The organism is Paenibacillus sp. FSL L8-0470 (assembly GCF_038008625.1).
Taxonomy (GTDB): Bacteria; Bacillota; Bacilli; order Paenibacillales; family Paenibacillaceae; genus Paenibacillus_AQ.
This window is the reverse complement of the sequence record NZ_JBBOZM010000001.1, coordinates 4,767,483-4,825,153: the sequence shown is the minus strand read 5'-3', so window position 1 is coordinate 4,825,153 and position 57,671 is coordinate 4,767,483. Positions and strand designations below refer to the sequence as shown.

Annotated in this window: 50 protein-coding genes and 3 pseudogenes (2 of these 53 cut by a window edge); 38 read left to right on the top strand and 15 right to left on the bottom strand. The window is 50.1% G+C overall.

The features are described 5' to 3' along the window. Together NST99_RS22105 and NST99_RS22100 are read right to left on the bottom strand one after the other, a co-directional pair. Positions 1 to 53, bottom strand: partial view of an RluA family pseudouridine synthase gene (locus NST99_RS22105; RefSeq protein WP_341094392.1) — the 5' portion only. It extends 694 nt beyond the left edge of the window; 53 of the gene's 747 nt are visible here — the first part of the coding sequence; its start codon is at positions 51 to 53; the stop codon falls past the left edge of the window. Positions 54 to 56: 3 nt separating this feature from the next. After that, positions 57 to 920 carry a class I SAM-dependent methyltransferase gene (locus tag NST99_RS22100; RefSeq protein ID WP_076109786.1) on the bottom strand — a complete coding sequence of 288 codons (864 nt, stop codon included), beginning with the start codon at positions 918 to 920 and terminating at the stop codon, positions 57 to 59. Positions 921 to 1,213: 293 nt separating this feature from the next. Between NST99_RS22100 and NST99_RS22095 the strand changes: the two genes are divergently transcribed. The 5 genes from NST99_RS22095 (at position 1,214) to NST99_RS22075 (ending at position 4,432) form a co-directional block, all read left to right on the top strand. Further along, positions 1,214 to 2,077 carry a helix-turn-helix domain-containing protein gene (locus tag NST99_RS22095; RefSeq protein WP_341094390.1) on the top strand — a complete coding sequence of 288 codons (864 nt, stop codon included), beginning with the start codon at positions 1,214 to 1,216 and terminating at the stop codon, positions 2,075 to 2,077. Between the two features lie 102 nt (positions 2,078 to 2,179). Then, entirely contained in the window at positions 2,180 to 2,545 is a 366-nt protein-coding gene (locus tag NST99_RS22090; protein ID WP_341094388.1) for a VOC family protein, read from the top strand. A 169-nt stretch (positions 2,546 to 2,714) separates the two neighbouring features. Then, positions 2,715 to 3,167, top strand: a complete 453-nt coding sequence (locus NST99_RS22085) for a flavodoxin (protein WP_038594296.1) — start codon at positions 2,715 to 2,717, stop codon at positions 3,165 to 3,167. A gap of 2 nt (positions 3,168 to 3,169) precedes the next feature. After that, complete coding sequence (locus NST99_RS22080) at positions 3,170 to 3,949, top strand: hypothetical protein (RefSeq protein ID WP_341094386.1); 780 nt, start codon at positions 3,170 to 3,172, stop codon at positions 3,947 to 3,949. 99 nt (positions 3,950 to 4,048) lie between these two features. Beyond that, positions 4,049 to 4,432, top strand: coding sequence for a winged helix-turn-helix transcriptional regulator (locus NST99_RS22075; protein ID WP_341097722.1), 384 nt, complete (start codon positions 4,049 to 4,051; stop codon positions 4,430 to 4,432). Between the two features lie 56 nt (positions 4,433 to 4,488). Here the strand turns inward: NST99_RS22075 and NST99_RS22070 are convergent, their stop codons facing one another. The 3 genes from NST99_RS22070 to NST99_RS22060 form a co-directional block, all read right to left on the bottom strand. Beyond that, on the bottom strand, positions 4,489 to 5,559 hold the full coding sequence (locus NST99_RS22070; protein WP_341094385.1) for an SDR family oxidoreductase: 1,071 nt from the start codon (positions 5,557 to 5,559) through the stop codon (positions 4,489 to 4,491). 220 nt (positions 5,560 to 5,779) lie between these two features. Next, positions 5,780 to 6,631 (bottom strand): GNAT family N-acetyltransferase, encoded by an 852-nt coding sequence (locus tag NST99_RS22065; protein WP_341094384.1) that lies wholly within the window; start codon positions 6,629 to 6,631, stop codon positions 5,780 to 5,782. 85 nt (positions 6,632 to 6,716) lie between these two features. Further along, positions 6,717 to 7,010: a GNAT family N-acetyltransferase gene (locus tag NST99_RS22060; RefSeq protein WP_038594285.1), complete on the bottom strand. Its 294-nt coding sequence runs from the start codon at positions 7,008 to 7,010 to the stop codon at positions 6,717 to 6,719. Positions 7,011 to 7,220: 210 nt separating this feature from the next. On the opposite strand from NST99_RS22060, the gene NST99_RS22055 reads away from it, so the two are divergent. The 12 genes and pseudogenes from NST99_RS22055 to NST99_RS22000 all read left to right on the top strand — a co-directional run bounded on the left by NST99_RS22055 (position 7,221) and on the right by NST99_RS22000 (position 18,914). Then, the gene (locus NST99_RS22055; RefSeq protein ID WP_341094382.1) at positions 7,221 to 8,123 is read left to right on the top strand and encodes a helix-turn-helix transcriptional regulator; all 903 of its coding nucleotides are present in this window, start codon (positions 7,221 to 7,223) and stop codon (positions 8,121 to 8,123) included. A gap of 234 nt (positions 8,124 to 8,357) precedes the next feature. Further along, positions 8,358 to 10,118, top strand: a complete 1,761-nt coding sequence (locus NST99_RS22050) for an ABC transporter substrate-binding protein (RefSeq protein ID WP_341094380.1) — start codon at positions 8,358 to 8,360, stop codon at positions 10,116 to 10,118. A 60-nt stretch (positions 10,119 to 10,178) separates the two neighbouring features. Next, a complete protein-coding gene (locus tag NST99_RS22045; RefSeq protein ID WP_341094379.1) occupies positions 10,179 to 11,132 on the top strand; it encodes an ABC transporter permease in 954 nt (317 codons plus the stop codon). 78 nt (positions 11,133 to 11,210) lie between these two features. Continuing rightward, positions 11,211 to 12,071 carry an oligopeptide ABC transporter permease gene (opp4C, locus tag NST99_RS22040; protein WP_379144776.1) on the top strand — a complete coding sequence of 287 codons (861 nt, stop codon included), beginning with the start codon at positions 11,211 to 11,213 and terminating at the stop codon, positions 12,069 to 12,071. A 14-nt stretch (positions 12,072 to 12,085) separates the two neighbouring features. Then, positions 12,086 to 13,069, top strand: coding sequence for an ABC transporter ATP-binding protein (locus tag NST99_RS22035; protein WP_341094377.1), 984 nt, complete (start codon positions 12,086 to 12,088; stop codon positions 13,067 to 13,069). Beyond that, positions 13,062 to 14,027: an ABC transporter ATP-binding protein gene (locus tag NST99_RS22030; protein WP_341094376.1), complete on the top strand. Its 966-nt coding sequence runs from the start codon at positions 13,062 to 13,064 to the stop codon at positions 14,025 to 14,027. Before NST99_RS22035 ends, NST99_RS22030 begins: the two co-directional genes overlap by 8 nt. 276 nt (positions 14,028 to 14,303) lie before the next feature. After that, the gene (locus NST99_RS22025; RefSeq protein WP_341094375.1) at positions 14,304 to 14,915 is read left to right on the top strand and encodes a 50S ribosomal protein L25; all 612 of its coding nucleotides are present in this window, start codon (positions 14,304 to 14,306) and stop codon (positions 14,913 to 14,915) included. A gap of 185 nt (positions 14,916 to 15,100) precedes the next feature. Then, entirely contained in the window at positions 15,101 to 15,733 is a 633-nt protein-coding gene (locus tag NST99_RS22020; RefSeq protein WP_341094374.1) for a YhbD family protein, read from the top strand. 14 nt (positions 15,734 to 15,747) lie between these two features. Further along, positions 15,748 to 16,437, top strand: a complete 690-nt coding sequence (locus NST99_RS22015) for a hypothetical protein (RefSeq protein ID WP_341094371.1) — start codon at positions 15,748 to 15,750, stop codon at positions 16,435 to 16,437. Continuing rightward, positions 16,430 to 17,104 (top strand): hypothetical protein, encoded by a 675-nt coding sequence (locus tag NST99_RS22010; RefSeq protein ID WP_341094369.1) that lies wholly within the window; start codon positions 16,430 to 16,432, stop codon positions 17,102 to 17,104. The genes NST99_RS22015 and NST99_RS22010 overlap by 8 nt, the downstream gene beginning before the upstream one ends. A 116-nt stretch (positions 17,105 to 17,220) precedes the next feature. After that, positions 17,221 to 18,105 carry an SMP-30/gluconolactonase/LRE family protein gene (locus NST99_RS22005; protein ID WP_341094367.1) on the top strand — a complete coding sequence of 295 codons (885 nt, stop codon included), beginning with the start codon at positions 17,221 to 17,223 and terminating at the stop codon, positions 18,103 to 18,105. 46 nt (positions 18,106 to 18,151) lie between these two features. Then, a pseudogene (locus tag NST99_RS22000) lies at positions 18,152 to 18,914 on the top strand (IS5 family transposase). Between the two features lie 813 nt (positions 18,915 to 19,727). Here the strand turns inward: NST99_RS22000 and NST99_RS21995 are convergent. Together NST99_RS21995 and NST99_RS21990 are read right to left on the bottom strand one after the other, a co-directional pair. Beyond that, positions 19,728 to 20,093, bottom strand: coding sequence for a GIY-YIG nuclease family protein (locus NST99_RS21995; RefSeq protein ID WP_341094365.1), 366 nt, complete (start codon positions 20,091 to 20,093; stop codon positions 19,728 to 19,730). A 378-nt stretch (positions 20,094 to 20,471) separates the two neighbouring features. Next, positions 20,472 to 21,191: a tachylectin-related carbohydrate-binding protein gene (locus NST99_RS21990; RefSeq protein ID WP_341094363.1), complete on the bottom strand. Its 720-nt coding sequence runs from the start codon at positions 21,189 to 21,191 to the stop codon at positions 20,472 to 20,474. A 1,333-nt stretch (positions 21,192 to 22,524) separates the two neighbouring features. On the opposite strand from NST99_RS21990, the pseudogene NST99_RS21985 reads away from it, so the two are divergent. Further along, positions 22,525 to 23,295, top strand: a pseudogene (locus NST99_RS21985) (IS5 family transposase). 259 nt (positions 23,296 to 23,554) lie between these two features. Here the strand turns inward: NST99_RS21985 and NST99_RS21980 are convergent. Further along, complete coding sequence (locus tag NST99_RS21980; RefSeq protein ID WP_341094361.1) at positions 23,555 to 25,099, bottom strand: right-handed parallel beta-helix repeat-containing protein; 1,545 nt, start codon at positions 25,097 to 25,099, stop codon at positions 23,555 to 23,557. A 194-nt stretch (positions 25,100 to 25,293) separates the two neighbouring features. Here NST99_RS21980 and NST99_RS21975 point away from each other — a divergent pair, with 194 nt between their 5' ends. Together NST99_RS21975 and NST99_RS21970 are read left to right on the top strand one after the other, a co-directional pair. Beyond that, positions 25,294 to 25,626 carry an ArsR/SmtB family transcription factor gene (locus tag NST99_RS21975; RefSeq protein ID WP_341094359.1) on the top strand — a complete coding sequence of 111 codons (333 nt, stop codon included), beginning with the start codon at positions 25,294 to 25,296 and terminating at the stop codon, positions 25,624 to 25,626. Positions 25,627 to 25,675: 49 nt separating this feature from the next. Then, positions 25,676 to 26,536 carry an aldo/keto reductase gene (locus NST99_RS21970; RefSeq protein WP_341094358.1) on the top strand — a complete coding sequence of 287 codons (861 nt, stop codon included), beginning with the start codon at positions 25,676 to 25,678 and terminating at the stop codon, positions 26,534 to 26,536. 25 nt (positions 26,537 to 26,561) lie between these two features. On the opposite strand, the gene NST99_RS21965 is transcribed toward NST99_RS21970, so the two are convergent. After that, positions 26,562 to 27,098 carry a CDP-alcohol phosphatidyltransferase family protein gene (locus NST99_RS21965; RefSeq protein ID WP_341094357.1) on the bottom strand — a complete coding sequence of 179 codons (537 nt, stop codon included), beginning with the start codon at positions 27,096 to 27,098 and terminating at the stop codon, positions 26,562 to 26,564. A gap of 297 nt (positions 27,099 to 27,395) precedes the next feature. Between NST99_RS21965 and NST99_RS21960 the strand changes: the two genes are divergently transcribed. The 6 genes from NST99_RS21960 to NST99_RS21935 all read left to right on the top strand — a co-directional run bounded on the left by NST99_RS21960 (position 27,396) and on the right by NST99_RS21935 (position 36,154). Further along, a complete protein-coding gene (locus tag NST99_RS21960) occupies positions 27,396 to 28,355 on the top strand; it encodes an ABC transporter permease (RefSeq protein WP_341094355.1) in 960 nt (319 codons plus the stop codon). Between the two features lie 14 nt (positions 28,356 to 28,369). Beyond that, positions 28,370 to 29,263: a carbohydrate ABC transporter permease gene (locus tag NST99_RS21955; protein ID WP_341094354.1), complete on the top strand. Its 894-nt coding sequence runs from the start codon at positions 28,370 to 28,372 to the stop codon at positions 29,261 to 29,263. An 82-nt stretch (positions 29,264 to 29,345) separates the two neighbouring features. Continuing rightward, positions 29,346 to 31,181, top strand: coding sequence for an ABC transporter substrate-binding protein (locus tag NST99_RS21950; RefSeq protein ID WP_341094352.1), 1,836 nt, complete (start codon positions 29,346 to 29,348; stop codon positions 31,179 to 31,181). Between the two features lie 134 nt (positions 31,182 to 31,315). Continuing rightward, positions 31,316 to 33,061 (top strand): sensor histidine kinase, encoded by a 1,746-nt coding sequence (locus NST99_RS21945; RefSeq protein WP_341094350.1) that lies wholly within the window; start codon positions 31,316 to 31,318, stop codon positions 33,059 to 33,061. Then, positions 33,054 to 34,457, top strand: coding sequence for a response regulator transcription factor (locus NST99_RS21940; RefSeq protein ID WP_341094349.1), 1,404 nt, complete (start codon positions 33,054 to 33,056; stop codon positions 34,455 to 34,457). Before NST99_RS21945 ends, NST99_RS21940 begins: the two co-directional genes overlap by 8 nt. Beyond that, positions 34,457 to 36,154 (top strand): extracellular solute-binding protein, encoded by a 1,698-nt coding sequence (locus NST99_RS21935; RefSeq protein WP_341094347.1) that lies wholly within the window; start codon positions 34,457 to 34,459, stop codon positions 36,152 to 36,154. Before NST99_RS21940 ends, NST99_RS21935 begins: the two co-directional genes overlap by 1 nt. Positions 36,155 to 36,770: 616 nt before the next feature. Here the strand turns inward: NST99_RS21935 and NST99_RS21930 are convergent. Beyond that, positions 36,771 to 37,276: pseudogene (locus tag NST99_RS21930) on the bottom strand (YbaK/EbsC family protein). Between the two features lie 156 nt (positions 37,277 to 37,432). On the opposite strand from NST99_RS21930, the gene NST99_RS21925 reads away from it, so the two are divergent. Beyond that, entirely contained in the window at positions 37,433 to 38,077 is a 645-nt protein-coding gene (locus NST99_RS21925) for a DUF1796 family putative cysteine peptidase (protein ID WP_341094344.1), read from the top strand. A gap of 125 nt (positions 38,078 to 38,202) precedes the next feature. On the opposite strand, the gene NST99_RS21920 is transcribed toward NST99_RS21925, so the two are convergent. Continuing rightward, entirely contained in the window at positions 38,203 to 38,628 is a 426-nt protein-coding gene (locus NST99_RS21920; protein ID WP_341094343.1) for a MarR family winged helix-turn-helix transcriptional regulator, read from the bottom strand. A gap of 160 nt (positions 38,629 to 38,788) precedes the next feature. On the opposite strand from NST99_RS21920, the gene NST99_RS21915 reads away from it, so the two are divergent. From NST99_RS21915 to NST99_RS21905, 3 genes are all read left to right on the top strand, one after another. Continuing rightward, complete coding sequence (locus NST99_RS21915; protein WP_341094341.1) at positions 38,789 to 40,243, top strand: MFS transporter; 1,455 nt, start codon at positions 38,789 to 38,791, stop codon at positions 40,241 to 40,243. Between the two features lie 125 nt (positions 40,244 to 40,368). After that, positions 40,369 to 40,815 carry a carboxymuconolactone decarboxylase family protein gene (locus NST99_RS21910; RefSeq protein WP_341094339.1) on the top strand — a complete coding sequence of 149 codons (447 nt, stop codon included), beginning with the start codon at positions 40,369 to 40,371 and terminating at the stop codon, positions 40,813 to 40,815. Positions 40,816 to 40,912: 97 nt separating this feature from the next. After that, positions 40,913 to 41,779, top strand: coding sequence for a sigma-70 family RNA polymerase sigma factor (locus tag NST99_RS21905; protein ID WP_341097721.1), 867 nt, complete (start codon positions 40,913 to 40,915; stop codon positions 41,777 to 41,779). 184 nt (positions 41,780 to 41,963) lie between these two features. Here NST99_RS21905 and NST99_RS21900 read toward each other — a convergent pair whose 3' ends face one another. Both NST99_RS21900 and NST99_RS21895 read right to left on the bottom strand, forming a co-directional pair. Beyond that, positions 41,964 to 43,319: a PFL family protein gene (locus NST99_RS21900; protein ID WP_256718062.1), complete on the bottom strand. Its 1,356-nt coding sequence runs from the start codon at positions 43,317 to 43,319 to the stop codon at positions 41,964 to 41,966. Between the two features lie 28 nt (positions 43,320 to 43,347). Next, positions 43,348 to 43,617, bottom strand: coding sequence for an ACT domain-containing protein (locus tag NST99_RS21895; protein ID WP_019910116.1), 270 nt, complete (start codon positions 43,615 to 43,617; stop codon positions 43,348 to 43,350). Positions 43,618 to 43,839: 222 nt separating this feature from the next. Between NST99_RS21895 and NST99_RS21890 the strand changes: the two genes are divergently transcribed. From NST99_RS21890 to NST99_RS21875, 4 genes are all read left to right on the top strand, one after another. Beyond that, the gene (locus NST99_RS21890; RefSeq protein WP_341094337.1) at positions 43,840 to 45,471 is read left to right on the top strand and encodes a GGDEF domain-containing response regulator; all 1,632 of its coding nucleotides are present in this window, start codon (positions 43,840 to 43,842) and stop codon (positions 45,469 to 45,471) included. A gap of 60 nt (positions 45,472 to 45,531) precedes the next feature. Next, entirely contained in the window at positions 45,532 to 45,912 is a 381-nt protein-coding gene (locus NST99_RS21885; protein WP_038594201.1) for a response regulator, read from the top strand. Further along, positions 45,890 to 49,153: an ATP-binding protein gene (locus tag NST99_RS21880; RefSeq protein ID WP_341094335.1), complete on the top strand. Its 3,264-nt coding sequence runs from the start codon at positions 45,890 to 45,892 to the stop codon at positions 49,151 to 49,153. Before NST99_RS21885 ends, NST99_RS21880 begins: the two co-directional genes overlap by 23 nt. Before the next feature lie 146 nt (positions 49,154 to 49,299). After that, a complete protein-coding gene (locus NST99_RS21875; RefSeq protein WP_341094333.1) occupies positions 49,300 to 50,274 on the top strand; it encodes an aldo/keto reductase in 975 nt (324 codons plus the stop codon). A 70-nt stretch (positions 50,275 to 50,344) separates the two neighbouring features. Here the strand turns inward: NST99_RS21875 and NST99_RS21870 are convergent, their stop codons facing one another. Continuing rightward, positions 50,345 to 51,028, bottom strand: a complete 684-nt coding sequence (locus tag NST99_RS21870) for a DUF421 domain-containing protein (protein WP_341094332.1) — start codon at positions 51,026 to 51,028, stop codon at positions 50,345 to 50,347. A 166-nt stretch (positions 51,029 to 51,194) separates the two neighbouring features. Here NST99_RS21870 and lspA point away from each other — a divergent pair, with 166 nt between their 5' ends. Continuing rightward, positions 51,195 to 51,686 (top strand): signal peptidase II, encoded by a 492-nt coding sequence (lspA, locus tag NST99_RS21865; RefSeq protein ID WP_341094331.1) that lies wholly within the window; start codon positions 51,195 to 51,197, stop codon positions 51,684 to 51,686. A gap of 113 nt (positions 51,687 to 51,799) precedes the next feature. Here lspA and NST99_RS21860 read toward each other — a convergent pair whose 3' ends face one another. Further along, positions 51,800 to 52,360, bottom strand: a complete 561-nt coding sequence (locus NST99_RS21860) for a PadR family transcriptional regulator (RefSeq protein ID WP_341094329.1) — start codon at positions 52,358 to 52,360, stop codon at positions 51,800 to 51,802. Positions 52,361 to 52,509: 149 nt separating this feature from the next. Here NST99_RS21860 and NST99_RS21855 point away from each other — a divergent pair, with 149 nt between their 5' ends. The 3 genes from NST99_RS21855 to cysI form a co-directional block, all read left to right on the top strand. Further along, complete coding sequence (locus NST99_RS21855; protein WP_341094328.1) at positions 52,510 to 53,988, top strand: MDR family MFS transporter; 1,479 nt, start codon at positions 52,510 to 52,512, stop codon at positions 53,986 to 53,988. 244 nt (positions 53,989 to 54,232) lie between these two features. Further along, on the top strand, positions 54,233 to 56,086 hold the full coding sequence (locus tag NST99_RS21850) for an assimilatory sulfite reductase (NADPH) flavoprotein subunit (RefSeq protein WP_341097720.1): 1,854 nt from the start codon (positions 54,233 to 54,235) through the stop codon (positions 56,084 to 56,086). Positions 56,087 to 56,104: 18 nt separating this feature from the next. Next, positions 56,105 to 57,671 carry the 5' portion of an assimilatory sulfite reductase (NADPH) hemoprotein subunit gene (gene cysI, locus NST99_RS21845; RefSeq protein ID WP_341094326.1) on the top strand. It continues 158 nt past the right edge of the window, so the window shows 1,567 of its 1,725 coding nt (coding positions 1-1,567); it begins with the start codon at positions 56,105 to 56,107; the stop codon falls past the right edge of the window.

Below are 57,671 nucleotides of genomic sequence, written 5' to 3'. Positions count from 1 at the left end.
CGGGAATTTCCCTCCCCGGCCACTCCGGCTGTACCGGAATTGTGTGCAGTCATGGTTTACGCCTCCCAGCGGCCCAAAATTCCGCAAGGCAGGTTCATCCCGGAGGAGGTAATCGGCAGTCCGATTTCGCCGGAGGTCAGCTTGCCGCCGTACCGTTTGCCCATCGTCATCGAGAGCATATTGCGCAGAACGGTTGGAGAAATGCCTGTCGTATAGGAGTTAATGAGCATGAACAAAGGTCTGTCGCTCATGATTTGCATGCAGCTCTCCAGGAACGGGTACAGACTCGCTTCAAGCTTCCACATTTCACCGCCGGGTCCCCGGCCATAGGAAGGCGGGTCCATAATGATTGCATCGTATTTGCTGCCGCGGCGCTGTTCGCGCTGTACAAATTTGAAGACATCATCGGTAATATAGCGGACCGGACGTTCGGCAAGGCCGGACAGGGCCACATTTTCCTTCGCCCATTGGACCATGCCTTTGGCCGCATCCACATGGACTACCGAAGCTCCGGCGCTCGCTGCAGCCACTGTAGCCCCACCGGTGTAAGCGAACAGGTTGAGCACAGAGATCGGACGGTTCGCCTCAGCGATCTTGTCCATCATCCAGCGCCAGTTGGCCGCTTGCTCAGGGAACAGGCCAGTATGCTTGAAGTTTGTCGGACGCAGGTGGAATTTCAGCTTGCCGTAGCTGATTTTCCAGTCGTCCGGAATGGTTTTCTTCATTTCCCATTGTCCGCCGCCTGCCGAGCTGCGGTGATAATGTCCGTGCACATCCCGCCACTTCGCCGTCTCGTTCGCGAGCGGCCAAATGATTTGCGGGTCCGGGCGGCGCAGAATAATATCGCCCCAGCGTTCCAGCTTTTCTCCGCCTCCGGTATCAATAACTTCGTAGTCTTTCCAATCGCCTGCTATATACATATTTAATCCATCCTTCAAAAAATTCATTTAGCCTTTATTGTACAACATTTAGCCCGGGCCCTACAAACAAAAAGGTAACAAAGCTGCGACTCTTCTCATTTTGCCCATTTGGGGATGTGCGTATAATAATTCCAAATATAACAGCGGGTTAGGCCAACAAATGACAAGAAACTATCTGCTTCCCGGAGGGGTGCTGACGGCCGTTATTGTAGCGTTTCTGATAGTGATTGTGTATGATCAGGTTAAGTATGTTTATCGGAAGTTGAACAAGCACAGAAGGGGGCAGCAGCTTCATGTACAATCTGTCGGAGCTGTATTATCCGATTACGGCGAATCCGAAAGGGGCAGGGGAGATTCTGCCCTGCAAGGCGCTGCGCCCTTATATCCGCTGCTTCTGGGGTTCTTCGACTCTGGAGGAAACATACAGCGGAGAGCCGGAGAAACAGCTTAATGATCCTTCGGTCCCCTCCCTTGGGGGAGAAATTGTTATACCGGACAGCTGCATGGACATCATTTGGGAGTGGGATGAGCAGACGGGAGAGTCAGGCGGGATTTTTTGCGGGATTAACGATACGCCTTTTGAAGCCGGACAAGTTCACGACGATACGGGAAAAGTCCGCTTCGCCATCCGCTTCCATTTCTGGGCCGTGCACTTGTTCGCCGATGACCATCTCAGGGAGGTCCTGAATATTCATACCGGAGTGGACCAATATTTCGGTTCCTTCCGCAGCGAACTGGGGGACAAGCTGCCGGGGACCCGTACTGTAGCAGAACGGATCGCCTTGGTGGAAGCTTATCTGCTGCGTCAGCTGGAGAAGACCCGGCACAGCAATGACGGCATGCTGAATGCTGTGTATGCTATCGTGAAGTCCAAAGGTGTCATTTCCACCGCTGCACTGGAAGGGAATTCGGGGTTTAGCAGCCGGCAGCTCGAAAGGCTGTTTCGTGAATATATCGGGATTTCGCCCAAAAAAACAGCCGATCTTGTGCGCTTTCAGAATGTATGGCTGGATCTATACCGCACACCCCCGCAGAATAGAAATATTCAGGATGTTGTATATAGCTACGGCTACAGCCATCAGTCCCATCTGAATAATAATTTCAAGAGATTTGCCGGCAGAACGCCGCTTGAAGCTCTGGCCTATGCACGAAATTAACATGTCGTTTTTTTGCAATACAGCGGGGACGGTCACCAGGTATACTGTTGTCAGATGGCCAATGCGCCGCTAACCAAATGATGAGAATGAGAGGGATATACTATGATTTCTGCTTTTGAAGGCATCAATTTGTACAGCAAGGATACTGCAGCCTTGGCGGCATTTTATGCAGAGGTGCTGGGGATTCCCGTACCGTTTGAAGGCTATGGCAACTCTGACGGGGCGAAGATTGGCTTTGACAAGAGTCAGCCGGGCATCATTATCTGGGATGAGAATAAATGGGATAAGCTGACGACAGGAGCAGTCAATCTGGTGTTCTCCTGCAGCAGTCTGGATGAGACCTATGAAACGCTCAAGGCAAGAGGATTGGATTGCCAACCGCCGGTTACAATGGAATACGGGGGTAAGGAAATGAATTTCCGCGATCCTGACGGCAATAGCATTACCTTGCTTGAAGGAGCATATTAAGTTATAGCAAACCTCGATAATACAGAATCGACGATGAACGCGAACATCAACCGGACTCCCGGTCAGTGTTCGTGTTTTTATATATTGACAATGATAATCATTATCAAATAGAATGAGGTTAGTAAAAGTTGGTTTAAATTTAATGTTTACCTTGGGGAGGATCAGATTCATGGCTAAGGTGCTCGTGGCATATGCCAGCTTGACCGGCAATACGGAAGAGATTGCTGAGCTGATTGTGGAAGGAATACGCCAGGCAGGCGGAGAGGCCGTTCTGAAATCGGTCACTGACTGCAATGCGGATGAGATAAAAGCTTATGAGGGCGTGCTGCTTGGTGCCTATACCTGGGGTGACGGTGAGTTGCCTGATGAATTTTTAGATTTTTATGAGGAGATGGATGATCTGGATCTGACGGCTTATAAGGCAGCTGCCTTCGGAAGCGGGGACACCGGATATGAAATCTATTGCGGAGCCGTAAATCAGATTGAGGAGAAACTCAAGGAACGCGGCGCAGAGATTGTTCAGGAAAGCTTGAAGATTGAATACGGTCCGAACGCTGCCGAGAAAGAGGCCTGCCGGAATTTCGGTCGTCAATTTATCGAAACCTGCGCGGCGGTTTCTTAAGAATGGGCGGCGCGGCAGGATATCAGGTGGCGGGAAGAAGGGAAGTGCCGGACGCAGGCTACAGCCGGCTTAACGATTTCCGCATGGAGCATATCATGCTGGGCGGAGCCGAGGATCCTACTGGAGGGGCTGCGGCTACAGGGCTTCCGCGCTGGAGGCAGCAAGTCCAGTATGCAGTAGGGCATACCCTTAACGATTTCTACAGTCTGCAGCCAGAGGTGCGCAGGGAGACGCCTATCCAATTTCTGCTGGAGCGGCGCTGGCCGCCCAAAGGAACAGCTTTTCCTTCACTAATGCACTATTGGGATATCAAAACGGCGGTGGCTGACGAGCTGATGCGCATTGTCTCCGGGAATCATACCCGCGAGGTGCCGGTAATGCTCTATGAGCAGTGGCATGTTCCGGTACCGGAGCTGGAGATTGACCTGGCGATGATTTTTCAACTGGCCTGGAATTCGTCAATACATGGACGCTGCTTGAATATCCAGAAATTTATGGTGAACGGAAATGAGGATGTGATCACCGGATTTCTGCACATGGCTAATGTGTTCTGCCATAAGGCTTATGGAGAACCAGCTGAAACCATTGAAATATATTCTTTGCTTGACGGCCGCCGGCATATCTTTGACGGAGCAGGTGTACCGCTTGGCGAATCACTTGATTATGTGCGATTGTTGTCTGTATTCCTGGAGGGCGAAGCCATGGCCTATCCTGCATTAAAATACGGAGCGCGCAGGAACGAGAAATGTGAGGAATCTTTCGGAAGATACGGGTTAATGTAATCCGTAACGAAGTGGACTATCCATCCTTCCCGGAGCGCGATAGGGTTGCCAAGCAGGGGACATGAAGATATGGTTAAGGGCATGGAGGTGTTCCAGCCAATGCCGGAAACAATTAAAACCTATAACACCGCAGTGGAAGCGACGCTTGAAGTGATCGGAGGCAAGTGGAAGCCGGTGATTCTATTCTTTCTTACGTTTGGCAAGAAACGCAATGGGGAACTGATGGGCCTGATGCCTGCTATTACGCAGAAGGTGCTAACGCAGCAGCTGCGGGAATTGGAAGAGGACGGAGTCCTAAAACGGACTTCTTATAATGTGGTTCCACCGAGAGTAGAGTACGAGCTGACGGAATATGGCTGGAGTCTAAAAGCAATTCTTCACCTTCTGTGCAAATGGGGCGATACGCACATTGAACGGGTGTACGGTGATCGGGCTATTGTATTGTCTGAACGTGAGTGGAATGATAAAACGGCCGGCCTCTGAAACAGGGACCGGTCGTTTCTCTTAAAAAAAAGGGAGCATATATACAAGTGTATTGCTTAAGGGATAACCTTGGCTCTTCGGAGCCCGTCAAAAATATTCATGAACATACTCTCCGTTTCTACGAACTCATGGAAGCCCAAGCGGCGTGCTTTAGTACCGTCTGCAAAAAAATCGTAATCCCAGGAGAAGACAAAGTCCCCGAATGCCCAGGATGATACGCTCTGATAGCTGTTTTTTTCCAAGCCGTACTTCTCTACCATGTTATTCCACAGTGTCTCCTTGTCCTCCATGACTACAGACAGCGACATCTGAAGAGGCGGAGCCGTTTCAAGATTAAAATACGCGGCGATTTTGGGCCACATCTCACTCCAGCGGAACAGGTCGCCGTTCGTAATATTAAAAGCCTGATTAGCACAGCGCGTATCGGTTGCCGCCCATACGGTCGCTTTCGCCAGCAGCCCTGCGTCAGTCATTTCGAGCAAGCTATGATAGGCCCCAGGTTTACCGGGAAAACGCAAAGGCAACCCAAGCTCCTTCGACATGGAGGCATATATGGCAATAACGAGGGCAAGATTCATAGGATTGCCAAGTGCGAATCCGCCGACGACGGAAGGCCGCAGTGCCGACCAGGTCCATCTTTTCCCTTGCTGCCGCTCTCCAAGAAAGTTCTGCTGGTCAATATTGAATTCCGGCGGCATATGATTGGGATCGGTTTCTCTGGCAGGCGTTTTAAAGGGCCCAAGGTGAGCGCCATATACTTTATAGCCCTGCATAAGACTGATATGCTGCAGAGCATGGGCCACCGGCTCAATGACATCTACTACGTTAACCAGCATGGCGAGGTTTGGGGGGACAAGCTCCGCCCAGGTGGGCTTATCCTGATAGGCTGCGTAAAAAATATGTGTCACTTCCGAAAGGCTGCCTAACTTTTGGCGGACGTCCAAGGTATCGAGCAAATCGGCGGAAATGTAGCGGATGCGCTTAGTATTCTCTCCACCCCGGCGTGATACGCCGATAATGTCCCATTCGGGCAGCGTAATGAGATGTTCGATCAGATTGCGTCCAATCACGCCGCCTGCTCCAACAACGAGGGCTGTTTTTTGCGGTGTATGTTCTTTTGAATTCATATTCATTGTCCTCTCTCAGTGTATTGGATACACCCCAAGTATGGATCGCGGGAAGAGGGATGAATAGTACGCACTTTGAAGTCATATAGGAACCTGCAGGTAACATAAGGAGCTGGACTCACCGGCAATCAAGAAAGCCCCTTGCTGCTGGCGAAGGGTGCCAAGCGACAAGGGGCTGCTGTATGTTGTACTATTGTGCTGCTCTAGAGAGGCAGAGAATTCAGCCGGTATACCGGTAGTAATCCTGCTTGTTAAGAATTACGAATCCGCAGCTCTCGTATAACTTGAGCGCATTGGGATTGTCCAGTGAAACCTCCAGATTCACACTGTTATAATTGCGCCGCTCCCGCTCGATGGTCTGCAGCAGTGCACTGCGTCCGATACCGAGTCCGCGCAGCTTCTGGTCGACCGTAAATCCGTAAATCCAGGTTTCGTTATCCTCCGTGGACAGCCGCATCTTACCGGCAGGCTGTCCATTCATTTCAATGATGATATGCTCCTGCAGCCCTTCATGTTTATACATTTCATAAGCTTCGGCCGCGTCCTCTTCCGACATGTCAAAGCCGCCGCTGTCCAGCTTAATGAGGATGGATTCCTCTTCCTCGCGTGCGGGCCGCAGCACCACGGTACCGGCAGCAGAACTGGCTTCTCCGGAGCCTTGCGGCAAAGTGCTTCCATCCCATTTCATCTGGTATTCGGCATGATTGAAGACCAGCGGCAATGTCTGCAGGAATGCCGAACCCGAAGCTGAATTGGCGGGAGCATTCAGCAGCAGGGTGGTAACCTTTTTCTGCTTACTAATGCTCTGGGCCCGCATCCAAAGGGAGGTGAAGATTCCGCGGCGGCGGTAGCCCGGGCGGACCATGCCGCATATTTCCATTTCGCTGCCGAAACTGTATAGTCCGATGAAGCCGACCAGCAGCTCCTCTTCGTAGGTTACCAGCCATTCCGTTCCGCCGGCCGCTGAAGGCAGCCGCAGCATATCCCAATTCAATTTGAGGGAGATTCCCTCGTATTGCTCGCAGCGCTGCTGCAATTCTTCTATATCTTTTAAAGTGTCAGCTGTAGTCAAACCGTTTCCTCCTAAGGTTGTGGGCGCTCAGCGATGAAGACTTAGCTCCCATAGATTCATAGTATTTAAGGAAACGGGCATGGTCTTAAGACCGGTTTCCGTCTCCGCTGAGTACATCCGAGTACTCTTCATGTTTTTTGAATTGATGCGCAGCATAAGAGCACACGGGGACAATCTTCAAATCCTCTTCACGGGCCTTGTCCACAACTGCCCGTACAAGTTTTTCACCGGCACCTTGACCGCGCAGATCTTCAGAGACGTAGGTATGGTCAATGACCAGTGTTCCTGTAGCCTCTTCCAGTCTGTATGTAATCTCGGCAAGGTCCTTACCGTCGCCTGCAATATAGAAACGTCCTTCTCCTTGTTCAATCAGTTCCATATTCTTCACTCCTGCCTAAATGTAATGCCTTTATTTTACTACCCTGATTTGGAAAAAGCGAGAACTGTACACAATGAATTACTGTTTTCATGGAAGAACTTAACACCAGCTGGAAGGGGATGTGGAATGACTTGCACTTACGCTGCTTCATGCCCTAAGATTAAGACACTAACGCTGTAACGAATAGAAGTTGCATCAGGAGGAAAGCCCATGGAATACGGGATAGAGGTTCAGTTTGAGCCGATTTATGAGTTAGTAAACAGCATACATACGTTTATCTGCAAGAAATCCAATAAAAAAATTGATCTGGGTACCCCGTGGGCTGCCGAAGTGGCAGGCAAGCTTAGTCCAGGGCTTCTTAGTGCGCTGGAGGAAACAGATCTCGGGAATGACTGGAAGCTGCTGAACCTGCTGATCTATTTATGTCCGGCCAAGCAAAATGTGGAGAGTGCGCTGAACTGGCTGGAAAGTCTGTCGGTCGGTGAAATATACGAAACCCTTGCCGGGCATGTTAGTGTGTTTCCTGTCCAGATGGAGCAGTTCCGCAGCCGGATGACCTACCTGTTAACCGAATGGAACCGGCAATACTTCAGCACCAGTGATCCCGCTATCCTCGCCAAGCTGCAGGAGCATACGATGGAACGGAACCGGGAACTCAAGACAAACAATACTTCCGATTTTGTCAACAAGACAACCAATGGTTTCTATTTCTTGCCGGGGGACGGACTGCGCAGACTGGTGCTAATCCCGCAGTTTCATTTTCAGCCTGTCAACATTATTTACAACTTCGGCACTTTGACCATTTGTCATTATGCAGCGAGAATTATGCTCACAGATGAGGAAATATCACCCTTCATGTACAGGACTCTACGCAGTCTGGGTGAAAAAAGCCGGCTGAAGATTCTTCAATCGGTCGGCGGAGAACGCAAAACGTTCACGGAAATCGTAAAGCAAGCGGGAATCTCCAAAGGGATCGTACATGATCATATTTTCAGTCTCCGGTGTGCCGGCCTGCTACATGCCTACGTCGAAGGGGAGAATGTCACCGCATACAGTCTTCGTCTGGAGGGGATTCACCGGATGAATGAGCAGCTTTTTAAATATTTGAGTTGAACCCGGAACACCCTATAATCCTTACAAAGCCAAGGTATTCTCTGCTGAAGAGAAGCTTTGGCTTTTTTTGTACCGGAAAAAACACCAGTGAATTCTGTTTGTGGAGAATTTTTTTTATGTTCTCTCTTTACAGAACAGAATTTACTTTCTATAATGTGAACTATCGGTCATTAATCATACTTAGTAGGTAGGAATTATCAGTCTTTATAAAATGGAGAGAAAAGAGATGATTTTGTGAGAAAAAGTACGATTTTATTGTCCGCCTTACTGATAGCAGGTTCACTGCTGCTGTCAGCCTGCTCGGACAACGGCAGTGCGAACAACTCTGAAGGTGTAGTTACCCCGGCAACGGCCACCGCAGATACTGGCGGAACCGAAGCGGCAGCTTCAACTTCACCGGCACCAGTGCCGGGTGGCGCACTCAGCGAGCCTTTCACGGCAACTGACTTGTCGAAGCTGCCTGCAGTTGCCCAGAACCGTAAGGATACGATAATCGTCGGACTCACCGACCCCAGCGGCGCGTTTACACCTTATTTCCAGGAAAGTGGTTATGACGGCAACGTTTCTTCTCTACTTTATGCTTCACTGGTAACTGTAGATGACAAAGGTGTTCCTGCTCCGGAGCTTGCCGAAAGCTGGGATGTGTCGGAGGATCAGCTTACATACACCTTCCATTTGCACAAAGACCTGAAATTCAGCGACGGCTCACCGCTCACGGCGGAGGATGTGGCTTTTACCTGGACGATTCAATATGACAAGACTTATGACGGCGGGTCCTCGCTGCCTTCGCTCAATGTGAAGGGCGGCAAAGCTTACAAAGAAGGTACTGCCAAAAGCATCGAAGGCATTAAGGTTATTGACCCGCAGACGATCTCGGTAACGCTGGAGCAGCCAAATGCTACGGCACTTGTGGTACTAGGCTCCAATGTGTTGTCGAAAGCCTATTATGGCAAGGACTACAAATTCGGCGAGCTGGAGTACATCAAGAAGCTGCATGAGAAACCGCTTGGTGACGGTCCTTACAAGCTGGAGAAATTCATCCCCGGGCAAGAAGTTCGGCTGGTGGCTAACGAGAACTACTTCAAAGGCAAACCAAAGACCGAACATTTCATTTACAAAACCTCTGAGGGCGACGTTTGGCAGTTCCTGGAGACAGGAGAAGTCGACTATGCTTCCTTCAGTGCCACAGAAGAAAATATCGAAAAGCTGAAGGGACTCGGGTATGTGAATATCATTCCTTATACACCGAGCAATTACGGCTACATGCAGGTTAACCTGAAGCACGAGCAGCTCAAGGATAAGCTGGTGAGACAGGCGATAGTCTACGGCCTTGATCGTCAGAGTATTTACGTGGACGCCGCCCAGGGTGCAGGCTCCATTGCCAATATTCCGGCATCACCGATCTCCTGGTCCTATACGGAAGAGGGCATCAATCCTTATAAATATGATCCGGAAAAAGCCAAACAGCTGCTGGATGAGGCCGGTTGGACTGTAGGTTCGAACGGCATCCGCGAAAAAGCCGGCAAACCGCTCAGCATTCACTATCTGGGCTCCAAGAGTAAAAACACCGACATCTTTATTGCTGTAGCCAAAGAGAACTTTGAAGCGCTGGGCATTGAGTTCCAACCGGAAATTTTCGCGGACTTTAACTCGCTGGTTTCGAAGGTGGAAGGCGGGGATTATGATCTCGTATCCTTCTCCACACCTATGCTAACCGATCCGGCTGACGGATTCATGCAATTCTTCGACGGTGAAATTACCGATTACGAAAATCCGAAATTCCTGGAGCTGTACAATAAAGCACTGGCCACTACCGATATCGAAAAGCGTAAAGCAGTCTACAAAGAGCTCTACCAGCTGTTAAATGATGAACTTCCGATCATTTTCACCAGCTACAAAAAGACAGTGTACGCCTATAACGGCCGCATCCAGAATCTTACGGTCAGCCCATTCATCGGGCTTGCCGGCAGCCTGCCGGACTGGACTCTGCAATAATTAACTGTTCGTTCCCTGCCGGTATGCAACGGCAGGGGACGAATCCATAAGGAGCCAATCATGAGTACTTATCTGACAAAAAGACTGCTGTATATATTCATCATTCTGTTTGCGGCATCACTGCTCATTTTTTGTCTTTATGCTACTACGCCGGGGGACTTTATCACCGGGAATATCAAGCTGACTGCAGAACGCAAGGCGGAGCTGCGGGAGATCTACGGCCTGAACAAACCGGTGCTTGAACGTTACGGCATATGGATGAAAAATGCACTGCACGGGGATTTCGGATATTCGCTCGCCCAGCAGAAGCCGGTGCTTCAGCTGTTCAACGACTATATCTGGAATTCTTTTTTGCTGGCGGCGGTATCGACCTTTCTGACCTGGGTTATCGCAGTTATTATCGGAGTGATTTCTGCCTATAAGCAATACTCCTGGTTTGATACGCTGGTGATGATTGCGATATTCGCGGCGATGTCGCTTCCGTCTTTTTTTATCGGCCTATTCCTGATTAAAATACTGGCGGTTGACTTCAAATGGCTGCCGCCTGGCGGAATGACGACTACAGGCAGCAATGCTGCCGGTATGGCATATCTCAAAGATGTTGTGCGTCATATGACGCTGCCGGTTGTGGTGATGACTTTGCTTGGGCTGGGCTCACTAACCCGGTATTTCCGCAGCAATATGATAGATGTCCTGAAACAGGATTATATCCGCACAGCCCGGGCCAAGGGCTTAAAGGAGCGGAAGGTACTGTTCACCCATGCGCTGAGAAATGCGCTGCTGCCGGCCATTACGCTCGTCGGCTTCGAGCTTCCGGCGCTGTTCGGCGGGTCGATTATTATCGAGCAGATCTTCAACTGGCCGGGCATCGGCCAACTGTATATGAAGTCCTTCGGGCTGAGGGATTATCCTCTGCTGATGGGCTTTACGATGCTGCTTGCCATTCTGACCGTGATTGGAACGCTGCTCTCGGATATTTTGTACCGGGTTGCCGATCCGCGTGTCCGGTTATAGAGGGGGGATGACATTGTGGCAGCTAACAGTACTTTAAACGAGCTTCACAGGCCTGCAGCCAAGGTCCAGAAATCTTCACTGTTCCGGCAATCCATACGGAGACTGCTTCATAACAAGCTGGCGGTATCCGGTTTTGTAGTCGTTGTATTTATGTTTGTTCTTTGTTTTATCGGACCTTTGTTCTCGCCGTATACAGATAACAAAATCAATATGGCCATGATGAATAAAGCACCAAATCTCAAGCATTGGCTGGGAACGGATGCGCTGGGCCGCGATATACTGACGCGGGTGATGCAGGCCGGACGCATCTCGCTTACAGTCGGACTTGCTTCGATGGTATTGTCGGTATTTCTCGGCGCCCTTCTGGGGGCAATAGCCGGTTATTACCGCGGGATTGCCGATCAGATCATTATGCGTATTGCGGATCTGCTGATGACGATTCCCAGTCTGCCGCTGCTGTTCATCTTCGGTGCGCTGCTGTCGGAATGGAAGATTCCGACGGACTACCGGATGTATATTGTTATGCTTATGCTGAGTATCGTGAACTGGCCGGGTCTGGCACGGATGGTGAGAGGCCAAATGCTCAGCCTGCGGGAACGCGAATTCATGCAGGCTGCGGTAGTGCTGGGGCTTAGCGACCGCCGAAAGCTGTTCAACCATCTGCTTCCGAACATCGTTCCACTGCTGATCGTGATGGCGACGCTTAACATCGGCGGAGCGATTCTCAGCGAATCCGTACTCAGCTTTTTCGGCTTGGGGGTTATGCCGCCGACGCCGACATGGGGGAACATGATTGATGCTGCGAATAATATGATCGATTTCCAGAATCGCCCTTGGCTGTGGATTCCGCCGGGTCTGTCGATATTCGCCACGGTCATTGCCATTAATATATTCGGTGACGGCCTCAGAGACGTGCTTGATCCTAAACAGAAGAGGTAGGTGTCCAACATCCGATGAAGGATTTAATGACAATAGACGGTCTCAGCACCAAGTTCTTCACAGAAGAAGGGAATGTAACAGCCGTTGATGATATAAGCTTCCAGGTACGCGAAGGGGAAACGGTCTGCATTGTCGGGGAATCCGGCTGCGGCAAAAGCGTAACCGCCATGTCGATTATGGGCCTGGTGGAGAAGCCCGGAGGGCGGGTTGCCGGAGGAAGTATTGATTTTCAGGGAGAAGATTTATTGCAGCTCGACCAAAATACATTGCGGGCGATCCGCGGCAACGAGATTGCCATGATCTTTCAGGAACCGATGTCATCGCTCAATCCGGTAATGAAGATCGGGGAGCAGATTATGGAGCCGCTGACCGTTCATTTGAAAATGAAGAAAAAAGAAGCCCGGCTGCGGGCGATTGAGCTGATCCAGCAAGTGGGGATCTCCCGGCCTGAGCAGATTGCCGACAGTTACCCGCATGAGCTGAGCGGGGGAATGCTGCAGCGGATCATGATCGCCATCGCTATTTCCTGCAATCCAAAGCTGCTGATAGCCGATGAGCCGACTACGGCGCTGGATGTTACGATCCAGGCGCAAATTCTGGATATGCTGCGCGGGTTCAAGGAAAGCTCCAAAATGTCGATCCTGCTAATCACCCATGACCTTGGGGTCGTGGCAGAGATGGCAGACTACGTGATTGTGATGTATTCCGGCAAAATCGTCGAGGAGGGCGAGGTTGTCGAACTGTTTAAGAATCCCAAACATCCTTACACAAGAGGTCTGCTGAAGTCAAAGCCTGTGATGGGCCAACGTCAAGAGGAGCTGTATTCAATCCCGGGGCAGGTGCCTAATCCGCTTACGCTGACCCCGTCTTGTTATTTCCATGACCGCTGTGAGCACTGCATGCCGGTCTGCCGCAGCCGCCAGCCGCAGCTCCAGGAGACGGGCGGCGGGCAGAAAGTATCATGCTGGCTGTATGAGGAGGGCGAAGTCCATGTCTGAGGCACTGCTTGAAGTTAATCATTTGAAGAAGTATTTTCCGGTCACGCAAGGTCTGCTGAGCCGTACGGTAGGACATGTTAAAGCTGTGGATGATATCAGCATCCGGCTTCAGCCGGGCGAGACCTTCGGACTTGTCGGGGAATCCGGCAGCGGTAAAAGTACGGTAGGCCGGACCATTCTGCGGCTGACCGAAAAAACAGCCGGAGAGGTTAAGTTTAAGGGTGTGGACATTCACAGCCTTTCACCCGCTGAGATGCGCCAGCTGCGGCCCCGGATGCAGCTGATTTTTCAGGACCCCTACAGCGCGCTTAATCCTAGAGTCCGGGTTGGTGACGCCATCGGCGAAGCTCTGCTGGATCACGGACTCTGCTCCAAACCGGAGGTCCGGAGACTGGTGCTGGATGCGCTTGAAGCCTGCGGCTTGTCCTCCTATCATATCGACCGCTTCCCGCATGAGTTCTCCGGCGGCCAGCGCCAGCGGATTGGAATAGCGCGGGCGCTGATTCTGAATCCTGACCTCATCATAGCCGATGAGCCGGTCTCGGCACTGGATGTGTCCATTCAGGCCCAGATCATCAATTTGTTCAGCAAGCTGCAGCAGAGTAAGGGACTGGCCTATTTGTTTATTTCCCACGATCTCAGCGTAGTGGAGCATTTATGCTCCCGGATCGGTGTGATGTATCTGGGCTCCATGGTGGAGACAGCGACTAGGGACGAATTGTTCCGCCATCCGCTGCATCCGTATACCAAGGCGCTGCTTTCGGCGGTTCCTGTTCCGATTCCAAAGCTGAAGCGGGAGCGGATCGTACTGCAAGGCGATATTCCGAGCCCGGCAAACCCGCCTTCCGGCTGCAAATTCCATACCCGCTGTCCGTTTGCCGTGGAGGTCTGCAAGTCGCAGATTCCGGTGTTCCGCGATGCCGGCGGAGGCCATTATGTGGCGTGTCATTTGGCGTAACTACTTATAAATATGTATTATAATTGAATATTTACCGATTTTGACTTGATGTATTGGCAGTGCTATACTGTTTCCACAGCAGGTAAATATGGTTAATAATAGACTGATTAGACCTATACATCTAATTGGTCTTGTTTTTTTTAATACTTAAGTCAGTTGTTCGTAGTAACTCATTGCAGCCCAAGCTGACAAAACTAAGCATATGCTTTCGAAGCCAGTTTTGTTCGTAGTAATTCATTGCAGCCCAAGCTGACAAAACTTTTAGGAGGAAATATCATGAATACCACAGTACGTTTGACTGAAAGATCCGGCTCGACCTCTTCACAGCGGAGCAAAGGCTTTGTACCGGTTGTCGTCTACGGTGCAGGTTCAGATAGCCAATCCTTTACAGCGGATGCGAAGACATTGAACGAAATTCTCGGCAAGAACCCGCGGGCGATTCTTAAGGTGGAACTGCCGGATTCCGGCTCCAAGAATGTGGTGATCCAGGAAGTGCAGCGTCAGCCGCTTTCACGCAAGCTGCTGCATGTGGACCTGCATCAGATTGATATGAAGGCTGAGCTGGACACCAAGGTTGCTTTCCACTTCACAGGTGATCCTGTCGGCGTTAAGAGCGGCGGCAGTCAGCAGGTGGAGCTCTATGAGCTGGATATCCGTACCTTGCCGGACAAGCTGACTGCGTCCTTTGAAGTAGATATCAGCGGCCTTGATATTGGCGATCAATTGCTGGTCTCCGATCTGCCGAAGCATGAAGGCTGGGAAGTATTGACACCAGAGGATACACTGATCGTACGAATTTCGCCTCCTGTCGCTGCTGAAGAGCCGACGGATACGGATACTGCCGAACCGGCAGCAGCCGTGGCTTCCGAAGGCAAGACGGAAGAATAAACTACTTAGCGGACTTGAAGATTTAGCTTAAATAGGAGCAGACATTTCCTTGACAAGGAGCTGTCTGCTCTTTTTGCGTGACAATGATTTGGCTGATGTGACTTGTTAAGGAGCTGGGAAATTTGTTGTTTCATAATTTACAACGTAACAGTGTTATGTTACGATCGTTTCAAGGAGTGATCAAGATGGAAGAAGATTTGATCTCCAAGAAGGATCTGCTGGAGCTGACCGGCATTTCTTATGGGCAGTTGTACCGCTGGAAACGGAAACAGCTGATTCCCGAGGAGTGGTTTATCCGCAAATCTACGTTTACCGGGCAGGAAACCTTTTTTCCGAAAGACAGAATTCTGGGTCGGATCCATAATATTATCCACATGAAGGATGATCTTTCACTGGATGAGCTGGCAGGCAGGTTAGGTGATACTTCAACCCTCTACAAGCTGTCGTTGACGGCGAAGCAATTGTTAGAACGTAACATTGTTTCGAACTTGACTTTGGACAGATTCGGCGGGTTGGACGGAGGCGGAGTTCAGGAATATGCCTTTGAGCAGATTGTACATCTATTTGCCGTTGACCTCTTGCTTAGCAAAGGCGAGGTGAATCTGGATGAAGCCGACAGGCTGTTCTATACACTGACGGTGAATACGCAGAGGTTCGAGGGGAAAAGCTGGGAGCTGTTTTTTGTCCGCAAAATGGGCGTCAGCATGTTCCTGCTCGCTGCATCTCCAGCCGATCTGGTTTTTGATGAGGGCGTAAGGCTTGTTAGCAGACTCGCTTTCACGGATTTGCTGGAACAGCTGAAGGGCAAAGTGAATTAAGGGAGGAATAGTTAATGCTTACTGATAAACAACTGCCGGATTTGCAGATGGCCGGAGTGAGCGGCGCCGCAGGCGGGACCTATAACAACGTTAATTTGGACGGAGTAAGCCGGGTGAACGGGCCGGTTCTGGCGCGCAATTTCAAGGGCAACGGGGTTATTCAGATGAACGGGAATCTTTCAGCAGAAGAAATGGACGTGAATGGAAAGCTCAAAATCAACGGCAGCCTGGAGTCCGCGAGAATGCAGCTGGACGGAATGGTCACGATAGACGGTCCCCTACGCGGCGAGAACTGTATCTTGAACGGGATGATCCGTGTAACAGGAAGCTGCGAGCTGGAGCGTTTTGAGGGTGAGGGAAGTTTTACAGTAATCGGCTTGCTTAGTGCAGGGTATATAGATTTCACTCTTGAGGGGCAAAGCAAGGCGGATGAGATCGGTGTGGAGAGCCTGATTGTCCGGCAGAGGGATCCACATCTTGTGAACAAACTGCTGGGCGGGTTGATCCCCCGGTTAAGAACAGAGCTGCTTGCCAAGGTCATTGAAGGTGACTATCTTGAACTGGAAAATACGACAGCGGATATTGTGCGGGGCGACAAGGTCATAATCGGAATAGGCTGCAGGATCGGGCGGTTGGAATACCGCTCAGAACTGAAAGTGCATCCTGGTTCAAGTGTGGGAAAGGTGGAGAAGTACGGTGAGTAATGATGCCGAGCGCAATAATCTGAAAATTCTTGGAACTTCATCGTCTATGGGCGGATGCTTTCTCGATGTTAAGGTGACCGGTGAAGGCAAGTTTGCCGGAGATGTAGATTGCCTGAGCTTTTCTTTGACCGGGAACAGCGGGATCTCTGGCAGTCTGCGGACGGAGAAATTGAAGCTCACCGGTGAAATTGAAGTCAAAGAGCGGCTTACGGCAGGAGCCCTGCACGGACAGGGGGAGATAAAGTGTGGCAGCTTAAGCGCTGAACGTTTCAAGCTGAGTGGCGATCTGGAGGTGTCCGGGGATTGCGAAGCGGAGAAGCTGCAAATGACCGGTGCGCTCAGGGTAGGCAGGCTGCTGAATGCAGACATTCTGGAGCTTGTGCTGTTTGGACCCAGCCGATCGTCGGATGTCGGGGGAGGCAGTATTACCATCAAGCGCAGCAAGGCTGGGGCTCTGCTGAAACAGGTTCAGTCGAAGGGGATTCTGTTCACTGCACGGGTGATTGAAGGAGACCAGGTGGACATTCAAAATACCCGAGCGGAAGTGGTGCGGGGGGGAAACGTCATCATTGGTGCAGACTGCGAAATCGGGATTGTGGAATACCGCAGCAAGCTGGAAATTCACAAAAGCGCCACCGTGAAGCAGCAGGTGAAGGTTACGAAGTAAGCCGCCGGATCATCAAGGTATACAGCAGTCGATTTCGACCGGTGTAGATTAGACAAGTGGATGTGTGTAAAATAAAGAGAAGTGTAATATACTGGCATGAATTAGGAGGAGCTTCAATGATTGGACAAGCTGAATTGGTAATTGACGCGAAAGCACTGCTTGGGGAAGGCGCCCATTGGGACGGACAGGAAAGTAAACTTCATTGGGTTGATATCGAGGGCAGACAGCTGAGAATTTATGAACCTATGGGACAAGGCGAGGAGAGCTATTCCTTCGATAGCATGGTCAGTGCGGCAGTGCCGGCCGCAGACGGCGGCTGGATACTTGCGCTGCAGGACGGAATCTACAGCTTCAAGAAGAACGGGCAGCCGCAGCTTATCGCTGCAGTGGAGCCCGAGCTGCCCCGCAACCGGCTGAACGATGCCAAATGCGACAGTGCAGGCCGGCTATGGTTCGGCACCATGAGTATGGATTCAGCGCCGGGGGCGGGCAATCTGTATGTCATGGAGCCTCACGGAGAGGTGCGCCATGTCCTGTCGGACATCGGCATCTCAAATGGACTGGCCTGGGATGACAGCCGCAGCCTGATGTATTACATTGATACGCCGACCCGGGGCGTGGATGTAATGGATTATGATCTGCAGAGCGGGACAGTCAGCGGACGCAGGACAATTTTTACTTTGCCGGAAGGTGCAGGCGGTCCTGATGGGATGACGATTGACCGTGAGGGCATGCTCTGGGTGGCCCAGTGGGGCGGGAGCTGTGTCTCGCGCTGGAATCCGCACACCGGGAAGCAGATCGGCAAGGTTGAAGTGCCGGCCAAAAATGTAACCTCCTGCACTTTCGGGGGCGAGGCGCTGGACGAGCTATACATTACTACTGCGAGAAGCGGGATGAGCGAGGAAGACTTGCAGCACTGGCCGCTGGCTGGAGGACTGTTTAAGTTTAAAGCCGGGGTGCAGGGAGTGCTGGCCAATGTTTTTGCAGGGGGGGTTCGCTAGGGCATGTATGCAAACTATAAATCTACAAAATGGGTAAGTATTAAGTATTAAGAGACGATACGAAATACGCGATGACCAATGGGAACAAATCAAAGACCTGCTGCCGCCAGAACGAAAACCACAAGGAGGGAGACCCCCGAAAGACCACCGTAAAATGCTAAACGCGATGCTTTGGGTCGCACGAACAGGGGCGCCGTGGCGGGATCTACCGGAATACTATGGTTCCTGGTCTACCGTTTACAGCCGGTTTCGTCGCTGGCAGTTCGCCGGCATTTGGGATCGAATACTCGAGCATGTCTCTATTGAAATCGACTTTGAACTCATCATGATTGATGCAACGATTGTCCGTGTCCATCAGCATGGAGCAGGCGCAAAAAAAGGGGGGGGGGCCTTCAACAAGCAATTGGGCGTTCCCGTGGCGGATTAACGACAAAATTCATGCGGTTGTTGATGCCTTGGGTAATCCCCTGCTTTGAGCTGACCGGTGGCCAATGCCACGACTCGGTAACCGGATACGAGATGCTTAGCCAGCCAGATGGAGTTAATGAAAAGCCAAGTCTTGGCGGATCGCGCTTACGATACCGATCGAATTCTTCGACTCTTGAAGGAACAATCCGCAGTATCGGTGATTCCCAGCAAGAAAAACCGTCGAAAGCAACGAAAATGGGACAAAGAAATCTACAAAGGAGCGCCATCTCATTGAATGCTTTTTCAATAAAGTAAAGCACTACCGCCGATTGGCGACCCGCTATGACAAACTGGCCTGCACGTTTAAGGCTTTTTTGACACATGTAAACTTATTGTTGTAAAAATTTCTAGTCAAGTTAATTTGACTCTCCTTCATATATTACAAATTCCTTAAAAGGGGAAAGTTTGGTGTCAATTTCCCTTAAAGGGTTAATCTTTGTGTCGCAATTTTATGACACCTAAGTTTCTCTTGAAAATTAAAAAAAACCTTATTAAATAAGGTTTTTAAACCGGGTAATCTTTGTGTCACTGTACATTTGTGGACAAGAACACAGTTCCTTGTAAGACAAGAACATGGTCCCATTGCCGACCCTATTCTGGACATAAAAAAATAACTCCTAATGAGTTAACTGGGCAAACATCCATGAATCGATATATACGCCAGTGATCCAGCTGTTCCACAGAATATCGGAACATAATATAGAGCGTCACAATGACCACTTGGCTCATAAGCAACTGCTCTGCCTGTGCGTACAGCTGGACCAGCTTCGCGGAGTCGAAGGTCTCCTCTGCCTGTTTGACGTACTGGTCGTATGTCTTGTTCAACCACCCTGATTCGTTGGCGACGCTATCCGACCGAAAGTAATTCAGGAACGTGGCCGAATCATTCTAATCAGCGGACCAGCATGCCCTCGCCGACTCGGTCGAGCGTAGGCTTCCCTTTGCTTGATTGAGATTCCCCATCTTAAAGAGATTACCTTTATTGATGAGATGGGCCGGTCTGACTTGCTGAAGCGCTAGAATGGTTTCATCCCAACCAGCATGCCAACAAACGATTTCGTTACGGATTCAGTCCGTGCTCAAGCGCCAACTACATCATACACCAGGGAAGTATCCCATACGAATGATTACGACCGGGAGGAGTTACGGACTGTTTACAAGTCAAAGTTAATTCTATCTTTCTTTTTTCGTTTTAATAGAGTTTTATATGTAACTCCTTCATCTATTAAATTATAACAACCACCCCTAACTTTTTTCCATCCATAAATTGACATATATTTTAGCGCTACTTCATTCTCCTCTACTAGAGCATTTTTCGAATTAACTGACCTTAAATCAGTGGATTCAATCAGTTTGACTATCTTATGAAGCTTTGTCCAGTGTGAAGCTCTTCTTCCTTCAAGATGTTCTTCTAATCGTCTTTTTAAATTTGTAGTTTGCCCGACATAATAATTCCCTCCCTCTAACTCTAATACATAGATAGTTATTATCCTCTTATTTATTTCCTTCTCAATCTGCACCTATGTTACCTCCAATATTCGCGTAAAGGAATGTATTTACTATTACTATATGACCTACAGATTGGTAACAGAAGATGCTGTGCTAAGTCCTTTCGACGGCGATCACGATTTAATCGCAGCCGGTTTGGAGGCTTTCTGGCTGTAGCTGGTCGCGCACTAGCTCCCCGCCGCCCTTTCTGTTGGTCCGTAACCGAGTTATACAATGCTGTGGCTACCTGGAAGGATCACCGCTCTCTCCACAGGCGGAATTCCTGAAGCACATCAAAAGATGATGTTGCCTTTGGGCTTGTTCCCTGCTGCTCGCCAGTCTCTATAATAAATTAATATTACGAATAGAATATCATTTAATGATATATTTTGTTGCTATAATTTATTCACTTACCAACCATGCCCAATTTTAATTCCTGGACCGTACCAATTTGGACCGTACTGATTTCTTCGGTATAAATATAGGTCTCCATCAATTGTTATCCCATAAATGTAGCCACCGTAACCCGAGAAAATGTGTACGTACTCCCCCCATCCGTGTCCAATTTTTTCACCTTCAACGTCCCAGCGAAATGTTCTACTTTGATCATGTACCACAATTGTGGATACCAATAAGTCCCCATTATCCGTTACGGCGTATAAGTTACCATTTCCACTCGAAAACACTTTCGGATACTGTCCCCATTCTTTTCCGATTTTGAGATTATAGGTTGAACTTCTGATGTTGTTATAAATAAGGTTCCCAGTATCGTCTATCTTAAAATATACGCCAAACCCTCCAGAAACTTCGTACCTGAAATTGAACCTATCCGCATGAATTCTCATTCCGTTACCGTTGTTTTCCCAAAAAGCCGTCCCATTGCAATCTAGATCACGGTAGTAATACATTTCTCCACTGTAGGCAATTGCATAGATAACACCATTCGTTCCTGAAAAGACGTTTCTGTACAATCCCCAGCGATGTCCAATCTTCTGGCCCACACCGTCGTAAGCCCATTTGGGTTGCCCGTTCTGGAATAGATCTCTATAAAAGAACATATCACCATTAGGCGCAACGGCATAGATATTACGATTTTCATTTATATCTGCGAAGACAAATTTATATTTCAATTTTTAACATCCCTCTTTCATGTGTGAATTCCATTTGTACATTTTTTGCAGTATATGGTTGATTTATGTATTAGTGGTCTCAAAAGAAAATAACAGTAGACTGGAGCATAGCTGAGTAATGGAATTGTAGATGGCCACCGGCGGACATATCGAGTCCGAGTCTATCCTGCACATCTAAAATAACATCCAGGAGCATCAGTAGGTGAAGAAGAAAATAAAGTATTAGACCGGAGTTGTTGATTTTACGCGGTTTTCGGTAATGAAAATCGTCAGGTAATAAAAAGTAAGTATTAGACTGATGCATCAAGAGAGTGGCCAAAACGAAACAAACCAGAAAATAAAGTAATAGACTGAAGCTTGCGAAGCAGTTGGTCGACGTAACCGGCTGACGGTCCGCTGCCTGGCGCTTCTAAAGAGAACCAGGAACTCGTGCCGGACGCCGCCGGACGCGCTAAACGGGAAGCCGGGCTTCATCCGGAGCACCAGTCTACAACTTTATTTTCCGAGTCTAATACTTTGTTTTTCAGTCTAACACTTTATTTTCTTTCTACACTTGCTTTGCCCATTACACTATCACCACCCCCGGGATGAGATTTTTGGCAAAAAAAAGCACCGGTTAAGGTGCTTTCATAATGAAATCAAAAATATCGCCGATGTATCCAGAGAAAGTCTCTATCCAATCTTCATATGTCGGTTTTGCTGTATAGGATCAGGCTATAATCCATCAGCACGCTGCATGGCTTGTGCTGCCCCGCCCTTCTCCGGCTCCATCCTCACAAACGGACACTCTCAATTATCAAGTCTTAAATCGACTCACAGAAGGTCATTTATAGGCAGATAATCTTGCAACAACAGGAACGAATTCAGTTACTCGTTGGATATATTCATCAGTATTATGCTGAAAAGTGATATAGCGAGAGCTGCAAACATAAGTATTGCCGAATATGGTAGAAGCTTTATGAAGGTAATTCAAACCACTCCCTCATTGAATATCATTAAGAGAAGTATTGAGATACTGAACACACAAGCCTTTCCATCACCACTATTGCGACTCATGTCGGCTTTAATCATGTAAAGATAGTGCGTAGTACTATCAAGCCTAGTTTAATCATTAATTTTCATATGTAAGTGATCGTAAAGAGGTTGTAACTTTTCAGTTTCAGAATTATCCATTTGCTCTACATTAATAATTGATCTGTAAACCTTACGCGGTTTATGCAAACCGATAAGAGGAAATATTAGGACTTTCCCAAGCTGACCAAGGTAAAATATACCAACAATAACTAGGGCGTGTATGCAAACTATAAATCTACAAAATGGGTAAGTATTAAGTATTAAGAGACGATACGAAATACGCGATGACCAATGGGAACAAATCAAAGACCTGCTGCCGCCAGAACGAAAACCACAAGGAGGGAGACCCCCGAAAGACCACCGTAAAATGCTAAACGCGATGCTTTGGGTCGCACGAACAGGGGCGCCGTGGCGGGATCTACCGGAATACTATGGTTCCTGGTCTACCGTTTACAGCCGGTTTCGTCGCTGGCAGTTCGCCGGCATTTGGGATCGAATACTCGAGCATGTCTCTATTGAAATCGACTTTGAACTCATCATGATTGATGCAACGATTGTCCGTGTCCATCAGCATGGAGCAGGCGCAAAAAAAGGGGGGGGGGCCTTCAACAAGCAATTGGGCGTTCCCGTGGCGGATTAACGACAAAATTCATGCGGTTGTTGATGCCTTGGGTAATCCCCTGCTTTGAGCTGACCGGTGGCCAATGCCACGACTCGGTAACCGGATACGAGATGCTTAGCCAGCCAGATGGAGTTAATGAAAAGCCAAGTCTTGGCGGATCGCGCTTACGATACCGATCGAATTCTTCGATCTTGAAGGAACAATCCGCAGTATCGGTGATTCCCAGCAAGAAAAACCGTCGAAAGCAACGAAAATGGGACAAAGAAATCTACAAAGGAGCGCCATCTCATTGAATGCTTTTTCAATAAAGTAAAGCACTACCGCCGATTGGCGACCCGCTATGACAAACTGGCCTGCACGTTTAAGGCTTTTTTGACACTGGCTTCGATTATGGTGTGGCTCGTTTAGGTTTGCATACCCGCCCTAGTAACCCAAATAAAAGAAACAACGGCAGCCATGAACGAAATATCGTTCTAGACTGCCGTTGCTCTATGAACTAAGGTGTTCCGTTATCTCAATAACTCGGTTTGTAAATCCTATCCGTGTCAGTATCGATTACAAAATCCACCTCTACCTCTCCTTTAAGAGGTAACTGTTCGAAATTGTAGAGCTTGTAAAAGACTTCGGGTAAATCTCTTGAGAAAAGACTATCGGACGCACGGAGCTGTTACTCATCGGCCCCTATGTTAACTGATGCTCCCCGTTGTCTTGCTTGACCGTCGATGTCCAAGGTTTTAAGGATGAAACTGTAAGATTTACCTCCATCGATTGCGGCGGAGGCAGCTCTAAGGTGAAAATTATGTGAGGCTTGATTCACAAATCCAGGATCGGCAAATACCGAGTGACTATCATTTCCGGTGCGGGCCTTATAGTTGGAGAAACCGATATACTCCTGCTTTTTCCAAATCCAACTTGCTTTCGATACGTCTCCGGGAGCGTAATAAAGATTGTAGTCCACTACATTTCCCGAGTTTTTCTTCTGTTCGTTATAGATGAAGACATTCGATGAATTCGCAAAGACGATATTATTGGTGATCATATTATTTTTGGTATCGTACTGTAGCAAAATTTCACCACTGCCATCATTTAGCGAATTATTGTGATATAGGGTATTGTTGATGATCTTGCAATTTACTGTCGAACCTCGTTCCATATCGTATCCGCCTAGCGCTATTCCCGTATACCGGTTACTGTAGACTATGTTGCTCCGCACGGTAACCTCGCTTGTGGATTTCCCTGCATGTTCACTGGCAATTTCAATGCCAATATCGTTGTTGTAACTGTAATTTCGTTCAATAACGCTGTCTTTTCCCCCATCGATGTAAATACCGCCAGCCGCGTTGCTATGGTTAGGAAGTGATGTACCGTAAGAAGGGTTAAAGTTGGAGGTGATGTTATATACTCTATTGCCACTAACTACTCCATTTCTCACTTGATCGTAGAACGGATGCGGCGCCGTTCCTTCGAAGCCGATGAGGTCGATACCGATATTGTCATTATCATGAATGAGATTGTTCGTCACGGCAAAAGTATCGACATTTCCGTTGACAGCAAGGGACTCGCTTGAATCCAGTACCAGCTTATAAAGCTCATTACCTTCTATCGTTACATGATGAATGGAGGCGGGAGCATCAGTGCCATACACAGCGATACCGTGAGCATCCCGGCCAAGCAGGTCACTGCCGGCGGGTGTTGCGGTATTTTTGATATCATGTACTTTGTTATTCAGTATCTTAATATAGCTACCAGAACCGTGGACAAATATACCTATTGGTAGCTGATCTGTTTTTGCTGTGCTGAAATTACGGATTTCAAACCCCTTTATCGTAATATAGCTGGCATTTTCAATCTCAATCAGGCCTTGTTGTCCTGTGATACAAAGTCCGCTGCCATCAAGGATTGCTCTTTCCTGCGGGAAATTAGCGAACGTGATCGAACCCTCCCGGGCTGAGCCTGAACGGGTTATTTTAAGCTTTTGCTTATAGACGCCCCCTCTTACATACACCGTGCTGCCCGGTTTTGCGGAGTCTGCTGCATGCTGGAGCGTTCTCCAGGGAGATTTTTTGGTGCCCGCGTTATCATCGTTGCCTTTGGAGTCTACAAAATAAGTAGGAGCAGCTGCTGAAATAGAAGTGGTACGCAATTGCAACAGCATAATCATTACGGTTGCAACTGCCAAACCCAGTATGAAAAATTTACGCTTTGTTTGCATTGTGCTGGATCTGCCTTTCCTGAATGTTTCTTGTAATTATACTACAGCCTTCCGGAAGCGGCTCTTATGCGCCTAGTAAATGTTTATAAATGGTCTCGATTTACTTTCCCGATGTGGCTTCGAAAAAGAGACGTGTGTTATCCTTTATCCGTCGAAAGAATTAAACACTTGAATCAAGGAAGGGGGAGAATCATGTGAAACAAGAGATCATAGCTAATCTCACAAACGAATTTAAAAATAATCAAAAGGTATTAACTGCAATCGGAGATGAAACCAGGCAAGCCATTCTCATGACCCTGATTCAAGGACAACAATATCCTGGCATGCGGGTGGGTGAAATTAAGGAGAGAACCCATCTGTCCCGTCCGTCCGTTTCCCATCATTTAAGAATATTGAAGGATGCACAAATTATAAGTGTTCGTAAAGAAGGGGCCAAGAATTATTATCGTCTGGACGTTACAAGCAAGCTAAAGCTGCTGAAAAATCTCGTGGATGAAATTGAGATGCTGCTTTCACAGTGCGAATGACAAATGAGGATTAATTTTTCATTCATAAATAGAGGAGAACGAACCCAGAATGAACAATGTAATTGAAGTAAAGAACGGCGTCAAAATTCCACAATTGGGTTTTGGTGTGTATAAAATCAAAAAAGGAGAACAATTCGAAAGGGCAATCCGCGAGGCGATTCGTGTTGGCTATCGTCATTTCGATACGGCCAAAATTTATGGAAACGAAGAAGCGCTCGGTTTGGAGATTCAAAAAAGCGGGATCCCCCGGGAGCAATTTTTCATTACCTCAAAAGTGTGGACGACGGATCTCGGTTATAAGGCGACGAAAAAGGCTTTTGAACATACCTGCAAAAAACTTAAAGTAGATTATCTCGATATGTACCTGATTCATTTTGCAAGTCCTCATTACGTTGAGGCATGGAAAGCGATGGAGGAATTATATTCCGAAGGGAAAATCAAAGTTATCGGCGTTGCGAATTTTGAGATACAACATCTTGAACATCTTATAGCGCATTCCAGAATTCCGCCGATGATTAACCAAATCGAGACCCATCCGGAATTTCCACAAAACGAATTGCATGATTATCTTGTGCAGCATCGAATTTCGCATGAGGCCTGGGGGCCATTGGGGCAAGGTAACAAAGCACTGCTGGAGCGTCAGGAGTTAGCGGAAATCGCTCGTCATCACAAAAAGTCGGCGGCGCAAGTTATTTTGCGTTGGCATCTGCAGCGGGGGATTATTGTAATCCCCAAATCTTCAAACCCCAAAAGGATAAAAGAAAACAGCGAAATATTCGACTTTGAATTAACCGCAGAAGAGATGGAGAAGGTCAACCGATTAAATACGGGTAAAAGGTACTCAGTAAACCCGACCGGATACATAGTGAATCCGTTTTATGTTAAGTTGATGAAGCTATTTATTAGATGAATTCCAAAATAGACGAGCTGTTCACTTATTTTTTGTAAAAAAGGCTGGCTCTGTTCAAATCAAGTTCGGTGGAGGTAAGGTGAATAATGCTCTCTTCCGCTGCCGACAGAACGGCGATGAAACATACCGGCAAAAGCCATGCTGCTTGATCCAGGTGAAGGATGAGCGGAGTTGCAAACAGCAAAAAACCGGCAAGTTTGTTTCCCCAGGTATGCAGGATGGCAAATGAATGATATTTATACGCCGCAATGAACAGGTTGGTTAGGCGAATGAGCACGGTGGCAGCGATCCATGGCAGGTATTTTAATATTTCATCCCCATTCTTGAAAATGATCGACACCATAACTACAGCAAAAAAACCGAGGTCGGCAATGGAGTCCAGCTTCGCGCCCAAGGTACTTTCACTTTTGGTCTTACGGGCTATATACCCGTCCAAGACATCACTAAGCCCGCAAGCCAGATAGATTAACGTAAAGAGCAGGGCATTGCCGTAAGTGAAAAATAAGGCAGGCAAGAGCATGATCCGGCTGATTGAGAGGATATTTGCGGTATTTTTTAACAACGGCATAACCTCCTATGAAGAATGCGTCCCCTTCATTTGATTGATGCGATAATCATCCCAGTTACCGTCTTCATGTGCAATTCATAATTTCACAATAGAACTCTAAACAGGCCACCCGTTCCCGGCGGTCTGTTTCTTTTGGCATCACCCTGTGAAAATGGTCCAATCCCCTGCGAAAATGGTCCGAAACCGTGCTACAGCTCTCACGGAAAGGCGATCTGTCCTCTCTCCCGGCGGTGTGCTTAGGTCTGTTAGGATGAAAGCGTAAACAAAAATCTGGATATAGGAGATTCCGATATGGGGGTACCTTCCGAAGAGCTGCTTCGCGGAGTGGAGCCGGCCCGTCCATCCCGCAGGAAGCTGCAAAACAAACACAAGCTGTTTCTCATGGCGCTTCCGTTTCTTGTTGTGACCTTTATTTTCTACTATTTGCCGATCAGCGGATGGGTCTACGCGTTCTATGATTTCATCCCCGGCATTCCGCTGTCGGACACGCCGTATGTCGGGCTGAAATGGTTCCAGACTATGGTTTCGAATCCGACGCAGACTGCTGAAGTGCTGCGCGTGCTGAAGAATACGGTGGCGATGAGCTCCCTGGGGCTGATCACCTCTGTTTTTCCGGTCATTTTTGCGATACTGCTCACCGAAATTAAGTCGGGCTGGTACCGCAAGTTCGTACAGACACTGACCACGATTCCGAATTTCATCAGCTGGATTCTCGTCTATGCGCTGGCGTTCTCGCTGTTTTCCGTGGATAGCGGGGTGGTAAGCGGCATACTCGTGCAGCTGGGTATAGTCGATGAGGGATACAATTTCCTTGCTTCCAGCTCGAATATCTGGGTCACGATGATTGCCTGGTACTGGTGGAAATCGCTCGGGTGGGGGGCAATCCTGTATCTGGCGGCGATTGCCGGCATTGACCAGGAGCTGTATGAAGCGGCAGAGGTGGACGGAGCCAGCCGGTTCCGCAAAATCTGGCATATTACCGTGCCCGGTCTTATCCCTACCTTCTTTGTACTGCTGCTGCTTTCGATCGGGAACTTTGTGAATAACGGGATGGAACAGTATTTTGCCTTCCAGAACGCAATGAACAAGGATGCCATCGAAGTGCTGGACCTGTATGTGTACAATATCGCCTTTGCCAACAACTTCCCGTTCGCCACGGCGGTCAGCATGCTGAAATCGGTCGTCAGCGTCATTCTGCTGTTCGCGGCCAATACGCTTTCGAGAGTGGTGCGCGACGAATCTATCATTTAAGGGGGTGACTCCACTTGCGAAAAAAGCTTAAGCCCGGCGATGCCCTGTTCCAGGGAGTTAACTATCTGCTCTTCGGATTGTTCACCCTGAGCTGTATTTATCCGTTCTATTATCTGTTCATCAACACGATCAGCTCCAATGATCTCAGTGCAGCAGGCTATATCAAATATTATCCGCGTGAGATCCATTTCGACAACTACTTCAAGGTGCTGCGGATCAGCGGGCTCAGCCATGCGGCGCTGGTGTCGGTCTACCGTACAGTAGTCGGCACAATGCTGACCGTGGGCGCTTCGGCTTTCCTGGGGTATCTGTTCACCAAGAAGGAGATGTGGGGCCGGCAAATCTGGTACCGCAGCGTCGTGGTTACGATGTATTTCAGCGCCGGGCTGATTCCCTGGTACATTACGATGCACAACCTGCATCTGACCAACAATTATTTGGCTTATATTCTGCCGACGATCATTACGCCCTTCAATATTATTCTGGTCAAAACCTTTGTGGAGGCGATCCCGCCTTCACTGGAGGAATCCGCGAGCATGGACGGAGCAGGTTATCTGCGGGTGTTCTGGAGTATTATTGTCCCGCTGACGACACCGATTCTGGCTACGATTACGATATTTTCGGCGGTAAGCCAGTGGAATTCCTTCATTGATACCGCATTTCTGATGACCGATACGAAATATTACACTCTGCAGTTTCTGCTCTGGCGTTACTTAAATGAGTCCAGTTCGCTGGCAGCGCTGATCCGTAATTCACCGGATATGGCCGCCAGCGTCCAGAACATGCAGACACCGACCTCGGTCCGGATGACAGTAACGATGATTGTGGTACTGCCGATTCTGATTGTGTATCCGTTTTTCCAGCGTTTTTTTGTCAAAGGCATTATGATCGGCGCAGTCAAGGGCTGAGTGTATGATTTCGAAACGAGTTTTGTTCGATGCAGATTCAAGAGGAGCAGATTCTCACAAAACTTTTAGGGGGTAACAAGCTATGAAGTTCAGAAGGTTATCGCTGCTTCTGCTGAGCGCCATCATGGTGTTCGTTCTGGCAGCCTGCGGCGGCGGAAACGGGAATTCAGGCAATGGGGGCAAAGCGGAGAGTACAGATAAACCGGTCACCGAGGCTACGAATGCGGCAAAAGAAACCGCTGCACCGGATGATGGCGCACTTGATCATTCCAAACCGCTGAAGCTGACGGTATTCTCAACAACCGCCAACTATGCGGGTCCGCAGACCGGCTGGTTCGCTAAGGTCATCAAGGATAAATTCAACATCGAGCTGGATATCGTCGCCTCTAATCTGACCGGCGGGGACACCAAAATCTCGGCAATGATGGCTTCCGGCGATCTTGGAGATATCATCGTCTTCGGGGATGATAAAAACCACTATCCCAATGCGATCAAAGGAAAGCTGCTGCTGGACTGGACGCAGGATGGGCTGCTTGATAAATACGGCGCCGATATCATGAAGCAATTCCCGAAAGCTGTGGAGAAGGCTAAAATTGCCTTTGGCGGGGGCAGCGCAGTCTATGGCATCGGAAACAGTGTTGCTACCAATCCTTCCGGCCCTTCCGAAGGAAAGGATATGACTTGGGGACCGGATTTACGCTGGGATCTGTACCAGCAAATCGGGGCACCGGAGATTAACTCCATTGAGGATTACCTGCCGGTCCTGAAAAAGATGCAGGAGCTTGAGCCGAAGAATGAGCAAGGCAAAAAAACCTATGCCTTCTCGCTCTGGTCCGACTGGGACGGCAACTACAAAATGACGCTGGCAAAGCAATTCGCCAACATGCTGGGCTATGATGAAATCCCTGATACTGCAGTCTACGTCAAAGCCGATGAAGAGAAATATTATGATTTTCTCTCTGAGGACAGCTGGTACATGAAGTCGCTCAAGCTGTATTACGAAGCCAACCAAATGGGGCTGCTCGATCCTGACTCCCTGACTCAGAAATTTGATGATGTGGTGGCGAAATACAAGGATGGCCGTATTCTATTCTCCTGGTTCCCATGGCTTGGTGCCGCCAACTACAATACCGCGGAAAGAACGGCGGAAGGCAAAGGTTTTGCACTGGTGCCGTTCAAGGATGAACTGATGTATTCAACAGGCTTCAATGTGTACGGCGGCAACGGCATTATTTCCATCGGAGCAAAGGCCAAGGAGCCTGCACGGATTATGGAGTTCCTCAATTGGATGTATACGCCGGAAGGCGCGATGCTCTCGGCAGGCAGCGGAACAGCTGTACCTAACGGTCCTAAGGGTTTGACCTGGGATATTGACAGCAATGGCCAGCCAGTAGTCACCGATTTCGGCTGGAAGGCTTACACGGACCAGCAGAACACCCAAGTACCTGAAGAATTCGGCGGCGGTGACTATTATTACGGGTCAAATCAGATGAACTTCTCGTTTGTTGTTCCGGCGATGGAGAATCCCGAGACAAGCGAGCCGTATGACCACAATCTGTGGAAGACAACACTGGAACGCAATCCATCGAAGCTTGATAGTGACTGGAGAGCAAAGATGGGCGTACTGACGGCTAAGGAATACTTTGAAAAAAACAATCTGCTCGCCGTTGCGCCGCAGGGCTTCACCGGCAAAGAGCCGCTGATCATGGATAAAACGCTGGAGCAGAAAAACAAACAGATCGGTACAGTCATTCAGCAGATTTCCTGGAAAATGGTTTTTGCCAAAAATCAGGCTGAATTTGACAAGCTGAACAAGGAAATGCATGACAAGGTCAATGGTCTCGGCTATGCCGACGTTATTGAATTTTCGGTCAAAAAAGCGGAGGAGCTGTTCGAGGCCCGCAAAAGTGTAAAGTAAGCAGGGACAGAGCATAAAGATAAGGCAGGGCGGCGCGGTGAGCTGTTCTGCCTTATTATTTTCAGTTCAGGTTAAATCTGGTATTCTAATTCTATTATATAAAACGCTTACAAAAAGAAGAGAGGATACGGAAAATGTGCAGAACGAAGCCAGGGAGCCATACACCGGCAGTTAAATCTTTGCGGACTACCTTGGTGATTTATTTGCTGATTGGTACGCTGCTGCCGCTCCTGATCGTCGGAATTATATCCTACACTTCGATCTATTCGATTCTTTCGGGGAAAATCGGCAGCGGGATCAGCGCAAGTCTGCGCCAGGAGGCGCTCAGCCTGGAGAATGCTATCGACAACCTTGATTTTGCCTCTAAGCAGTTTGCTTTGGACGGTCAGATTGTGGAGGAAATGTCTGCTTTTCTGCTGGAGAAGCAGATTTACCGCAAATCGCAGATTATGAGTTCGATCAACCAGAAGATCAATCTGGTCAACTTCACCAATCCTTACATAGGGTTAACTGCCTATATTATGCCGGGCAGCGAGGACCCGGTGCTGTTTACCAACATGAGTGCGCGGAGGAACTTTGATCTCAGCACGCTGCCTTCTTTTATGCGCTATAACGGAGCTGATTATTACGGGCCGCATGGCACGATGTATGCTGTAGGCGATAACGTGGTTTTCTCCGAGCAGCGGATTGTCAGGGTGAGCGGCCAGCATCAGCTATATATCTATCTGGAGACGAACTACAGTCTGCTGCGCAAAATTTTCAAGCAGGAAGCCTATGGAATGAAGGTAAACCATCTGCTGGTCAACCAGAGCGGCACACTTACCCATGTCATCGACGGCAAGCTGCCCGGAAAGATCGTCAAGGCGGCCGGGAAATCTCCGGGGCTTCCGCATGAGGAGCTGGACGGCTACCATCTGTTCCGATACGAGAGTCCGCAGGGCTGGAAGCTGGTGGCTGTCGTGAAGAAATCGGTATTTAACAGCGAAATTTACTCCTGGTTCTACAAAATGATTCTGCTCGCCCTCTCCACACTGCTCTTTGCCGGAGTTCTGGCCTGGTTGATCTGGAAGCGGATTTATGGCCCTCTGCGCAAAGTCAACGTGGAAATTATCCGTATGGCCGAAAATGTTACCGCCCCTGTTGCCTTCACGAATGTGGAGGAGTTTGACTTTGTATTGAGCAACTTTCAGCAGATGAAGGATCAGGTCAATGATCTGCTGCTGGCTGTAGCCCGCAATGAGAAGCAGAAAAGCCAGTTCGAGATTGAGAAGCTGCTCAGCCAGATCAACCCGCATTTCCTGCACAATACGCTGAACACAGTGCAATGGCTCGCCCGGCTGAACGGGCAGAAGGAAATTGACAAGCTGGTCACACTGCTGGTGAAGGTGCTGCATTACAATCTCGGCAAACAGAGCATTATTGTTACGATCGGTGAAGAAATCGAAGCCATCCGCAATTATATGGAGCTTCAGCGCATCCGTTACGACTATGAATTTGAGTTCAATGTGCAGGCGGAGGAAGATGTGCTGTCCGCTGCGGTTCCGCGTTTTCTGCTCCAGCCGCTGGTCGAAAATTCGATTTATCACGGGCTTAGTGATAACGGGAAGGTCGAGGTTATGATTACTGCGCATGGTGCAGATGAAATTCTGCTGTGTGTGAAGGATAACGGAACGGGAATGGACCCTGACAAGATTGAAGAGCTGCTCTCGGATGACGGTGCCAGAAAGCGGGGACTCGGCATTGGCTTCTCCTATGTCATGCGGATGCTGAGGGTGTATTACGGAGAGCAGATGACACTGCAAATTACCAGCAACCCGGGTGAAGGCACATGTGTATCCATTATCATACCTAAGAAAAGCAAGGAGGACTTCGATGATTAAGGCTGTTGTGGTCGATGACGAGCGGCTTGTGCGCAAAGGCTTCATCTCGCTGATTGACTGGTCGTCCTTTGGAGTTGTGATTGTCGGCGAGGCCGGGGACGGCAACGCCGCGCTGGCCCTGCTCCGCGAGCAGGAGACCGATTTGCTGTTTGTCGATCTCACCATGCCGGGGATGTCCGGGTTTGATCTCATCCGGCAGGTGCGGCAGCGGTTCCCAGCCATCCGCTGTGTAGTGCTGACTTGCCATCATGAATTTGATTATGTGCAGGAGGCGCTGCGCCTGGGTGCGGTTGATTACATCGTGAAGACACTACTGGAGGTGGAGAACGCGGATGAGACGATCCGCCGTTTGGTGGAACGGATCAAGTGGGAGGACAGCACCCGGGAGTCGCTTAGCCGCGGTGAGGGCAGGATTATCGCTGCGGACAAGGCGCTGCTCTATCTGCCGCTGGACCCCCGGGCCAGCGAGGAAGAGCTGTTTCAGCTCTCGGTGGTGAAGAACCATCCGCTGATCACTTTTCAGGACATGTGGATCACGCCGCTGCACCAGCGGTTTGCGGAGGAAGATGGCAGCCGTGAGCTCAAGCAAGTGCTTGGGGGCCGCTGGCAGACGGCGCTGGTGAGCGGACTGCGGCATCAAAGCCTGCAGGAAGTGGAGAAGATCCTTGGGCTGTCAGCGCAACATGCGTTGTTCTATTCCGGCGGAGCCGAGGAACCGGCCAGACTGAACTATGCAGAGCTTAAAGTAATGGCATCGGAAGCAACGATGTTCAGTGATGAGGAAGATGTTCTACAAGGAGCGCTGAATCTCAGATGGACGATAGACCGGGGCGGATGGGAGACTTTTATGGCGGGAGTAGTGATACAGCAGCCTTCACCGCAGCGGGTTTCCGACTTTGGGTATGCACTGCTCGGGAATTGGGGGGCTCTGCTGCTGAAGCCCGAGGAGACGGCGCAGCTGCAAGCGGCGGCAGGGAATAACCTGAACTGGTGCCAATGGAAACACTGGCTGCGGCAGTTCTCCGATCATGCGCAGCGGCGGATGATTGAGCTTGGGCTGAGCAAAGAGGTGATGCTCTGCCTCATCCGGGCTGTCCGTTATATGCGAAGCCATGCCGGGGACAAAATCAATCAAAGCGATGTTGCAGCCGCTGTCAATATGAGCCGGGGTTATTTCAGCCAGTGCTTCGCCCGCTTTGCCGGTGAGAGCTTTGGGGAGAGTCTGCGGGGGATGCGGCTGAATCTGGCCAAATCGCTGCTGCTGGAAAGTAATGAACCCATTTGCGAGATTGCCTGCAAATCAGGCTTTGAGGATGACCGTTATTTCAGCAGGCTGTTCCGGGATCGTGTCGGCAAGCTGCCGAGTGAATACCGTGCGGAGGGGATGAGGACCTGATGAAGAGGCTTACTGTTTGCGTCTCCGCCATGCTGCTGCTTTGTCTGCCGGCATGCCAAGGCAGCAGGGTGCAGCCGGATTCCGCAGGGAGCGAACCGGACGGCGGTGCCGCCGAAACTGCTGCTTATGGCAGATATGAAGACCCTGTCGTAATGCGCGTAGGGTTCAAAGTGCCTGATTCCCGGCTGAACACTGGCGACAGCAATGACAATAACCCGATTTCCCGGTATCTGGAGGACCTCACGAACATCAGGGTTATCCACTCTTGGGAGGCAAAAGGCGAGGAGCCATTTAGTCAAAAAGTGCAGCTGGCTATCGACAGCAACGATTTGCCCGATGCCGTGGTTGTGGACAGGGATCAATTAAAAAAATTGATCGACAGCGATATGATTGCGGATCTGACCGCAACATACGAGCAATACGGCTCAGAGCTGATCAAGGATATGTATGATTCGACCAAAGGCGAGGCGCTCGGCGATGCCTCCCGGGGCGGCAAGCTGTACGGGCTGCCGAATGTGGCGATCAATGCGGATTCCCTGTCGCTGCTCTGGGTCCGCCAGGATTGGCTCGACAAGCTGGAGCTTCCGGCTCCGCGGACCTTTGAGGATATTGAAGCCATCGCGAAGGCGTTTGTTGAGCGGGACCCTGACGGCAATGGTAAACGGGATACGCTGGGGCTTAGCGCCTACAAAAATATCGTGTACGGAACCAAGCCGCATGTGAATGGCCTGGACTCCGTGTTCAGCGCCTTTCACGCTTTTCCTACCAACTGGATCAGAACGGGCAGCGGCGAGATTGTTTACGGGTCAGTTGCACCGGAAACCAAAGAAGCGTTAGCCAAGCTGGCCGACTGGTACAAACGCGGCCTAATCGACCCTGAATTTGCGCTTTATAAAGAAACGCAGGAGCCAATTATCTCCGGTAATGCGGGGATGTTCTTCGGCCCGTGGTGGATGCCCTACTATCCGTTGTCAGAGGCAGTGGCACTTGATACAAAGGCGGAATGGCGGGCCTATGCCGCGCCGCTGGACAGCGCAGGCAAATTCGTCGCGCATATGGCGCCGGTCACTGACCGCTATCTGGTCGTCCGCAAAGGGTATGAGCATCCCGAAGCCGTTATGAAGCTGCTCAACGTCTTCACCCGGCTGGAGAGAAGACGGGACCCCAACACGGAGGAAGTCAAGAAACTGGATGACTTCTCGGCGCAGACCGGCATTCAGCCGCGTGCGTATTACCCGTTTGATCTGCTGATAGATTATTCCGGCGCTATTGAGAAGCATTATGCGGACATTCAGCAGGCGCTGCACGGCAAGATCGACCCGGATCTGCTGGACCCGGATACCAGGGTCATCTATGAGCGGTGGCTCGCCGAGGAGGAGCAGCCGAAGAAGAATCTGGAGGGCTGGAAAGCAGCCAATTCTTACAAATACGGGGCAGCCGTATTGTCCACGACGGCGATCGAGGGCGTGCGCAGCGTTTTTTATGGCAGCACAACCCATATGCAGAGTGTATGGCCGGCGCTGCAGAAGCTGGAGAGCGAGACCTTCCTGAATATTATCGTCGGTGATACGCCGGTGAGCAGCTTTGATACTTTTGTGGCGGAATGGAAAAGGCAGGGCGGGGATCAGATCACCCAAGAAGTCAATGTGATCGTGAAAAGCAGAGAGGCGGAGCAAATGGGCGATACGGCGGAATAGCGAGCTTTGGCGGTCATGGAAAGGAAGGTGGGGGGTGGATAGGGAGTAAGGGATAGAATAAGACGCCGTTCTGGTGTTGACTGAGATTTAAAGTGACGTAAACGTAAAGAATGAAGTATGTAAGGAGATTACGGGTGGAGTGCAATTAGACATTTGGTTTCGAGTGAGTGGCTTTAGCAGCTCTAGCGTTGTATAAACAAGCTTTCGGACCCCAGCGTCCTTATTTAAGATAGACCGTGTGTTTTTTGGACATTCGGACTCCAGTGACGTTATATGCTGATCCTGGTGCGAATCATGGCTGTAATCGATGGAATAGCTGCACCTGAGTCCGGTCCGTAAGGATAGAAGACATTGAAGAAAGCAGGTAACTATGAGTACGTGCTACTTCACAGGTTGATAAGCCGCTGTGAGTATCCTCATCAGCTTGTAATTGCTCGGATCCCGGTGAAAAAATGCTTCCGCTGCCCGTAGCGCCCGAACAGACAGAAGGCCGGAGTTCCCATCAGGGAAATCCGGCCTTCTGTGTTGTCCAAACCATTTCGTCTAACCAGAAAAGAATATTCTCCCGCTGCTCCTTACTGCGATGGCGATGTGTGGCCCTTGGCCGGATTTATCTTCATAAGGCTTGTCCGTCCCCGGACAGTGGCGGCACATCCCAGTCTTTGCACACGTCCACCCAGTCCGTACTTTTAGAGTACAGGGCTAGTTCATCACAGGTCAGCTCTATCGCAGAATTGGTGCTGCCACAGGCCGGAAACAGCGTATCGAAGCGCTGCATGGAAATATCCAGATAAACTTTAAGCTCCCGGGCGAGGCCGAATGGACAAACCCCTCCGATCTCATGACCCGTCTGCTCCAGAACTTCATCGGGAATGAGCATTCTCGCCTTGAAACCGAAGACTTCTCTGAATTTCTTGTTGTCGGCCTTGGCGTCTACTGCAGCAACGACCAGAATGGCATCGTCTTTACCCTACGGAAGGACAAGGTTTTGGCTATACGGGCAGGAATTACCCCAATCGCCGCCGCCGCCATCTCTACGGTAGCGCTGGAAGTGGCGAACTCCAGTACATCCTGCTCTTTGTTAAACGTACGGAAATGTTCTTTTACACTTACAATCGACATGAGCCTTGCTTCCTTTCTGAAAGTTCACTTTTTTTCATATTGGTTTACATTTTAACTTGTTTTTTATGAATGGGCAAAACATTCCTAATCTAGCATCCAAGCATTTTTGGCTCAAGGGCATTAAATAATACAAAAACAGGATAGAGGTGAGGACAGATGAGGTTTGAGGAGATCAAGGGGGCTTATGATTGCATTGTATGCCTGGGAAGCTCTTGCGAACCGGCAGCGCATTTGCGCAGAAGGGGGTTAAGGACTTTTTCATCGCCTCTGGACTGGGTCGTTTCGTTATCCCTTACAGATGTGAACCTACTGCTCAGCCGACGATTCCCGGAATACATGGAGCTGCCGAATGAGGTGCCGGACGAAGGGGATGATGTCTTCGTGGAGAATGAAGTTGTAATGCCGGTCCGATCGTATTTTATAAAAGATTACTATTATTATGTGATTTCCGTTCATGATTTTCCTATTCTCGAGGAGCAGGAGTGGGGCTCCGTGTATCCGGGCTTTAAGGATAAAATCGACATGTGCAGCCAGCGCTTGCTGGATCAGCTGATTGTCAGCCGGAAGGCGTTGTTCATCCGCTGGGGAAGTACTTATGAAGAGTCACTGCAGCTTCAAAAAGCGCTGGGCTCGTTAACGTTGGGAACCTTCCATATGCTGATCGTAAACGGAGTGGACGGACTGGATTCAGTGATTGATAACGAATGGGGACTCCCCGGCATCAGTTCACTGAGCATTCCGAACCGGGCCGGGGATAATGAGACCTGGGACTATATTCTGGAGGGTATTAGTCTGAGATAAAGCCTGCCGCGAGTGAATTGATAAGTTCTGAGGACAGCACATCGTGGCGACTGCTTCCTCCTTTTGCTGTTAATCGGACAAGCCCAGCCCTTTGCCCTGGACCATCCAATCCTCCCTTCCCCGATTCACAACTCTCCGGAATTTATGCTGATCTTTTGGAGCAGAGTAACCAATAGATCTGCTTCCTCCTCCGTTAAATTGGCCGAAAGCTTGCGGTTAAGTTCATCCATTATAGCTTGAAATACCGGTGCGAACTCAAGTGTCTTAGCGGTCGGATACAGTAGCGAAGAGCGCCGGTCTTTCGGATCGGTTCTCCGTTCAATATAACCCAAATGCTCAAGATGTTTGACGGACCGGGCGGTTGTTGCTTTATCGAACTTCATCTCATTTGTCATTTGATCCTGGGTAATTCCAGGCTGGCCAAGGATCAGCTTAAGAAAGCTGTGCTGCCCGCCGCTGCCGATCCCATAAGGAGCCAACTCCCGGGCTAAATATTTCTGGTTTTGACGCTGAAGGTTGGAAATCAACTTGCCAATCGGTTCTTTTTTCAAAAATGACACCTCTTTAGGTTAAATGCTGTTGCACCCCTTTATCTGTTCAAAATATTACAACAAAGTCGTTGCGTGCGCAACTAATTTGCGGTACACTGGGGAATGTCTGATAGTTGCGCGTGCAACTATCTCTAAAAACTGATTCAAGAGGGTGTTAGTTATGAGTTCCATTGCCGCAACCTATCAGGATGATGCCGCCATCCAGAAGAAACGCTGGATTATCCTGATCGTCTTAAATCTTTTTACCTTTATGTCAACGCTCGATGGAAGTATTGTCAATATTGCCTTGCCCGTGCTGGTGAAGCAGCTGAACCTGCCGGTGGCTCAGGTTGAATGGGTAACGACAGGGTATCTGATGGCTATTTGCGCAGTCATCCTGCTTTTCGGGAAGCTTGGAGATATGCTTGGCAAGATCCGGATTTTCAAAATCGGCACGATCGTCTTTATCATTGGCTCAATGCTCTGCGGTCTGAGCACAAGTCTGCCGTTCCTTATAATATCGCGCGTGATTCAGGCGATCGGGGCCTCCATGACTATGGCGAACAGCCAGGGGATTGTGACGGATATTTTCCCGGCTACAGAGCGGGGCAAAGCGCTGGGGCTTATCGGCACCTTCGTATCGCTGGGCAGTATCGCCGGACCGAGTCTGGGCGGGATTATTGTTTCAACACTGGGCTGGGAATATATTTTCTGGGTAAACCTTCCGATTGGCTTGATTGCCGTCGTGCTTGGATGGAAGGTTCTGCCTAAGGATCTGGTACGGGTAAAATCGAAAATCGACATTCCCGGAAGCATGCTGTTCGCGGTGTTTATCCTAACGCTGTTTGCCGGATTGCTGCTCGGGCAGCAGCTTGGGTATGGGGATGCCCGCATCCTCACGGCGCTGCTCATCGCAGTTGCTGCATTTATTGCTTTTATTACCGTGGAATTGCGCCGCGCGGAGCCGCTGCTGCAGCTGTCGCTGTTCAAGAACCCCTTATTCTCACTCAGCATTTTGTGCGCGTTTCTCGTGTTCGTGGCCAACTTTTGCTTCAACATCATTGCCCCGTTCTATGCGCAGAACATGCTGAATCTGTCGCCTTTTTACGCCGGATTTTTGCTTATGCTGTTTCCGATCTGCATGGTGGTGGTTTCACCGGTCAGCGGAGCCTTGTCCGATAAGATCGGTTCCGAGTTCCTGACCTTTGCCGGATTAATCGTGATGGTTATCGCCCAGTTTGGGCTGGCCCGGCTGCATGACGGAAGCTCTGTGCTATTGGTCGGATTGTGGATCGCGATGCTCGGTGTCGGCAGCGGCTTGTTCCAATCGCCCAACAATTCACTTATCATGTCCAAAGTGCCGCGGACACAGCTCGGTTCCGCAGGCAGTGTCAACTCGCTGGTCCGCAATGTGGGCATGGTTGTCGGCATCACCATCGCCACCTCCATCCTGTTTAATGTGATGAGCAGCAAGGCAGGGCATCGGGTAACCGATTTGGTTCCGGGCCGTCCGGATATTTTCCTTTCGGGGATGCATGTTGTATTCATGACTTCCTCGGCAATTTGTCTGGTTTCGGCATTGCTTACCGGCTGGCGGCTGATCACGGCAAGAAGAGACAAGAGAGCGGCAGCTTAAGTAGACCGGCTAAGACAAGCCATAGGCGCTTTCACACCTTTTTTCACAAAAAATAGAGATTGCTGTCACAAAATAATCCGCCCGGTTGTCTACAGTATTGTAAACACATTGAGGAGGAGATTATGATGAGTTTGAGATTCAATTACAGAGAAGTGAACGCGCCCGCTTTCCGGGCAATGATGTCGCTGGAGCAGCATACCGCAGGCCGGGGCAGCGATAAGCTCCTGACTGAACTGGTCAAAATACGGGTATCTCAGCTGAACGGCTGCGCCTTCTGTCTGGATATGCACGCCAAGGATTTGCTGAAGCTGGGGGATTATCAGGACAAACTGCTGCTGGTCACGGTATGGCGCGAGGCACCGATCTTTACGGATAAAGAGAGAGCTTTGCTTGAGCTTGCCGAAGCTGTCACACATATCAGTGAAGCCGGCGTGCCCCATGATGTATATGAGAAGGTCCGGGAGCATTTCAGCGAAGAAGAATTTGTTGATTGGATTATGGCGATCAATACGATCAATTGCTGGAACCGGTTAGCGATTTCTACAGGAATGTATCCGGGAGCTGTCCTCTAAGTCGCTGAGGATAACATCAGGAGTAGGAGGGGAAGTGCCGTTGAAACCACAAAGCAACGAGACCGGCACAAAGTTAACTGCAACTCAAGCACCGGGGATGGAGGAGCTGTTTCTCAGTTACAAGGCTTACGCCTTCTCCATAGCTTACCGGATGCTCGGAACAGCGGTTGATGCGGAGGATGCGGTGCAGGATTGCTTCGCCGAGCTGCAGCGGCGTGATCGGACCGGCATTCACAATATGAAGGCCTATGTGGCAAAAGGCATTACCAACCGCTGCCTGAATATGCTGAACTCGGCGCGCAGCCGTAGAGAGACCTACATCGGCGAGTGGCTGCCTGAGCCGGTAAGCGAGCCTTATGACGGACCTGAAGCCGCAGCGGAACGTAAGGATACGCTGTCGTATGCGTTTCTGGTGCTGCTTGAGCGGCTGTCGCCCACTGAACGGGCGGTATTTGTACTGCGTGAAGCCTTCCAGTACGATTATGGGGATATCGCAGAAATGCTGGGCAAAGCGGAAGCCAATTGCCGGCAAATCTTTAGCCGGGCCAAGCGCACGCTTCAGGCCGAGCCTTCTGCAGCCATGGCCGGGTCCGGGACAGGAATGGCGAGGTCTGGCCTGCTGCGGCGCTTTACCGAGGCTTTTACCGCTTATGATGTCAGTGCGATGCTGGAACTGCTGTCCGATCATCCCGTGCTTATTGCCGACGGCGGCGGCCAGGATGTCCATACGATCCTTAGGCCGATGGTTGGCCGCAAGGGAGTGCTGGCGCTGCTGACCTCGCGCCGGGTGCTGAACCGGCTGCGGGAATTGGAGCCGTCTGTAGAAACCGTCAACGGCGAAGACCAACTGGTATTCAGGCAGGATGGCGAGGTTAAAGCCGTGCTATGTCTGGTGCTGGAAGGGGAGCAGATTCAGAGCTTCTATCTGGTTGTAGGACCGGAAAAGCTGGGTCATGTCTTCTAAGCCGTGAACTGTTCTATCACCCGGTTGGTTTACAAAAAGAGCGCCGCCCACCTTATGAGGTGAGGCGGCGCTTTTGTGCAAATATAAGAATTTATCTGCTTCACGCTATAAATTATCCTTCTATTTCTCGATGAAACGGATACCGTCCTTTTGAGGACGGCGGATGCCGTTTCCACTTGGAATATTAGTTCTTAAAGCTGTGAATTGGAGCGGGAATACGTCCGCCCCGGTTCACGAACCCGGCGCAGTTAAAAGGATTCACGGCCATCACCGGGGCGTAGCCGAGCAGACCGCCAAATTCGACCATCTCGCCGACTTCCTTGCCGATAACCGGGATCAGGCGGACGGCGGTTGTCTTGTTATTGACCATGCCGATTGCGGCTTCATCAGCGATAATGCCGGAGAGGGTTTCTTTGCTGGTGCTGCCCGGAATGGCAATCATGTCGAGGCCGACGGAGCAGACACAGGTCATCGCTTCGAGCTTCTCCAGCGTCAACGCACCGCGCTGAACAGCCTGGATCATTCCATGGTCTTCACTGACCGGGATGAACGCGCCGCTAAGTCCGCCGACATAAGAGGAGGCCATGACGCCGCCTTTTTTGACATTATCGTTCAGGATGGCAAGCGCTGCCGTGGTGCCGGGTGCTCCGGCTTCCTCGAGACCCATAACCTGGAAAATCTCGGCGATGGAGTCACCGACCAAAGGGGTGGGTGCCAGCGACAGATCAATGATGCCGAACGGCACATCCAGCCGTTTGGAGGCTTCCTGTGCAACAAGCTGTCCTACACGGGTCACCTTGAAGGCGGTTCGTTTGATCGTCTCGCACAGCGTTTCAAAGTCCTGGCCCTTTACTTCTTCCAGTGCGCGCTTGATGACACCAGGGCCGCTGACCCCAACGTTGATCACGCATTCCCGCTCGCCCACGCCGTGAAAGGCTCCGGCCATGAAGGGGTTGTCCTCAACGGCGTTGCAGAAGACAACCAGCTTGGCGCAGCCGATGGAATCACGGTCCTTGGTGCGTTCCGCCGTCTGGAGGATGATGTCGCCCATTAGCTTCACGGCATCCATATTGATCCCGCTGCGCGAGGAGCCTACATTCACAGAGGAACAGACTCTTTCCGTCACAGCCAGCGCTTCTGGGATACTGTCGATCAGAATCCGGTCGCCTTTGGTGCAGCCTTTCTGCACAAGCGCCGAGAAGCCGCCGATAAAGTTGACGCCCACCTCTTTGGCCGCCTTGTCCAGAATCTCGGCAACCGGAACATAAGTATCCGTATGCACGGAACCGGCTGCAATGGAGATTGGGGTGACGGAGATCCGTTTATTGACAATCGGTACGCCGAATTGCCGCTCCAGATCTTCCCCGGTCTTCACCAGCTTCTCAGCGGACCGGGTGATTTTGTCATACACATTCTGGTTAAACACCCGCAAATCCGTATGGGCACAGTCCATCAGGCTGATTCCCATCGTAATGGTGCGGACATCCAGATTCATTTCGCGGATCATTTTATTCGTTTCCTGCACTTCCACAAGTGAAATCATCCCTATCTCTTCCTTTCGCTGCTAGCTAAATGCGGTGCATAATATTGAAAATGTCCTCGTGCTGGAGCTTGATTTCAACGCCGATTTCTTCGCCCACCTGCTGCAGGTCCTCCACAATCTCTTCAAAGGACTTGCTTGGCGCAGAAATATCAACAATCATCATCATGTTGAAATAGTCCTGCACAATCGTCTGCGAAATGTCGAGAATGTTCAGATTGTGGCCTGCAAGGTAGGTACAGACTTTGGCGATAATCCCTACTTTGTCTTTTCCCAGTACTGTTATAATCCCCTTCAATGAAAAAGCCTCCTATTTATCTATTCTCTGTTCATCCGCCGCATTAACGGAATGAACCGTTGCATTTATTATTGCAAATGATGTTGTAGTCATCAACCAAAGGTTTTTTGTCAGTCTGATCATAAATTTGATCTTATGCCCTAATTTCATTAGAATACAGTTGACAGTGTTAAAAATATATGATCAACTAATAGATTGACATGATCGTCTGAAGGAGTAACCATGACAACTAGAAAATACAAAGAGCTGGTTGAGCAGCGTACCAGGCAAACCCTGCAAAAGTGGTCGGAACAGCCAGACGTCGAGGAAAAGGAAATCTACCGCTTTTTGCATAATTTAAAGGGCACGGCCGGAACGGTAGGCCTTCACCTGGTGGAGGAGTATGCCGGCAGCACATTGCTTTATTTCTCGGATGAATCTTATAAAAATTGGACAGAGGCCGAGTGGGGGGATTATTTGTATCCTTTGCTGGGGCTTTTTGATGAGCAATTGATGAACTCAGCAATACCTGTCCCGGGTTTGCAAGCGGCAATGTTGCCTGACGGCAAGAAGCAATACGAAATTCTGCTCATTGATGATGATGTAGAGCTTGTAGCCTTTTTAAGGGAATCGCTGGAGAAGCAGTCCTATTTTGTGAGTATTGCATTATCCGCCGAACGGGGACTCAAAATTTTTTATGAAAGTAAGCCGGACATGATCCTGCTGGATATCCTGCTGCCCGATCAGAGCGGGATTGATGTCCTGAAACAAATCATCGGCAAGGCGAAGAAAGAGCGTATTCCGATTATTATCGTCAGCGGTGAACATTCCAAGGATGTCCAGATGTATGCCTATTCGCTGGGGGTGATGGATTATATTCCGAAGCCTGTAGATATTGATTTGTTCCTGGTACTCATTAAGAACCGCTTTGAGCTGAAGCTTGAATGGCAAAAATCCATAATCGTGGATGAGCTGACCGGGGCTTTTAACCGCAAATATTTTAATCAAACGATGAAGCAGCTGATCTCCGATTTCAAGCGGACCGCGCGGACATTTTCGCTTGCGCTTATGGACCTGGATTACTTTAAACATGTGAATGACAGCTACGGCCATCTGGTCGGAGATGAGGTGCTTCAGACTTTTTCCGGGCTGGTACAGAAATCAATCCGGGTGGAGGATACATTCTGCCGCTATGGCGGTGAAGAGTTTGCCCTGTTCATGCCCAATACCGATGCCGCATCGGCCATGCTTGTCATCGAGCGGATTCAGCAGCAGTTCTCTTTGAAAGAGTTTTGGGCCAAAAATGAACGATTTAATGTTTCCTTTTCCGCCGGGATCACAGAGGTAACGGAATCTCACCTCAATGCCGATAAACTTATTGATGAAGCAGATCAGGCGCTGTATGCCAGCAAACATGCCGGCAGAAACCAGACCACTTTGTATGACGAGCATTTGCCGGCAGGTAAGCTGGAGTCGGTTCTGAATGTCATCATCGTCGACGATGATCCGCTGATCCGCAGAATAGTGACCCATCAGTTCCAAGCTTGGGAGCCGGAGAGCATTGCCAAAGTGAAAGTAAGCAGCTATTCTAACGGCCCGCAGTTTCTCCAGTCGGATTGGTATGCTCCCGAGGAGAAATTTATCATCCTGCTTGATGGTATTATGCCGGAGCTGGATGGGCTGGAGGTGCTTGAGCGGATCCGCGGCAGTTATCCGGAAGTGAATATTCTCGTGATCATGCTGACCGGGCGGAACGACCAGCGGGATATTATACATGCCCTGCAAATGGGCGCCGACGATTATGTCATTAAGCCGTTTCACTTGCCGGAGCTGCTCATTAGAATTGAACGGCTGGCCCACAGATTTTTGTTCTGAAACATTTAGCGCTGAAACGCTGATAATGGTTTAGGGTACATTGAAAGGTGAGAGAGAAAGATGCAAAAAGTACTTGTAGTAGATGATGAAGATGTTCTGCGCATGCTGATTGAAGATACGCTGGAGGACCTCGAAGATGTGGAGATTCGTACCGCTGAAAATGGGGTTGAGGCACTTGCCAAGCTATCAGATGATCTCTACGATCTGGTGATATTGGACTATATGATGCCGGAAATGACCGGTATTGAAGTTTTGTCTGAATTGGACGAGGACATGAAGAACTCCACGCCGATAATGATGCTGACCGCCAAGGCGCAGGAAATGGACCGGAGCAGAGCCAGGGAGGCGGGCGCGCGTTATTTCATGCCTAAGCCGTTTAGTCCGACAGAGCTCCTGCAGATCGTGGAGGGTATCCTTGGTGAAAAGAAAAAAATTCGTTAATTTGAGCATCAAAGATAAATATTTCCGCATTATTTCAGGCTTATTTGTTCTCATCGTACTGACTGGCCTGCTCTTGTTCTTCTATATATCTTCTCAGCAGAACAAGTTGAGCCATGACCGTGAAGTGCTGCAGAACAAGGCGGAGACGATCAATGAACTGGCAACAACACTGAATGATGTTTTTTTTCGGGTGAGAGGCTACACGGCGCTGAAAAATGATAATGAGCTGAAGCTCGCCTATGAAGCGCTGCAGAAGCTGGGGGAAGTCCTTAATACGTATTCCCTGTTGAAGCTGTCCCCGGAAGAATTGCAGTTCAAGGACCAATTGACGGCATACAGTCAAAATTATCAAAAGGTTACGCTGCCTAAGGCGATCGCTCTGGTTGAGCAAGATAATTATGTTGCGCTGCGGGCGCTGGCACAGGATGGCAACACCCAGGCGGTAAATAAATTCCTTTCATACACGAAGCAATACAAAGCGCGTTCAGATGCACAATTGAACGAAATGGCTGCCGATTCCATTAAGCAAGCTAATAGGTTTACCATTGCGGCGTTCGTATTAAGCAGCTTCCTGCTGCTTCTATTCACCCTGATGATCTGGAGGATTCTAAAGGTTCTCATTGATCCGATCGTGAAGCTGGAAGAGGCAACGATTTCGCTTGCGGAAGGCCGGTCTGTATTGCTAAGCAAGCTTCAGCGGCAGGATGAAATCGGCCGGCTCTATGAAGCATTCCTGAATATGGCGAGAAGCATACAGGACAAAGAAGAAGAGCTGACGATGCAGAACGAAGAACTGCATGCGCAGCAGGATGAGCTTCAGGATCAGCAGTTTAAGCTGGAACGGTCTTTAAGCGAGATCGAGAGCATGATGAAGGCGCTGGATCAGTCCTCCGCAGTCGCTATTCTTTCGAACAAAGGCATATTCACCTATGCTAATGAGAATCTGAGCGAGTATACGGGGTATAAGAACCCGGAGATCATCGGTTACACCTTCAGGCTGTTCGAGCTCTATAATATTTCAGGTGATCAGGCGCAGCAAATTCTCCGCAAGCTGACCACGGGCGGGGTATGGAGCGACGAGATTCAGATTCGGGCCAAGGACGGTTCGGTGATCTGGCTGCATTTGACGGCGATGCCTTATCTGAATGATGAAGGCCATGTCTACCAGTACATTCTCATCGCCAACAATATTTCTTCCATGAAAAGTGTGCAGCAGGAGCTGGCGGATACCCTGAAAAAGACGGAACAAACCAAGATTCTGCTGGAGCGGAGCAATCAGCTTAACCATGACATTACCTATACTCTGGACAAGCAGGAGTTCGCCGAAAAGTTTATCCGGTTTATGAATGAGCAATATGCGTTCGACTCGAGCTTTTTCCTGATGGTCAAAGACAAAATTGCTGTCGTTAAAGGCGTACCTCTTGAGAATGTGGAACGTTATCTTGATAGTGATAATAATGATATGCTGTTCCGCATGCAAACGGAGAAATCCTATATTACAAAACGTCCGGCATCCTTACGGGAGCAGGGTATTTCTCCAGAAGGCATATATTCCTATGATTACTACACAACGGTTATCAATGCTGATGATGAGGTGCTGGCTGTATTCTGCGGTACCCGGATCGGACATTCCTTTGGCGAAGAAGAAACCGACGAGATTCAAGGCATGATGAACCGGGTGGCGCTGGCCATTGAGCGGCTGTTCATGTATGAAGAAATAGAAGATGGCCGGATGCTGAACAGGGACATTGTCAATAACGTCAATGAAGGAATTCAGTTTGTCCAAATGGACGGAACGATGCTGCAGATGAATAAAGCCCTTGGCCAGCTGTTCGGGTACGATGAATGGACTGAAGGGGAAGTAGTCCTTAAGGAACGCTGGACAGAACATTTCATCCACAGGGCCAATGAGCAGGATGATCTGCGGCTGTTCTACCAAACGGCGATGTCCGAAACATTTTTTGACTCTAGCACGATCAAATATTCCATTGGCACGGAAGCGATGAAACATGTGGAGGTATATGCTATTCCGGTATTCCGCCGTGAGATCCGCTTCGGTACGTTGTTTGTGCACCGGAACATTACCCGGGAATATGAGCTGGATCTGATGAAATCCGAACTGGTCAGCACGGTCAGCCATGAGCTGCGGACACCGTTATCCAGTGTGCTCGGCTTCACAGAGCTGCTGTTATCCAGAACAATGAAGCCGGAGAAGCAGCTGAAATATCTGGAGACCATTCATAGGGAGGCGCACCGGCTGACCGATCTGATCAATGATTTTCTGGATCTGCAGCGGATGGAGTCAGGCACCCAGCAGTACAATGCCGAGCCTGTCAATCTGAGCTCGCTTGTCCTTGGCGTCATTGACCAGTACAAACTGAGTGGCACCCACCATATTCTGCTGGAGGATGCAGCGCGGAATGCAGAGGTGGAAGTGGACAAGGACAAGATTGTCCAGGTACTGACCAACCTGCTTAGCAATGCGATCAAGTTCTCACCGAACAGCAATGAGATCAAGGTGCTGCTGCATAATGAACCCGAGCGGATTGTTGTGGAGATCCAGGATCACGGGCTGGGGATTCCTAAGAATCAGATCGGCCATTTGTTCCAGAAATTCAGACGCGTAGACAACAGCGCATCCAAACGGATCGGCGGAACAGGTCTAGGCCTGGCCATCTGCAAGGAAATCATTGAGAAGCAGAAGGGTGCGATCGGCATTGATTCGGTGGAAGGCGAAGGCACCACTGTATGGTTCAGTCTTCCGGTTCTGAATCATAGCGGCAGCCGGCATGAAGATGAGCCTTATAAATGGAATTCGGAGAAGGAAGCGAAGCCAAACGTAATGATTGTAGAGGATGATTACAGTCTTTCCCTGCTGCTGTCGGAGGAACTGAAGGGCAAAGGCTTCCGGGTGACACATCATTATGATCCACAGCAGGCGTTTGATCAGGCACTGAAAACACCTTTTGTAGCGATTGTCGTGGATCTGATGCTGGGGGATGAGCTGGATGGCTGGGACCTGATCCGCATGCTGAAGGATGATGAGCGGACAGCGAACGTTCCGATAGTTATTTCCTCGGCGCTGGACAAAACAGATAAAAGTCTGATGAACAATGTTCAGAAGTATTTGACCAAACCTTATCCCCCTGGTGATCTGTCGGTTACCCTGCAGGAAATCATAGCGATTGAACAGGGAACTGGAGAAGTGCTGTTTCCGGACAGCGGTCATGATGGGGAATAGGAGAATTATTTTGGAGCAGCAAGAACAGGCCATGCACAAAAGGCCTGTTTTTTTTCTTGAAAAAAAGCTTGCCTTAAAGTGGACTCTAAGGCTTATAGTGGGAGGGAATGCGGACAACCATACAGGGATGAAAGGGAGGAATTGCAATGAAGTACAGTTATTTGGGAAAATCGGGTTTAAAGGTCAGCCAATTATGTCTCGGCACGATGAATTTTGGCCCGGAGACCGGGGAGAAAGACGCCTTCAGGATCATGGATGCCGCATTGGATGCCGGCATTAACTTTTTTGATACTGCGAATGTCTATGGCGGCCAGGAACGGCGCGGCTGGACCGAAGAGATTATCGGACGCTGGTTTCAGCAGGGGGGCGGACGGCGCGAGAAGGTGGTGCTGGCGACCAAGGTTTACAATGACATGCTTGATGAGCAGGACGGTCCCAATTCAGGTTCGGGGTTATCCGCTTATAAGATCAGACGACATTTCGAGGGCTCGCTGAAACGTCTGCAGACCGATCATATTGAGCTGTACCAAATGCATCATATTGACCGTAATGTTTCCTGGGAAGAGTTATGGGGTGCTTTTGAAATCCTGGTCTCCCAGGGCAAGGCGGATTATATCGGTTCCAGCAACTTTGCCGGCTGGCATATCGCACATGCTCAGGCGCAGGCGAAAGCGCGCCACTTCCTGGGCCTGGTCTCCGAGCAGCATCTGTACAATCTGCTCGAACGGACGCCGGAGCTTGAGGTGCTGCCGGCATCGCAGGAACTGGGACTTGGCGTCATCCCGTGGAGTCCGCTTGCGGGCGGTCTGCTCGGCCGCAACGCGCTGGCCAAGACCGGTGTGCGCAGCGCCCGCTCCGCCAAGCTGGAGCAGCACCGCAGCCAGCTGGAGCAGTTCTCTGCCCTCTGCAAGGAGCTTGGCGAGCATGAGGACCAGGTAGCTTTGGCGTGGGTGCTGGCGAATCCAGCCGTGACTGCGCCCATCATCGGACCGAGAACTATCGAACAGTTCGAGGATTCGCTGCGCGTGACTGAGATCATTCTGGATGAAGTCACGCTGAAGAAGCTGGATGAAATATTCCCGGGACCGGGACGTCCGGCTCCGGAGGCCTACGCCTGGTAAACCATTCAGCAAGATTCTGATAGAGTGGGGATATGTCCGAACACCGGGCATATCCTTTTTTTTGGTCTCTTTAGTGGGAAACCGAGGAGACCACAGCAAACTCGCCTTCTTCAGTGATTTCAGCATAAGCTACAGCCTGCGGGCCCGAATATCCCAGTTTGCGCAGCTCGCCGTCCAACCAGGCCTCGTCATGGCCAAGTTCCCTTAGCGTACGCCGCTGAATGATCCCGTCCTCAATAATACTCTGGGGCAGCGTGGTTTCCTGTATGGAAACAGCCAGGTCTTCGCGGGTGGCTGCCTCGAATTGCGGCTTTTTCATAATGCTCAAAGAACCATTCGTCTCATAGATGGCATAAGCGACCTCACTGACAGAGAAAGTATCCTTAGCCCGCAGCATCATCCGCAGCTGGTCGAAGTCAAGGTTGTTCTTGCGCAGCTTGACCAGATCGATCTCTCCGTCACGGATCAGAAATTCCGGTTCGCCCTCAAGCGGTTTGCGGAGCGCGCGGATTCGCTGGGTAACCTTCTCGAACGTCAAGGATAATACGGTCCAAACAGCCAGTGTAAAGATCAGCATCAGCACGGAATTTTCTGGTGTATATATGGTGTCCCCGACCAAATCGCCCAGAATCACCGCAGAGATAAAGTCAAAAGGCGTCAAGGCGGAGATTTCCTTCTTTCCCAGCAATCTTGTCATTGCCCATAACCCGATAAAACCCGCGATCAGCTTGATAAATATCGCTCCGTATTCCATTTGGTACCCACCCTCAACTAAACGATTTATAATCTAAGAGTGTTTAACCATTAGGCTTTCGAATGTAACATTTCTCTGAAAGGTGAATCCGTGTGGTGCTCTGTGATAAGCTATCCTTATGAACCGTTAATGGAGTGAGTCTAGCAGACGTGAAAGGAGCACAGAGATGCTTTTTTACCTGATTTCAATATTGGTGGTACTGGCGGACCAGGCTGCAAAATGGATGGTGCGGTTAAACATGCAGCTGGGGGAGACCATTCCGTTCTGGAACCCTTACGTGCAATTTACTTATTATGAGAACAGTGGTGCGGCCTTCAGTTCTTTTCAGGGTTTTGGGAAGTATTTCTCGATTGTTGCGGCAGTATTTGTAGTCGCGATTTTTTATTACCGTCGCAAAGGAGTGCTGCGAGGACCCTTGCTTGAAGCCGCCAGCGGATTTTTGGTGGGGGGTGCTATCGGCAATGCAATAGACCGCGTAATTTTCCATCAGGTTACGGATTTTCTTGTATTCGGGGAAGGCGGCGGCATCATGAATCTGGCCGATCTGGCAATCAATGCCGGCGGCATCCTGATCGTGATCCATCTGATTATTGATCAGGTGAAGAGCAGCACGGCCAAGAGAAGACGGGTGAAAGGCAGCGGCACCGGACAGGCGTGACTGTTCTTACCCCCGGTTTTAAGTATAGGGTTGTCCAATTAGTCATTATTATGACTATGGACAACCCTATTTCTTTGGGATTTACTGATCGTTTGCTGCAATACATCGAACCTTTATTCCAGCGGACCGGCGTTTGATTCAAGTTCCCCGATGGCCCATTCGCAAAAGGCTACAGAAGATTCCATATCCATAACCCGCTTGCGCAGCAGCAAATACCGCCCGAACGTCGTTGCCTTAAGCTCGCGGGTTTCTCCGCGCTCCTGGCACAGGGCTTCATTGGCTTTAATCATGAGGTTATACCGGTCCAGCTCACTCCTGCAGAATTCCGCGCGCCTTACCAGTAACGCCTTAGCCTCCTCTGGTCTTGCGAGCCACAGGCTGTACAGCTTGAAATGCAGTTCGTCCCGCAACACGGGAGGATCAGCCGGCGTCTCAACCCACTCCCGCAATTGTTCAAGTCCTTTTTCTGTGATCGTATATATTTTTTTATCCGGCTTATCTGACTGCTCGATGCGCTCGTAGGAGATGTATCCCTTCTGCTCCATACTTACCAGCAGAGGATAAATTTGACTATGGCCCGCACGCCATAGCGGCTTAATGCTTTGCGTTAACTCGTATCCGGACAGCGAGTTGGCAGTCAGCAGGGCAAGGAGCCCGTAAGACAGAGTATTCATTACTATGAGTTCCTCCAATCTAAATTAATCCGTTTTCATCAGGAGTATTACTGCTATGTCATCATTGACATATTGTAGATTCGATTATAACATTATTTAAGTTAACTCACCTATGTAAAAGTAGACATATAAATAATGGGGGAACTGCCATGGAAGAGAACCATGAACAACGAGGCAAAGTTCCTTTTTGGCCGATTATGATTGCCATATTCTTCGGGAACTTTGTCTCTGTCTTAAGCACCACAACGATTAACATTGCTGTTCCCCTACTAATGAATCATTTCCATACCGGCTTGCACACGATGCAATGGATGGTTACCGGCTTTATGCTGGCAACAGGTGTAACGGCACCTTTGGCCGGTTATCTTGGCGGCAGATTCAGTTATAAGAGACTTTACTTGTTCGCTTTATCGGGCTTTACACTTTTCTCCCTGTTATGCGCCGTATCGGGTAACCCGTTGATGCTGATCATTTTCCGGATGCTTCAAGGCTCATGCAGCGGACTGATTATGGCCTGCACGATGACGATTATCTTTCAGGTCATTCCGATTGAGCGCCGGCCCTTCGCCGTCAGCCTGTGGTCGCTGTCCGCAATGGTTGCGCCGGCCATCGGGCCGACCTTCAGCGGCTGGCTGCTGCAGTATGCCAGCTGGCACTGGCTGTTCCTGATTAATATCCCGGTGGGACTTGTCGCTATTATATTAACCCAACTGTTAATCCCTTACTACCGGATGAATGTACCGAAGTCATTCGATGTTCCCGGCCTGATTACGGTGGTGACGGGCAGCCTCGCGCTTCTGACTGCTTTTAGCCAAGGCAGCAGCTGGGGTTGGGGTTCCTGGAGAACTCTATTGTTAATCGCTGCCGGGATCGTTCTTCTCCTCTTGTTTGTCCTGCGTGAATTGCGGACGGAAGTGCCGCTGCTGAATCTGCGCGTATTTCAGAACCTGCGGTTCACGGCTATGCTGTGCATCTATAGTCTGGTAACGGTGGCGATGTATGCCGGCACTTACTTAACACCGCTTTTCCTGCAGACTGTGCAAGGCGCCACGACGCTCAAAACAGGACTGATTCTGCTGCCCTCATCCATCCTGCTGGCATTGTTAAGCCCGGTTGTGGGCAAGCTGTATCCCAAGTTCGGTCCGGTGAAGCTGATTTTCGCAGGAATTGCTTTTATCTTTGCCGGTTTGTTTATGCTGAGCAGGCTGCATGTGGATGTTTCGCACAACTTTATTTTGTGGGCGATGGTTGTGCGTAATCTGGGGATCGGTCTGGCCAATGTCCCAAGCAGCACGGCATCCATGGAGGAGATTCCGGTGGAATGGTCAGGTCATGCAACTTCGATCAACAACTGGGTGCGCAATGTATTAAGCTCATTGGCCATCGCCGTATTTACCTCGCTCTTGTCGAGCAGATCCGGGATTCACTCCAAAGAGCTCGTAGCGTCCGGTGCAGCGAGTTCCGATTCGATCACCCTACTCTCATTTACAATGGGAGTAAATGATGTATTTGTCGTTGCTGCCATCATCGTGCTGTTTGGTTTTCCGCTCATGCTTCTGCTGCGCCGCAAAGGGAGAACAACGCCTCTCCAAATGCAGAACCATGTCCGTAAGATCGCGAATCAGTAATCAAAAGCTGAATATTAAGTATCATTTTATCTAATGCAAGTTATCATTAATTGTAATGAAGCTGCTTAAATCGGGGTCATTTACTCTGATTTAAGCAGCTTTTATGCGTTTTATAGACAATATTACTAATAAACCCAAATTTTATGATAAGGAGAGTTCGTTGATCGTTTCATCTAATTATGATAGCCTGATCACATGAGGTTAAGAGGGAACTAGATTTCATGTTAAGGAGAGGTCGATATTGGTGCAACTACAAGTTACGAACAGTCCATTTAACGAGAACCAGGTTGAGCTTCTGAACCGCCTTCTGCCGACGTTGACAGAGACGCAGCAGATCTGGCTCGGCGGATATTTGTCCGCGTTGTCTTTGCAGGGAAATGCGGCAGCGGTTTCCACTGGTACGCCGCTGCAAGCAGAGGGGATTGCGGCAGTCGTCTCCCCGGCGGCACAGCCGCAAATCTCCCGCGAAGTGACGGTGCTGTTCGGTTCTCAGACCGGCAACTGCCAGCGTCTGGCGTCCAGCCTGTCCCGCAAGCTGGAGGAGCAAGGCTTCCAGGTTACTGTGTCGGCAATGAACGGCTTCAAGCCGAATGGTCTGAAGAAGGTCGAGAATCTGCTGCTGCTGGTCAGCACGCACGGCGAAGGCGAACCGCCGGATAATGCCCGGGCCTTCCATGAATTTATCTATAGCAAGAGAGCGCCCCAACTGGATCATTTGCGTTATTCCGTACTGGCGCTCGGCGACACCTCCTATGAGTTCTTTTGCCAGACCGGCAAGGATTTCGATCAGCGTCTCGCAGAGCTGGGCGGACGGCGTCTGAGCCCGCGCGTCGACTGTGATCTCGATTACGATGAACCGGTAGCTGAATGGTTCCAGCAGGTTATCAGCTCACTTAGCGGTCCGCAGAATGCAATGGCAATTGCTGAGGAAGCGGTACAGGCAGCTGAACATGCGGAGTCGCCGGATTCAGTCTACTCACGCAACCATCCTTTCCATGCTGAAGTGCTGGAAAATCTTAATCTGAACGGACGCGGCTCTGACCGCGAGACCCGCCATCTGGAGCTGTCGCTTGCCGGCTCCAATCTGAGCTTCGAGCCGGGTGACTCGCTGGGAGTGTACCCGGAGAATCATCCTCAGCTGGTGGCGGATATTATTGCCGCTATGGGCTGGAATAGCGATGAATCTGTTCCCCTTAATAAGAAGGGGGAGGAAGGCACTCTGCGTGAAGCGCTGCTGCGTCATTATGAAATTACAGTCCTGACGAAGCCGCTGCTGGAACAGGCGGCACAATTGAGCGCATCGGCAGGGCTTCATGCGCTGCTTGCTCCGGATCATCAGCAGGAGCTGAAGTCATATATCCAGGGACGTGATCTGCTGGATCTGGTTCAGGATTTCGCACCATGGGAAGTGCCTGCGCGCAGCTTTGTAACCATTCTGCGCAAGCTGCCCGCAAGACTGTATTCGATCGCTAGCAGTTATAACGCGAACCCCGATGAGGTTCATTTCACGGTTCGCGCGGTGCGGTACGAGTCACATGGCCGTGACCGTTACGGCGTCTGCTCGGTCCATTGCGCTGAACGGGTACAGCCGGGCGATACCCTCCCGATCTATATTCAGAACAACCCGAATTTCAAACTTCCGGCCAACTCCGAGGTTCCCGTGATTATGATCGGGCCGGGTACGGGGGTAGCCCCGTTCCGATCCTTCCTGGAAGAGCGGGAAGAGCAGGGCGCAAGCGGCAGAACTTGGCTGTTCTACGGCGACAGGCATTTCGTGACCGATTTCCTCTATCAGACGGATTGGCAGAGAATGCTTAAGGACGGTGTGCTGAACAAGCTGGATGTTGCGTTCTCCCGGGATACGGAAGAGAAAGTATATGTACAGCACCGCATTTTGGAACAGAGCCGTGAGCTGTATGCCTGGCTGCAGGAAGGTGCGCATGTGTATGTATGCGGTGACGAGAAGCATATGGCCCATGATGTTCATTCCGCACTGGTCACTGTGATCCAGCGGGAGAGCGGCTTAAGCCCGGAAGAGGCAGCAGCTTACCTGGAGCACATGCAGCAGGAACAGCGTTATCAGCGCGATGTGTATTAAGGGAGGAGAGGTTCAGCTATGGCGAATAATGAATCAGCGGTGAAGCCGATTGGCGGCCCGCCTAGTGATGTTGAACATATAAAGATCGAGAGTAACTACCTGCGGGGCGCACTTGTGGAGACACTGCGCAACCCGGTAACCGGAGGACTGCCAGAGGATGACAACCGGCTGCTCAAATTTCACGGCAGCTACATGCAGGATGACCGGGATTTGCGCAGTGAGCGTGAGCGTTCCAAGCTGGAGCCGGCCTATCAGTTCATGCTGCGTGTGGTGGCTCCGGGCGGAGTCGCTACTGCAGCACAGTGGCTGGTCATGGATGAGCTTGCCCATAAATACGGCAACGGCACACTCCGTTTGACGACACGACAAGCGTTTCAAATGCACGGTGTACTGAAATGGAACCTGAAAAAGACGATCAAGACCATTAACGATACGCTGATGACCACACTCGCTGCCTGCGGAGATGTCAACCGCAACGTGATGAGCGCCCCGAATCCGTATCAGTCCGAAACACATGCTGAAGTGTATGAATGGGCCCGGAAGATCAGCGATCATCTATCCCCGCGTACTCCGGCATACCATGAAATCTGGCTGGACGGCGAGAAGGTTGTGGACAGCAAGGCAGGCGTAGAAGTGGAACCGATCTACGGACCGGTCTATCTGCCGCGCAAATTCAAAATCGGTCTGGCAGTGCCGCCCTCCAATGACGTCGATGTCTTCTCCCAGGATCTTGGCTTCATCGCGGTATTGGAGGAAGGCAAGCTTGTAGGATTTAATGTTTCGGTTGGCGGCGGGATGGGCATGACGCACGGCGATACGAACACCTATCCCCAGCTTGGGCGGGTGATCGGCTTCTGCCGGCCGGAGCAGATGATTGAAGTGGCGGAGAAGACGGTCACGATTCAGCGTGACTATGGCAACCGCTCCGTCCGCAAGAATGCCCGTTTCAAATATACCATCGACCGGCATGGTCTGGATTGGTTTACGGGCGAGCTGCATCACCGGCTGGGCTGGCAGCTGGAGGCTGCCCGTGCGTTCCATTTCGACCATAACGGCGACCGTTACGGCTGGGTGAAGGGCATCAACGGTAAATGGAATTTGACGTTGTATATCCAAAGCGGGCGGATTCAGGACCAGGAAGGGTATCCGCTGATGACCGGACTGCGGGAGATCGCTAAGATACACACCGGGGATTTCCGTCTGACGCCGAATCAGAATCTGATTATTGGCAATGTAAGCAGTGCAAAGAAACGTAAGGTGGACGAACTTGCCCGGCAATACGGTTTGACCGACGGAGCGCAGCACACCGCTCTGCGGCGCAGCGCTATGTCCTGTGTAGCTTTGCCAACCTGTGGTCTTGCCATGGCCGAAGCGGAACGTTATCTTCCCCTCCTGCTCGATAAGCTGGAGCTGATCATTGATGAAGCGGGCCTCCGCAACGAAGAGATTGTCATCCGCATGACCGGCTGCCCGAATGGCTGTGCCAGACCGGCACTGGGGGAAATCGCCTTTATCGGCAAAGCTCCGGGCAGATATAATATGTATCTGGGTGCAGGCTTTACCGGAGACAGGCTGAACAAACTGT

Excerpts from the sequence above, each read along its gene's own strand:
- NST99_RS22100 (WP_076109786.1), bottom strand. The coding sequence starts at position 920 with ATGTATATAGCAGGCGATTGGAAAGACTACGAAGTTATTGATACCGGA.
- NST99_RS22095 (WP_341094390.1), top strand. The coding sequence starts at position 1,214 with ATGTACAATCTGTCGGAGCTGTATTATCCGATTACGGCGAATCCGAAA.
- NST99_RS22090 (WP_341094388.1), top strand. The coding sequence starts at position 2,180 with ATGATTTCTGCTTTTGAAGGCATCAATTTGTACAGCAAGGATACTGCA.
- NST99_RS22085 (WP_038594296.1), top strand. The coding sequence starts at position 2,715 with ATGGCTAAGGTGCTCGTGGCATATGCCAGCTTGACCGGCAATACGGAA.
- NST99_RS22080 (WP_341094386.1), top strand. The coding sequence starts at position 3,170 with ATGGGCGGCGCGGCAGGATATCAGGTGGCGGGAAGAAGGGAAGTGCCG.
- NST99_RS22075 (WP_341097722.1), top strand. The coding sequence starts at position 4,049 with ATGCCGGAAACAATTAAAACCTATAACACCGCAGTGGAAGCGACGCTT.
- NST99_RS22070 (WP_341094385.1), bottom strand. The coding sequence starts at position 5,559 with ATGAATTCAAAAGAACATACACCGCAAAAAACAGCCCTCGTTGTTGGA.
- NST99_RS22060 (WP_038594285.1), bottom strand. The coding sequence starts at position 7,010 with ATGGAACTGATTGAACAAGGAGAAGGACGTTTCTATATTGCAGGCGAC.
- NST99_RS22055 (WP_341094382.1), top strand. The coding sequence starts at position 7,221 with ATGGAATACGGGATAGAGGTTCAGTTTGAGCCGATTTATGAGTTAGTA.
- NST99_RS22045 (WP_341094379.1), top strand. The coding sequence starts at position 10,179 with ATGAGTACTTATCTGACAAAAAGACTGCTGTATATATTCATCATTCTG.
- NST99_RS22035 (WP_341094377.1), top strand. The coding sequence starts at position 12,086 with ATGAAGGATTTAATGACAATAGACGGTCTCAGCACCAAGTTCTTCACA.
- NST99_RS22030 (WP_341094376.1), top strand. The coding sequence starts at position 13,062 with ATGTCTGAGGCACTGCTTGAAGTTAATCATTTGAAGAAGTATTTTCCG.
- NST99_RS22025 (WP_341094375.1), top strand. The coding sequence starts at position 14,304 with ATGAATACCACAGTACGTTTGACTGAAAGATCCGGCTCGACCTCTTCA.
- NST99_RS22020 (WP_341094374.1), top strand. The coding sequence starts at position 15,101 with ATGGAAGAAGATTTGATCTCCAAGAAGGATCTGCTGGAGCTGACCGGC.
- NST99_RS22015 (WP_341094371.1), top strand. The coding sequence starts at position 15,748 with ATGCTTACTGATAAACAACTGCCGGATTTGCAGATGGCCGGAGTGAGC.
- NST99_RS22005 (WP_341094367.1), top strand. The coding sequence starts at position 17,221 with ATGATTGGACAAGCTGAATTGGTAATTGACGCGAAAGCACTGCTTGGG.
- NST99_RS21980 (WP_341094361.1), bottom strand. The coding sequence starts at position 25,099 with ATGCAAACAAAGCGTAAATTTTTCATACTGGGTTTGGCAGTTGCAACC.
- NST99_RS21970 (WP_341094358.1), top strand. The coding sequence starts at position 25,676 with ATGAACAATGTAATTGAAGTAAAGAACGGCGTCAAAATTCCACAATTG.
- NST99_RS21960 (WP_341094355.1), top strand. The coding sequence starts at position 27,396 with ATGGGGGTACCTTCCGAAGAGCTGCTTCGCGGAGTGGAGCCGGCCCGT.
- NST99_RS21950 (WP_341094352.1), top strand. The coding sequence starts at position 29,346 with ATGAAGTTCAGAAGGTTATCGCTGCTTCTGCTGAGCGCCATCATGGTG.
- NST99_RS21945 (WP_341094350.1), top strand. The coding sequence starts at position 31,316 with ATGTGCAGAACGAAGCCAGGGAGCCATACACCGGCAGTTAAATCTTTG.
- NST99_RS21940 (WP_341094349.1), top strand. The coding sequence starts at position 33,054 with ATGATTAAGGCTGTTGTGGTCGATGACGAGCGGCTTGTGCGCAAAGGC.
- NST99_RS21935 (WP_341094347.1), top strand. The coding sequence starts at position 34,457 with ATGAAGAGGCTTACTGTTTGCGTCTCCGCCATGCTGCTGCTTTGTCTG.
- NST99_RS21925 (WP_341094344.1), top strand. The coding sequence starts at position 37,433 with ATGAGGTTTGAGGAGATCAAGGGGGCTTATGATTGCATTGTATGCCTG.
- NST99_RS21915 (WP_341094341.1), top strand. The coding sequence starts at position 38,789 with ATGAGTTCCATTGCCGCAACCTATCAGGATGATGCCGCCATCCAGAAG.
- NST99_RS21910 (WP_341094339.1), top strand. The coding sequence starts at position 40,369 with ATGAGTTTGAGATTCAATTACAGAGAAGTGAACGCGCCCGCTTTCCGG.
- NST99_RS21905 (WP_341097721.1), top strand. The coding sequence starts at position 40,913 with ATGGAGGAGCTGTTTCTCAGTTACAAGGCTTACGCCTTCTCCATAGCT.
- NST99_RS21890 (WP_341094337.1), top strand. The coding sequence starts at position 43,840 with ATGACAACTAGAAAATACAAAGAGCTGGTTGAGCAGCGTACCAGGCAA.
- NST99_RS21885 (WP_038594201.1), top strand. The coding sequence starts at position 45,532 with ATGCAAAAAGTACTTGTAGTAGATGATGAAGATGTTCTGCGCATGCTG.
- NST99_RS21875 (WP_341094333.1), top strand. The coding sequence starts at position 49,300 with ATGAAGTACAGTTATTTGGGAAAATCGGGTTTAAAGGTCAGCCAATTA.
- NST99_RS21870 (WP_341094332.1), bottom strand. The coding sequence starts at position 51,028 with ATGGAATACGGAGCGATATTTATCAAGCTGATCGCGGGTTTTATCGGG.
- lspA (WP_341094331.1), top strand. The coding sequence starts at position 51,195 with ATGCTTTTTTACCTGATTTCAATATTGGTGGTACTGGCGGACCAGGCT.
- NST99_RS21860 (WP_341094329.1), bottom strand. The coding sequence starts at position 52,360 with ATGAATACTCTGTCTTACGGGCTCCTTGCCCTGCTGACTGCCAACTCG.
- NST99_RS21855 (WP_341094328.1), top strand. The coding sequence starts at position 52,510 with ATGGAAGAGAACCATGAACAACGAGGCAAAGTTCCTTTTTGGCCGATT.